The organism is Alkalicoccobacillus gibsonii, assembly GCF_016798245.1.
GTDB classification, from domain to species: Bacteria; Bacillota; Bacilli; order Bacillales; family Bacillaceae_D; genus Alkalicoccobacillus; species Alkalicoccobacillus gibsonii.
In genome coordinates this window covers 115344-173014 of the sequence record NZ_JAEUZA010000002.1, presented here as the reverse complement: position 1 = coordinate 173014, position 57671 = coordinate 115344, and the positions used below count along the sequence as shown (strand labels likewise).

Sequence of the window (57671 nt, the reverse complement as noted above, 5' to 3'; positions counted from 1 at the left end):
ACAAGCGTACCAAGCTTATAGTTTCTCAAACGAGCTCAGCCCCTCTCTTCAGTTACTTCCTGAATATCCCTTCCCTGATTCATTTCTTACAAAACCCATTAACCCGTAGTTCGTAAATCGATGAATGAGGAGAGCCATTTCCTTTGGAGATTCTTGTTGACCATGTACTAACCAGTTTTCAATGGCATCTATGCTGCCGCTTAAGACTAGCAGTGGCAGATACGAAGAAATCTCTTCTTGTACGTTCATTATCTTCATATAGTCCTTCATTATGATTCGTTGTGTTAATTCCATCACTTGTCTTTTAAATGTCGTATCAGCACTACCACTTAAGAGCACCTGGCACAAATCACTTTTCTCAGCTGCATATTCAAGGATCTTTTCTGTCATTTGAAGGGCTTCCTCTTCTTCATTGAAGTTGTATTGATTGAGTGTTTTGTACATGTCGTCTACAACCTCTTCACTGATTTTCTCAAGAAGGTCGTAGGGATCCGTATAATGACCATAGAAGGTCGAACGGTTAATATCAGCCATCTCACAAAGCTCTTTTACCGTGATCGATGAAATTGATTTTTCTTTTAGAAGACCCACTAAAGCTTCCTTTAGAGCATGACGAGTGTATCTCTTGCGGCGATCTATTTTTTCGTTCAATGAACGTTCACATCCTTTATACATCTTATACAACATATTCTTACATACTGTTGATTATTTAACACTTCTTAAACAACTGTTTGTTGTTTACCCAACACCGTGTCTATATACTTTTAATGGAATCATACAGAATGTCAATATAGGTGGGGACAAAAATTGCTTATACATAAAATTATTCAATACAAAAAGTCCGTTGTGCTCTCTTTTGCAGCACTGACGATCATTGCAATCATTGCTCAATTTTTTGTATCCGTTAACTACAACATGGTTGATTATCTTCCAGAGGATGCCCCTTCAAGCGTTGGTCTTGAAGAAATGCAAAGGGAATTTACATCCTCTATCCCTAATACGAATGTTCTTATACGCGATGTAACCGTACAAGAAGCGATTGATTATAAAGAACAGCTTAGTGAGATCACCGGTGTAACCGATGTTACCTGGCTTGATGATATCATGGACACTCGAATTCCACTTGAGATGGCAGATGAGGCTATGATCGAGTCCTATTATAAAGACGGTCAAGCGCTTATTTCATTAACAATTGAAACAGGTGCTGAGGTCGAAGCCACTGATGCCATCTATGAACTGATTGGTGAAGACAACGCCGTTGCAGGTGAGGCAGTGAATACCGCCACTTCACAAAACATGACGAGCTCAGAGACAATTTACGCGGCTGCATTGCTAGTCCCGATCATCATTATTATTCTTGTTCTCTCAACCAATTCATGGGTAGAACCGATTTTCTTCTTAACAGCAATCGGTGTTTCCATCTTAATCAACTTAGGCACGAATATTTTCTTAGGGGAGATCTCCTTTGTTACCCAATCAGTCGCACCAATCCTGCAGCTCGCCGTTTCACTGGACTATGCGGTCTTTTTGCTACACAGATTCTCTGATGAGTTGAAGCTTGGACATTCACCGGAAAAAGCAATGGCTATTGCGATGAAAGCTTCATTCCCTGTTATCTTTGTCAGTGCACTTACCACTTTCTTTGGATTCATGTCCCTGATGCTGATGGACTTTGGAGTCGGTGCAGACCTTGGTTTAAATCTAGTAAAAGGAATTGTGTTTAGCTTTTTATCCGTTGTTATTTTCTTACCTGCATTGACACTATACGGATATAAATGGATTGAAAAAACACAGCATAAAAGTCTTGTACCGAGCTTTAAGGGTGTTGGAGCAGCCTTACTCAAATGGCGGATTCCTGCACTCATCCTCGTCTTTATCTTACTGGTTCCGAGCTTCCTGGCACAAAGCAGTACATCCTTCACATATGGGTTAGGAGACTTGCCAGAGGATACACGAACAGGACAGGATATTAAAGCCATTGATGAAGCATTTGGTCAATCTACGCCGATTGTACTGCTCGTTCCAAATGATGACATCGCAAAAGAAGATCAGCTGGCACTGGAACTCAAGCAGCTGCCCTATGTGGACTCTGTCATGTCCTATACCACTGCTGTGGACTCGGCCATTCCAATCGACTTCTTAGATGAATCAATTACAAATGAATTCCGATCCGACAACTATAGTCGGATCATAGCGATGACTAGCGCAGGTGTTGAAGGGGACATCCCGTTTCAGCTGGTTGAACAGACACGTGAACTTGCAGCCTCCTATTACGGGGATGATGCGTATACATTGGGAGAAAGTGTCACGCTTTATGATATGAAGGTAACAGTCAGTAAGGATAACCAGTTCGTTAATATCATGACTATTATTACGATTGCAATTGTACTTTTGCTGACATTCCGGTCGGTTTCAATCCCAATTATATTGTTACTTACGATTCAAGCTGCCGTTTGGATTAATTTATCCGTCCCTTATTTCACCAACGATTCCCTTGTCTTTGTAGGGTACTTAATTGTGAGTACGGTGCAACTGGCTGCAACGATTGATTACGCCATTCTCTTAATGGAAACGTACAAACATCACCGCGAAAAGATGAATTCCTTTGAAGCGATGAAAAAAGCTTTAGATGAAAAATTATTTTCGATCACGATATCAGCAGTTATCTTATCAAGCGTTGGGTTTATCCTATGGTTCACTTCTACGAACCCTACCGTGTCAGCCATTGGCCTCTTACTCGGACGAGGCGCTGCACTTGCCTTTGTACTAGTTATCGTGTTCTTACCAGCCTTACTAATCGTCTGTGATCGCTTCGTGAAAAAGACGACATACCGTTCAAATTTTTATGAGGAGGAAGACAAATGAAACGAGTCATTCCAGCTACGTTAGCAGCTACATTACTTATACAATCTGTTTGGTTTACGACACTCGCATATGCCGAGGAATCCTCATCAACTGGAACCATCTATTCAAAGGATGAGGTCATTTACGCTAATCTAGACGAAGTAGGAACGGTTAATGAGCTGTATGTTGTAAACGCCTTGGAAGTTGGAAGAGAGGGATCGATCATTGATTATGGTACCTACGACAAGCTTACAAATCTAACGACTCTATCGGAAATGACACAGCTGGATCAGGAGCAAGTCGAGATTAATGATGCGCCTGAAGGTATGTTTTATTACCAAGGGAACCTCTCAACGAATACAAATCTACCGTGGAATTTTGAGATTTCATACGTCTTAGATGGGGATGAAGTCTCTGCCGAAGAACTCGTGGGGAATGATGGAAGCTTTGAGCTGCACATCAATGTCACGAAAAACGGGGATGTAGATCCTGCTTTCTTTGAAAATTATTTGCTTCAACTCTCAATTCCTTTGGACAGTAGCATTTTCACACAAATTGACGCACCAGAAGCAACTGTCGCAAATGCCGGACAAAATAAGCAGTTGGCCTATACAGTCATGCCTGAAGAAGAAGCATCCTACACCTTACGTGCAAATGTCTCAAACTTTGAAATGAGTGGAATTGAAATCTCTGCCCTTCCTTCTTCGTTTGCGATCGATACACCAGACACAGAAGAATTAACTGGGGAATTCGACTCGTTAACAGGAGCCATCAGTGATCTAAACAACGGTTTAGGAGACGTAAAATCAGGAATTGATGCCTTGTCTACTGGGCTCGTTCAACTGGAGACTGGTTCAGCTAGCTATCGTGACGGAGTGAATGAAGCTGCAAATGGCGGATCAGAGTTAGTGGAAGCATCAGGTGCCATTCAATCTGGATTAAACCAATTAAATGAAGGATTATCTGCAAGCGATACAGAGATTGACATTGGACTCGATGAAGACCTATTTGGAGCACTTGATCAATTTGCAACTGGATTATCTGAGCTCAGCGCAGGAATGGATGAACTCAACTCTCGCTATCAGGAAGCCTATGGCGTTTTAAAAGAAGCAATAAATGAGATTCCATCAACTGAAATAAGTGAAGAGGAGATCCAGCAACTATACATCGATAATCCTGAATCAGAGGTTGTTCATCAACTTGTAGAAACGTACGCAGCAGCCCAAAAAGCAAGAGCAACCTTCTATGCTGTAGATGAAGCCTTTCAAGCGGTTCAGCCGGCATTAGAAGAAATGAGCCAAGCTTCATCACAACTAGAGGAAGGAATGAATACATTTTCATCCTCCGTTCAAGAAGGCTTACAGGACCTTGATTTAGGAGAGGGTCTTGAAGAGCTTGCGAGTGGAATCAACGAGCTTGCCTCGCAATATGGCAGCTTCCATAATGGATTAATAGAATACACGGGCGGAGTCAGCCAGCTGTCGAGTGGGTATCAAGAGCTTCATAATGGGATATCCGAATCAGCAAATGGTTCTTCTGAGCTATCAGCTGGTCTTTCTGACATTCGTGGAGGAATGACTGAGCTTGAAACGGCTACTTCAGACATTCCAGAACAAATGCAGGAAGAAATTGATGAAATGATCTCCCAGTACGACAAGTCAGACTTTGAAGCAATATCCTTTGTTTCCGCAGAGAATAACGAGCTCGTCAAAAACGTTCAATTTGTGATTCAAACCGAGGGCATTGTTCTCCCTGACGATACGGAGGAAGCATCTGAAGATAATGATGAACCTAGCATCTGGCAACGATTCTTATCGTTGTTTGGATGGGAATAAAGAATTGAAAAAAGGCTGAGACAAAACTATAAATCAACTAGAAAATGGCGAATGATTCTACGATCGAATCATTCGCCATTCGTGTTTTTCGTATTTTAGTAAGACGAGCGGAGGGAGAACCTGAGACTCCTACGGAACAGAACGCGGTGAAGACACTGTAGCGGCGCATTTCCCGCGAAAGGGGCTGAGGCCGTTCTTGTGGGTGCGAGGGCTTCTCCTGTAGCGGATATAATGCTATATTTGTGTTTTGCTATCCACGTTAATGTTATATCCCAGGCTCGTTTTTTTCATCTACTTATATCACTGAATCCATTGCTTTAGCCTTTTGTCGGTCTTTCTCTGAAAGAGGCTTTTTCAAGAATCCAATCATCAAGCACGTAACCACGGATCCAAGTAGAATACATCCGATATACAACAATGGATGATTACTAGCAATTGGGATAACGAATATTCCACCGTGTGGCGCTTTTAACGAGATATCTAATGCCATACACGCAGCTCCACCAATGGCTGCACCCACGATATTCGCTGGGATTATGCGTAATGGATCGGCTGCCGCGAATGGAATAGCACCTTCTGTGATAAAGCTTGCTCCAAGAACGTAGCTTGCTTTCCCTGCTTCTGCTTCTTGAAGAGTGAAACGATTCTTAAAGAGTGTAGTAGCAAGGGCAATTCCAATAGGAGGAACCATACCACCAACCATAAGAGCTGCAGATGGTTCAAAGATATTTGCTGCAAACATCGCTAAACCAAAGGCAGAAGCGGTTTTATTAATCGGTCCACCCATATCTGAAGCCATCATTCCTGCAAGTAATGCCCCAAGAATCGCAGCATTAATTCCAGTTAAACCCGTTAACCAGTTTTCAAGAAATACATTTAATAAGGACATTGGTGTATTCAAAATAAAGAACATGAAGGCACCGACAATGAATGTACTTAGTAATGGTACCAGTAGCACCGAGATTAGCCCTTGAAATGCTTTAGGTACTCCTTTAAATGCACGTCCGATATACTTCGCTGCAAATCCACCTACGAAACCGGCAATCATACCTCCAAGGAAGCCAGATCCTCCAATACTTGCTACCATCCCACCAATCATGGCTGGGGCTAGACCTTGCTTATCCGCTATACTATAACCGATAAAACCAGCTAGGATTGGAACCATTAAAGCAAAGGCCGCTTCTCCACCTACTTGGCTAAAAAACTCTGCAAACACATTGTATTGATCACTTGTTGGATCAGCCGCATAGATTCCAAACATAAAGGAGATCGCGATGAAGATTCCGCCTACAACTACAAATGGAATCATGTAAGAAACGCCGCTCATAATATGCTTATAGAAGTTTAGTCCAGACTTCTTCTCTGGCTCTGGTGCTGATTCTGATACAACCTCTGCTTGTGGATCACGAATATCATAGTCTAATGCTTGGTCAATAAGCTGATCTGCATGACTGATCGCTTTTTTTACAGGGACGTCAACAAATCGTTTCCCATTAAATACGGTCGTATCAACCCGAACATCATGTGCAACAATGATTGCATCTGCATGTTGGATATCTTGAGATGTTAATGAATTCTCAGGACCATTGGCACCGTTCGTCTGTATCTTTACTTTCATCCCGCGTTTAGCCGCTGCTTCCTTTAATGATTCAGCTGCCATATACGTGTGGGCAATACCAGTCATACAAGCTGTAATACCAATCAGATACTTTCCGGCATCTGTTTGATCAGCCTCTGGCTCTTCTTCCTTATCTTGCTCACGAATAGCCGTTAACACCTCGTCAACCGATGTAGCAACAAGTAGTTTGGCTCTAAACGTATCACTCATTAAAAACGTTGATAGCTTAGATAATAGAGACAAATGCTCATCGGAAGCGTTTTCAGGAGCGGCAATCATGAAGACCAGGTTTGTATGCTGGCCTCCATAATCAATCCCTTGAAGTGTTCTCCCCATAATAATTGTTGGCTTAGAAACGGACTTTGATTTCGCATGAGGAATGGCTACTCCATAACCCACCGCTGTAGAAATTTCACTTTCCCGCTTATAGATGGCTTCTTTAAAAGACGTTGGATCATTTGTTAGTTGATTAGCCGCTAGAGTGTTAACCAACTCATCAATGACATCATCTTGATTTGTTCCTTTTAAGTTTAAGATAATATGATCTTTTGTGAGAATATCAATTAGTTCCACAAAAATTCCTCCCCATTCATCTGACTTTCTTATTTAAAGTAATGATGAGCTTGATTTGTTGAATTAAATAAATCCATTTTCTTTTTCACAACTTCCTGAGCAGCCTTACGAGCACTCGGCATAATCACATCTGGCTCATACGCTGTGTCATTCTCCACTAAGAAACGACGCATCTCTTTAAAGAAAGCATTCTTCATATCTGTTGATAGATTGATTTTGGCTACACCATTTAAATAGGTTTGCGAAATCTCTTCATCCTTGTTGTCACTTCCGCCGTGAAGGACGAGTGGGATATCTACCTTACTATTAATTTCAGCTAATAAATCTAGTTTTAATTCAGGTTGTCTGTCATGCTTGTATTGACCATGTGATGTACCAATCGCAATTGCAAGTGTGTCTATGCCCGTCTCTTCAACAAACGTCTTCGCATCGTCTGCATCCGTATAAAGGATTTCATCTGCCCCACCTTCTGAGCTACCTTCATTTGACCCAATTGTTCCGAGTTCTGCTTCAACAGATACATTTACACTTTGAGCTAGCTTCACGACTTCCTTTGAAATAGCAATGTTATCTTCAAATGAAGCATGAGACGCATCAATCATGACAGAAGTAAAACCGTTACGGATCGCTCTCATCACATCTTCAACTGAGCCACCATGATCTAAATGAATAACCATAGGAACACTAGCATTACGGCATGCCTCACGCACGTAAGTAATGAAATCATCACCTAATAGTTCTACCTCATTTGGATGGATCTGAATGATTGCAGGGGCATTCTTTTCTTCGGCCGCCTCAATGATGACTCGCACAAATTCACTATTTGCCACATTAAATGACCCAACCGCAAACTGATTCTTGTACGCTACTGCTAGTAAGTCCTTCATATTCATTAACATAAATAATCTCTCCTCATTGTCTCTAAATTTGGTTCCAAAGCTTTAAGAAATCATCTTCCTTAGATGTCTGAATAAGTGACCTCACATCTTCAATGCTCTTTGTCTTTTGAAAAAACTCTGTGAACACATATTCATTTCGTTCAACGTCAGAAGATGGGATATAAATAATGATGAGTTGAACTGTTTCCGTACCCCATTGAATGGCTTGTTTATTAATACCAATTAACACGCGTTCTTTATATTCTTTCATCTCAAAATATGGATGAGGAATAGCTACTAAGTTTCCTATGGACGTATAGGACATGGTTTCTCGTTTCATGATCGGATCAAAAAAGGATTCTAGTTCACTTTGAGCGAGTAGATGTTTAATGGCATCAATCGGACTCGATTCATTCATCCAATAAATATCTGCTTGTTCAATAATCATGTTTTGAGCTTCAAGAAAATATCTAACCTTTTTAATGTCGCTACTTTTAAATGAGCTTTGTATAGCCACAAAATTAGTTTTGTTCTCAGGTATTTGAGCTAAATCCACACCGATATAAAGGTGGTTATCTTTGAACGTGTAGTCAGATGAATACTTTTCAATATCGACAATATCTAACTCATCAAAGTAGGTTGCAATTTTGGATGAAAGCAACTCCGTCCGTTCATAGCCTCTGCTATACAAAAGGATGGTCCTTCGTTTCTTTTTATCCTTAGACTGAATAATCACTTGAATATGGTAAGCGAGATAAGCAATCTCACTATCCTTGATCTCTACGTTAAACTCTTTTTCAATGCGTAATGCTAGATTAGAAGCAACGCTGAATGAAAAGAAATACTCTGCTTTTGTTTCTTTCACAAAAGGGTTGTAGATGAGCAAATTATGAGAAGCCGGATAGATAATTCGATAAATATGATTTAGAAGATTATGCTTAAATCGTTTCTCAGTAAAGGTGGGAACATGATAGGTGTTTTCGATACTCTGCAGGATCGTTTCAATTCTATGAATGATCTCCGGGTTCTGAACAACCTCATTTTCCTTTTCCAAATCAAGCTGCAGCGACATCAGATAATTAACTAGGTACGCAATCTCGTCTTCAGTAAAGGGTGCCCATTCCTTTAAGCCAACGCAGAAGGCTTTTGCTACATCGAACTCTTTAAAAGCCTTTAGATTAAAGAATTCTTTATTATTAATCATGACAAATCGTTTTTCATTAATCTGGTGAATGATAATCAGCAGTTGAACAGCTAGCTTCTTATAAACAGTGAAATCGATATTCAACTGGAATTGAGTATTTAGTTCATCCATCACTTTAAAAACGTTTTCAATAGTCTGTTCGCTTATCCACGACCGAAAGTGAGCAAAAACAAAATCTCTGAATAGCTCCTTCTTTACTGGAATGGCGGTGAAAAAGCTCTCAAGTAAAATGCGTTTCTGCATTTCTGTTCCTGTTAACTTAATCCCTTTAAAGACTCTCGTATCGATAGAAGCGCTGATGCCAAACGAATGAATGTTCATCGTCAGTTTTTGAATCCGACTTCGAATCGTCTGAGGTGAATAAAAGAAGGCTTCTGCTAGTTCTTCATAGGTTGTGTACTCTTGCTTGTTCATTAGAAACTGAATCAATTCAAATTCTAATGTCGCCTTTTCCGGCTCCTTGTTAGTCAGATCTACCTCCTCTTGATTTTCCTGTATATGGTCTCCAACTATCGCATAGCCTTGCGGAGAGGACGCTATAACAATGTCATTATCATTTTGATTAATATCTTTGATATAGTTACGAATGGTTCGATCCGTTACATTTAGCATCTTAGCAAGTGTAGAAGCTGGTACGAAACCATGATTTTGTTTTAATAGAAAGTCAATCAATTGTTTACGCTTTGCCTGCAAACTAACCACCACCTTTCTATGGCTTTACTTTAATCCAAGCAGTTTGAAAGCGCTATATCACTAGTTTTTCCTACCCCTAGGAAAAAATTCACCTCTAAATTGATTGGTTGTTTGTAACATGTGCATGAGATAAGAAAAAACGCTCCTATAAAGGAACGTTTTTAGATCATTCATATTAAGGAATCATATTACCTGCTGCAGCATACAACTCATTCCACTCTTCGCGAGTCAATGGAATGTCTGATCCCTCAGCTGATTCCTTTAATCGACCGGCATTCGTTGTACCAAGCACAACCTGGATATTAGCTGGGTGGCGTGTAATCCATGCTACGGCAATCGTTGTTGGTGTCACATCATACTTACTAGCAAGACGATCTAGGACATCGTTTAATTTCGGGAATCGCTCACGATCTCCTACAAATACCCCGTCAAAGAAACCAGTCTGGAATGGAGACCAAGCTTGCAACGTAATGTCGTTTAAACGACAATACTCCAGCGTGCTACTGTCTCTGTTCACAGCATTCTCCGTATTCATATTTAGCGATACTCCTGAATCAATGAGAGGCGTATGAGCTAAACTGAATTGTACTTGATTCACAACAAGCTTCTGATCTAAGCTCTTCTGGAGGAGTTCAATCTGCATTGGGTTGTGATTTGAAACACCAAAGTGACGAACCTTTCCAGAAGCGTGCAACTGATCAAAGGCTTCTGCCACTTCCTCTGGCTCCATCAATGGATCCGGACGATGAAGCAGTAGAATATCTAAATACTCAGTCTGTAATCTCTGAAGGATTTTATCAACGGACGTTAGAATATGATCCTTGGAAAAATCGTAATATCCCGTAGCTCCGTGTCTAATCCCACATTTACTTTGAATAATCATGTTTTCGCGTATAGTCTTATCCATTGAGATCGCCTGTGCAAATTGTTCCTCACAGCTTCCACCACCGTAAATATCAGCGTGATCAAAGAAGTTGATTCCAGCTTCTTGGGCCGTATGGATTAATGCCTCTGTCTCCTTTAAAGACAAGCTGTTAATCCGCATATTTCCCATAATTATGTTGGACACATTTAAATCGGTTCCTTTAATGTTAAATTGTTTCAACCTAAATTCCCTCCTAATCATGTCGTTCTCAACAATAGCTTACTAAATTGATCAGCTGCTGTATACTTTTTCTATTTCGTCTTCACCTGCTTGAGGAAAGTCGTTAGAAGCTCATCTAGTTTCTTGTAATCTTCTAAGTCTAAAGAGAGGTTTCCTACCAATTGTGAAGGAATACATTCAGCCTTTTCCTTCAGTGCCTCTCCTTTTTCCGTAAGCTCAATAATGACGCTCCGCTCATCTTCTACAGATCGTTTACGGGTAAGAAGACCGTGTGTCTCCATGCGCTTTAACATGGGAGTTAGCGTACCAGAATCTAAAGAGAGCTTCTCGCCTAACTCTTTAACAGTACTCGCCTGTTTCTCCCACAGAACTAATAAAACGAGATATTGTGAATAGGTGACATCCAGTTCACCTAATAGTGTACGATACATCTTCATGATTTCTTTTTCTGCTGTATACATCTTAAAACAGATTTGATTTTCTAGCTTTAGTGCCTCGCTATCCATGTCGACACTCCTTTCTAACTCCTTCTATCATACACAATCGTAAGTTTAAACACCAAAATTATATTTTACACAACTTAATTGTTGACTATTTAAATTTAATGCCTTACGATGGTGCCAAGCAATTAAGTTTTGCACAATACAAATTAGGAGGCTTTTATCATGAAATCATTGTATACAGCAAAAGCAACGGCAGAAGGCGGACGTCAAGGGAAAGTAACAAGCAGCGATGGAACACTCGATTTAACACTAACGATGCCTAAGTCACTGGGTGGTCAAGAAAAAGAAGGCGCAACAAATCCAGAACAACTATTTGCAGCAGGCTACTCCGCGTGTTTCGATAGCGCATTAGCAGCAGTTGCTAGACAATCCAAGAAACGCATCGAGTCAAAAGTGACATCTGAAGTATCCATCGGTCAAGATCCAGAAGGCGGCTTCAAACTGGCTGTTGTACTAAAAGTTGCAGTAAGCGGCGTGTCTCTTGAAGAAGCCGAAGAACTTGTTGAGCAAGCGCACAGCTTCTGCCCTTACTCTAAAGCAACAAAAGGCAACATCGATGTTGAGCTAAGCACATCTGTGTACTAAGCTGATCGTCGTTTATATAGAAAGAAAAGGATTAGAAGGCGAGGCTTCTAATCCTTTCTCTACATCGATTCCCTAAGAAACTGTTTAGGAGACATCCCCACATATTTCTTAAATACCTGACTAAAGTATTTATAGTCTTTAAAGCCAGTCGTTTCAGCCACCTCATAAACAAGCATGTGTTCATGTTGAAGCTTATCCAATGCCTTTGTAATACGGTATCTAGTTAAAAATTCATTAAAGCTATAGCCCGTTAATTCTTTAAGCTTTGTGTTAATGCTAACGGTTGAGAGACCTATTTCCTCACTCAACATGGATAACGTAATTTTTTGATCATAAGATCCTTTAATGAAACGAACAGCCTCTGCAGCGTAAGAAGATGTGCCTTCTACGTCCATATTAAAAGACATTAATTCCTCTATGATCATGGATTGTTTTTTCACTTTTTTCTCTTGGATATCTTTTGTTAAATGCTTTAAGGATTCCGCTAGTTCATCTAGATCAATTGGCTTTAAAAGATAATCACGCACACCCAAATTAATTGCCTGCTGTGCGTAAGCAAACTCTCCATAGCCAGATAGAATGATTGCCTCATATTGGTACATTGGTTTTGTTTCCCTAAGCATTTGTAGTCCATCTTTAAAAGGCATACGAATATCTGTAATGACGATGTCCGGTGTGAGTTCTTTAATTAGTTGAGAGCCTTCCTCTCCATCTTCAGCTGTACCTGCAACAACACAGCCACTGTTTACCCAGTCCATCCGATAAAGCAGTCCTTTAAGAATCATCGGTTCATCCTCAATTAAAACGACCTTTAACATGACGCCTCACCCCTTAAATGGAATTCTTAAAGTAATGACGGTGCCTTCATTGCATTTTGTGGCAATTTCTAACCCATATTCTTTTCCGTATAGGAGTTGAATAAGCTGATGGGTATTCTTTAATCCAGTATGCTCCGTTACTTTCACTTCTTCTGAAAGGATCTTGTATATACTTGAAAGATCGTCTACTTCAATACCGCAACCATTGTCTCTCACTTGAATAAGTAAGTGAGCGTCATCTAAGACAGTAATGATGAGTTCAACATGCAAATGCTTTGTCTGATTAATATTATGTTTAATGGCATTTTCAATAAGGGGTTGAATCATAAGCTTTGGTATTTGAGCGTTATAGACAGAAGGGTCAACCTTTGTCACATACGTTAGCCTACCCCCGTAACGCATTTTTTGTAGAGAAAAATAATCTTCAAGATAGTTTAAATCCTTTTCTAAAGGTACGGTCGTTTCGCCAAAGTTAATATTGTATCTCATGAGCTTTGCGGTTTTTACGATCATCGTAGCCGCACTTTCTGGATCGGTTAGTATCTCGTACTTAATCATTTCGAGTACGTTAAATAAAAAGTGTGGATTAAACTTTGCTTCGAGGTGTTTCATTTCACTTAATCTTGTTTTCTCCATAATCTTTTGATTCTGATCCACTAGTGAATTAATCTCATGCACTCTGCTTGTATATTCTTCATAGATCGTTTGAACCTCGTCGTACATATGCTCTAGTTGAAAATGTTGGTTCTGATTTTTGTTCGAGATCATTGTGACCAACGCATCAAAAGGCTGTAGTGATTTCTTTAGAATTTTAGGTGTGACGATCAAAATCACTAGAATCATCAGCAGGCTTGAAACAATCATTGTTAGCAAACCGTATAAAAGCAGGAGCCGATACGCGTTTATAGGTGTCAGAGTGATAACCTGAATTTGGTCATCAGAAATGGTCGAACGTGTTTGATAAAAATAATCTGTAGCTGATTGAATATAGCGCCCCTGCTCCAGCTCTAATTTCCCAAGAGCTGTGAATGGGAAGGAGCGACTATGAAAAATCACATTATCATACGGATCGGTGATAAATAAAAGATGGTTGTTTGTAGATGGAAGCTGATTGCCGAGAAAAAAGAATACATATCCAATCGGTTGATGAGACTCATCCGTTAGAGCCCCACCAAATATATACGCCGCATCACTATCAATATCTTTCATTTGTTTTGTTAAGCGTTCTTCGATGAGTTCGTCCTGCTGTGCTTTTTCCATAAACTCCTTTAGAAAGGCACTCTGATCCAATTCATCATGAATCTCCTGGTAATAGCTTGTTGCAACAATATTTTCATCTACATCTAGTAAAACAAAGTTAGCAAACATTTGTTGGTTGTTCCTAAAGTCATAGAGCATTTGATTAACGGTGCTACTCCCTGTTTTCTTTGTCAGAAAGCTTCTAATGACATCGTCCTGAACAAATTGCGCGACACCCTCTCGATACTCATTAAACCCAAATTCAATTTCCGTAGCTATTTGCTGATTTATTTCTTGATTTGGCTTTACAATTGAAGCTCTAAAGATGAGGTACAGCGATAATAGATAAATAACAAGAATAACAGCAACAATGATGATTGCGTATTTAATAAAAGAACCGATGATCTCATCCTTCATTGTTTTTCGTTTCATTGAAGCCAACTCCACTTAAACGGCTTTGTAAAAACAGGGCCACCTTGCTAAAAAGGTAGCCCTTTGACTTATAGATTCATTTCTTTTTTACCTGAAAGCTTAAAGAATAAGAGTAACGACAGGATAGAGGTAATGGTAAGAATCGCTGAGTAAGCCGATGCGTTGCCAAAATTCCCTCTAATAACCTCTGAATAGATTGAAACAGCTAGTGTTTGTGTATTACTTGAGTACAAAATAATAGATGCACTTAATTCACCGAGTATCGTAATCCAACTCATAATTGCACCTGCCAACACTCCAGGCATCATCATTGGCACAATGACTTTAAAGAAGGTTCTTTTTTCAGACGCCCCTAAGCTTACAGCCGCTTCCTCCATACTAGGGCTAATCTGACTGATAATTGCCGTACTTGAGCGAATGGTATAAGGCATACGTCGAATGACAAATGCTATGATCATGATAAGCGCCGTACCCGTTAAAAAGAAAGGACCATCATTAAAGGCAAAGACGAGTGCGATCCCAAGCACTGAACCAGGTATAACAAATGGTAGCATAGAGATCGTGTCTAGCATGGATGTAATGAGGTTTCGCTTTCGTACGGTTAAATAAGCGATCAAAATACCTACAATGACAATAATTACGATCGCAAAGAATCCTAATGTATACGTGTTCAAAATCATTGAAAGATCTCGATTAAATAAAATCGTTTCATAGTTTTGAAGGGAGAACTTACCCGTATATACTTGACCACCTGTTGTCTCCAAAAACGATGTGTAGACAACAACAAGCTGTGGAAGGATGGAGAGAAGCGCAATGACATAGACAACACCGTGACTAAGTACATTCTTCAGCCCATAGCTACGTTTAATTTCCATCGGTTTAAGAGCTGACATAGAATAGGAGTATTGTCTAGCAATGATACGTTGAATCATGAACAATGCGATCGTCACGATAATAAAGATCGCTGCTATAGCTGCTGCAAACCCTGCGTCTCCACCAACCTCACTCATAAATTGAGTATATATTAAAACAGGGATGGTTCGATACCCTTCTCCGATTAACATAGGTGTACCAAAATCTGCTATCACTCTCATGAAGACCAGTAATGAACTAGCTAAAATGGTAGGTGTAATAAGTGGCACAACAATTCTCATCACACGTTGAATCCCAGAGTAACCAAGGCTTTCTGCCGCTTCAATCAGAGAGTTGTCTAAATTTTTAAGTGCTCCCGAGATATAAATGAAAATTAACGGGAATGATTGCAAGGTTAAAACAAGTACAATTCCAGCAAACCCATAAATTCCGTCATAGTTCATATCAAACGTGTTATTTAGAAACTTCGTGATGACCCCACCTCTACCAAGCAATTGAATCCAGGCATAGGCACCGATAAATGGTGGGGAGATATATGAAACAACAACAAGAATTTGGATGGTTTTACTTCCAAATATTTTTACTCGTCTTAAAATATAGGCCAGTGGTAAGCCTATTATGACAGCAAGTATCGTACTAACAATCGTTACCTTAATACTGTTCCACAGAGTGACCCAATAGAATTTCCGTTCAAAGAAGTGAGCGAAGTGCTGCAGAGAAAATGTCCCTGAACCCGAATCATATACACTTTTATTCAAAACTAGAATAACAGGGAATAAAATAAATAGGGCAAAAAACAGCATGATAAAAAGCGTAATAAGGTTCCACCCATTCAGACTTTTTCGAAGCATGTTACTCACCTGCCTTAATCAACGTCATCTCGCTTACTTCATCAAATAGATTGATTAGCTTCGGTTTTATCTTTACATTAACAGCTGTTCCCTCAGGAATAAGAGCATGATCCTCTATATTTTGAACAACTTCAACCGTTTCTCCTGTTTTTAAGGTAACAAAATAGTGTGTATTAATTCCCAAGAATATCGTTTTATCTACTACCCCAGCAAGTGCGTTTGTGTCGGAGGTCACAATAAACTCCTGCGGACGAACAGATGCTAGTACCCGGTGCCCATCATCCACCGTTTCGCTCAGGTTCTCCATTTTTTCACGGTAGCCATCGTTAAATACAACAAAGCAACCTTCCTGATTCTTTTCAATCACACCTTTGATTACATTGGACGTTCCAATAAATTGCGAGACAAAGAGATTATTTGGTCTAAGATAGATTTCCTCTGGTTTGCCTATTTGTTGGATCACACCTTTATTCATGACCGCAATTCGGTCTGAAATCGCTAACGCCTCTTCTTGATCATGTGTTACGTAGACCGTTGTAATTCCAACCTTTTGTTGAATTTCCTTAATCGCATTACGCATCTCTACTCGTAGCTTCGCATCTAAATTTGATAACGGTTCATCCATTAATAGAACCTTTGGATTAATGACCAGTGCTCTAGCTAGCGCGACTCGTTGCTGCTGTCCTCCAGAAAGCTTTTCCGGTTTCTTTGCATGATGATCTTCAATTCGCACAACCTTCATCATTTCATTAATACGACTTTGCATGTCTTTTTTATTTGCATTTTGTGCTTTTAATCCAAATGCAATATTCTCGGATACCGTCATATGAGGAAAGATTGCATAGTTCTGAAAAACCATCCCCATCTTTCTTTTATTCACTGGTATGGAGTTAATAACCTGCTCATCGATCTTTATGGTCCCACCCTCAATGGAGTTAAAGCCAATGATCATCCTGAGCAACGTCGTTTTTCCACATCCAGATGGACCAAGTAAGGTAAATAGCTCTCCTGGTTTTATCGTTAAGGATAGACCATTAATTACCGTGTGATCCTCGTACTTTTTTACGACTTTATCAACATGTATTGCTACGCTCATCTATCTTCTCTCCCTTCGAACTCTGTTTAAGACATGCAGAGCTCGTAGACTCTACATGTCTCTATAATCAATTCATTGACTGTTCTAAAACATCAACATAACGTGCTGTAATTTCATCAGTATGTTCAATAATGTAATCCTCATCGTAGTCTTCAAAAAGTGAGATTTCGTCCTGTGGAGTCATATAGTCTGCCACTTCAATATTGTCGCGCAGAGGACGAACCGTAAGCTCCATCCCTGTCCGGCTTTGTACTTCCTCTGATAGAACGTAATCAATGAATTTCTTGGCTCCCTCTAGATTGTCAGTCCCTTTAATAATTTGAACGGACTGTCCAGGATAAACCACACCTTCTGTTGGAAAGACTACATCCACTGCAGCTCCACTTTGCATGTAATGAATAACTGGATCCTCCCAAGTCAGACCTACAACATACTCTCCATCTGCTACGCCTTTATGCACCTGCCCAGAGCTTCCCTGCACCTTTCCATCAAGGTTAGCCATGAACTCTTCTACGAAATTCCATGCTTCATCTGCCATAGGGTCACCGTCTCCAGCCGCATAGAGCATGGCAACAAGTGATTGAAATGCAGAGCTTGAGTTTACGGGATCACCAAAGGCAATACGACCTTTTAATTCAGGGTTTAATAAGTCTTGAAAGCTATCAATCTGAATGTCTCCAACTAAATCTGTATTAACGATAAATACAGTCGGATCAGAGAAGGCTGGAGAAAAGAAGCCCGTCGTATTCTTAAAGCCTTCCATCATAAATTCATCTTCAGGTGACACATACTCTTCGAATAAATCAGTTTTATCATGCAGCATGGTCACATCGGCCGCCCAAAGAATATCTCCTTGAGGATTATTACGTTCTGACTCAACCCGTGTAACCACTTCTCCTGTTCCAGCAGAGATCGTTTGAACCTTTATCCCTGTTTCTTTCTCAAAATTCGGGATTACGGCTTCATTCAAATTTTCACTTCGTGTAGTATAAATGACAAGTTCACCTTCACCAGAACCTGAACTAGACTCGCCACAGCCAGCCATAATGGCCACCGCTCCTGCAGTTAATACTGATAATTTAAGCGCTTTCATAAAATACCCTCCTCTTAGTAGCTAGCTCTATCGTATAGTAGGAACTAGATTGTCGAAATCCTAAAATTGATAAAATATATCCAATATCTTAAATGCCAAATAAAAAAGCTGATTGATTCATACTCAATCAGCTCGTGCCTTATATGATTATGCTTGCTTTAACAGATGAGAGCGTTTTGTCTTTGTCGGATCATTTAACTCCAATACTTCAGCTGTCGTTGCATGCACGCGATCCAGCAGCTCTTGGTTGTTCATCAACAATTGCCCGTAGGAAGGAACCATCTCTTTAATCTTGCCCTCCCATTCTTTCATATGAGTAGGGAAGCATCGCTTAATCACATCAAGCATCACGTGTACAGCGGTTGATGCACCTGGAGATGCGCCAAGTAATGCAGCGATGGAACCATCCTCAGCACTAATGACCTCTGTTCCGAATTGAAGTGTCCCTTTGCCTCCTGCTTCCGTATCCTTAATCACTTGAACACGTTGGCCAGCAATGACAAGATCCCAATCCTCTGTCTTAGCATTCGGAATAAATTCACGCAGGTCCTTCATTCGTTGCTCTTTGGATAGCATAACCTGCTGAATCAAATATTTTGTTAATGACATATTTTTTGCACCAGCTGCAAGCATTGTTACCAAGTTATCCGCTTTCACAGATGTGAAGAGATCTAATACGGATCCATGCTTGAGAAACTTCGGTGAGAATCCAGCAAATGGTCCAAATAAAAGCATTTTTTGATTATTAATAAAACGTGTGTCAAGATGCGGTACAGACATAGGTGGAGCGCCAACCTTAGCCTTTCCATACACCTTTGCATGATGCTGATTCACTACTTCTGGATTGTTACAGGCCATGAAGATTCCACTAACCGGGAATCCACCGATATGTTTACCTTCTGGGATACCTGATTTCTGAAGAAGGTGTAGACTTCCACCTCCTCCGCCAATGAACACAAACTTCGCTTTGTGCACTGCCGTTGTACCGCTTTCAAGATTACGTACCTTAACTTCCCATGATCCATCGTTCGTGCGCTTAAGATCCGTTACGATATGTTGATAATGCATATCCACACCTAATGATTCTAGGTGATCGAACATTTTGTGCGTTAACGAGCCAAAGTTCACGTCTGTACCTGTATCAATCTTCGTTGCAGCGATGTGATCCTCCTGAAGACGACCGTTCATCATAAGTGGGATCCATTCCATCAATTTCTCCGGATCCTCTGTAAATTCCATCCCTTTAAAGAGAGGGTTGTCTGAAAGCGCTTTAAAACGTTTTTTAAGAAAGTCAATATTAGCTTGCCCTTGAACCATACTCATGTGTGATAGTGGTTTAATGAATTCTTGTGGATTCTGAATTCGATTTTGACTAACCAAATACGACCAAAATTGCATTGATACCTGAAATTGCTCATTAATGTTAATGGCCTTGCTAATATCCATCGTACCATCGGGTTTTTCTGATGTGTAATTTAATTCACATAAGGCCGCATGACCTGTCCCCGCGTTATTCCATTCATTCGAACTTTCTTCACCTGCATTTGATAGCTTTTCAAAAACTGTCATCTTCCAGTTCGGTGCTAATTCTTTTAACAGTGCGCCCAACGTTGAGCTCATAATGCCAGCACCAATCAATATAACGTCCGTACTTTGTGTGTTCGTCATATATTTTCAGTCCTTATACGTTAAGATTCGAAGAAAAATGTTGAAATTGTACTTCTCTTATTGTACCACTTCCAGGACCAATTTAAAATATCACCCGCTTTTTTACATAAATGAACGTAAGGAAATGATGTATATTAAGGTGACTGCGCATAGTCAATTAGGCTCTTTACTCACTATATGTATTTCAGTACGATCTTGTTATTCTTGTAAATTTAAATGGGATTACTGTGGTATTAACCATTCATCTAAGCCCTTGAGCAAGTAATTGAAGTGCTTCATCATTGTGAATTCGATATGCCCTACCTTCTTTATCCAAATATCCCTTCTCACAGAATGTTTGTAGGACATGTAATAAATGTCTGTAAGATACTCCGAGATAATCGCATACGGTTACATGCTTCTCGCGATAAACCCCATTATCTTCCAGTTCTAAAATAAAGTGAGCGAGACGGTTTTCAAGTGGAAAGGCTTGGCTTTGAGAGGATTTAGTCGACATAAAGGTTGCCTTTTTGCTTAAAAAGATTGCAAGCTCCCGAAGAAAAACGACATCCTCTAAGAGTTTCGCTCTACAGGTCTTGAGTGGGATGCTATAACATACCGTTCGTGTTGAGGCTTGGATACCCTTGGAATAATAATCCTCATGAAGAAGCTCCATTTCACCAATATAATCGCCAGGCTTTACAAAGTTAATGAGAGAAACCTTCCCGTTTTGATGGGTCGTATAGATTTTTGCCTTTCCCTCTATCATATAAATGAGTGCATCCGGTTTTATACCCTCGCGCACAATCCATTCGTTTCGTTCAAATTCATACACAGTCATATGTTCATGAATTGGAAAAGAAAAACGATCCGCAATGGGATAGTGCTTTACGTATTGATTCATTCTTTCTACGGTCAACTTGTTCATATTCCACCTCAAATATGAGAAATCTCCTATTTTTAAATAGCTAATACATGATACCATGCTTAAGAACGGAGGTTGCTTCATGAATACACATCGTTGGATGAGCACGAACTTTTTTAGTTTCTTTTTCACATGGGGAATTTTCCTGCCTTTTTGGACAGGTTGGCTGGTTTATTCAAAAAACCTTTCAATAACAGATGCAAGCTTAATTATGAGTATGGGGTTGGTGGCACGTGGACTTTCTACGCTTTTTGCCTTTCCTTACTTATCGGGACGCTTCAGTAATAAGGTTGTACTAAAGGGAGCCGCAGTTGGTACCTTGGTTTCAGTCCTTTGCTATATCCCGTCTCAGACCTTTACTAGTTTGCTTCTCGTAACGATTTTCTTTCACTTTTTTTATCCACCACTCATGCCAATCTTGGATACAGCGGCAAGTCGTTTGGTGCAGAACAAACAATTAGAACACTATGGCAAAGCGCGCCAGTGGGGCTCAATTGCCTTTGTAGCCGCAGGGATCATTCTTTCTCTCTTTATTACAGCTTATAGTGAGGACGTCATTTATTATCTTTTCTTAGTAGGAATTGCTGTTCTTGTGTTCCTAGCTTTTCAAAAAGCACCGCCTATTTTGTCAGAAAAACCTGTCAAAAACCCAGCAATGACAAGTGGTTTGATGAAAATGTTTCATATGAAACATTTTTGGCTCGTTCTTCTGATTGTTGTTTTATTACAAGCTTCACATGCCTCTTACTATAATTATGGATACATTTACTTGCAAGATATTGGAGCACCAGCTTACCTCATTGGTGTGATCATTAATATAGCAGTGATGGCTGAAATTATCTTTTTCTCAACAGCAGATCGTGGCTTTAAACGGTTCTCAATAGGATCTCTACTTGCACTCGCTGCATTCGGGTCCTCGCTTCGTTGGATTTTGGTCTTTGCCTTTCCAAGTGTCGTTGTCTTTTCCATTGCCCAAATCCTTCACGCGTGCTCATTTGCCATGGCACATTACGCGTTTATGCAGTACTTAATTCGCTACATCCCGCAGCACCAAATTCCAAAAGTACAAGGCTTGTACTCAGCACTTGCTCTGAGCTGGAGCACCGCTGTCTTTACCTTATTTGGTGGATATCTATACGAAATCAAACCAGGATATGCCTTCTTAGGAATGGTTGTTTCCTCGATTCCAGCATTGCTGCTGGCTTTAAGATATCGGATGGTTGAAGATAAGTAATGATAAAGGAGAAGGGGGTAGCCCTTCTCCTATAAGTCTTTCTCATCCAAGACAGTTCCAGAATTGGCGAGAATAACTTTTTTACAGTCTAACTTACCACAGAATACAAAATGTTCTTCTTCCTCATCGTAGACATAGTAAGGTTCAAGAGTCATGTGCTTCCATAATGCATGGACGGCTTCTTCTTTGTGAATCTTTAGATCACCAAGCTTCTTGAATGATTCATACATCATGGCAAAGTCACTTGTATCCAAGATATTCAATACTTCAAAGTCTCGAGGATCAATCATAAAAACAAGTTTGGCTCGAAATCCCTTCTCCCTATTCTCAAATGGACGAACAACTGCTTGAAGAAGTCCCCATTCCCTATACATGAGTGAAAACATCCACTTCCCACTATCATTCGGGTAGAAGGAAGAAACATACTCTGCAACGACTTCCATTACTCTCAATTGAATATCCTTTGTAATTGGTTGAGCGTCTATGCTTTCTTCATTTTCAATTGCCGTTTTAATTGATACTTCACGGCTCATTGAGAATTCTGTTCTTACCATCTTACGTTCTCCTGCTTTCATCCATATCAATGGCTTGTTCATTTGAACATAAGGACGTTCAAGGAGAGAATAAGGGTATGTTTTCTTTAAGTCGTGCCGAACAAACAATTCCTCTATCATATAAACTTCATTTATAACTTGTTGTTCGAAGTTTGGAATTGCATACCGATCCACCTGATGTTCAAATAGATCATAAACATCCTCTACTTGTAAAAGATCCATCTCCTCCTTAGTTATTGCTCGACCGACAAAAACACCTTGCTTCGAAAATAAGGTCAACTGATTCTGCTCATTCCACTCTACCTGAATCAATCCTCCTGGATAGGTTGGAATCTCATCAATACAGCTTTTAAATGTATAACTTTGCTCTTTTTTTCGTTCGCGCATAAATGACTTTCGATAAATCAGTCCCGTCAACGCTTCAACCCATTTAATAACCTCAGTTTGATGTGAAAAGGAGTAAGATTGATCTGAAAAGGAAATACCTCCTGTGAAGTTCACTCGAGCAAATGTCTGTTCATGAATATCCAGCTCAATCGTCGCTGCCCCTTCAGGATAAACATCGTCTTCTGTTACACCATCAACACCTTTTGGCAGCCATTCCGTACATAACACATACTTTGTCTCATTTACCGCATTCACTTCCTGCAAAACGGTATGTTTGTGCAAGGTGTAGTTCGTTAAACCCCATCTACGCTCTATAAAGTCAATAAGATACTCAAGTCTTGAATTCATTCTTCCACCTTCGCATTCTCTTTTCTCTACTATAATTAAAAACCCGCCTATTTAGATAGACGGATTGAATAAAAAGATATCAAGCTAAATAAAACACTTCCTTCAATTCTTTAGCTACTGGACTATGATCATCATTCGTCTCCATTAGTGGCTCCATATAAGCCCACCACTTCTTGCAAATTTCAGTTTCTGATACCCGAGCGTAGAGTGCCTCATCCTCCACATGAAGGTAGGCAAATAATTGTCCAGTTTCCTCTAATAGAAAGATAGAATACTCACTAATGCCGTGATCCTTCAGCATCTTTTCCATCTCTGGCCATAATTCATCATGGCGTTTCTTATACTCTTCATATTGGTCTTTACTCACTTTCATAACGCTCGCTTTGCGTATCAATCTGACCACTCCTTTTTCCTTTTTAACATTGTAATCGTTTTCAAAAGTGAATACTATAGAACTCACATTGATGACTCTTTATTTGTATTCATGCCTTGCATTTACCAGTAAGTGGGGAAGCGAAGCAAAAATGTATTGACCTCATCGTTGTCCCTCGTCTACATGCACCCCTTACCCCACTTAATAACTTATGATAGAATGATAATTACCAAATCCCTATCTAATATAGGAACTACTTACTTAAGAAAGGGTTTTACGATGGCATAGCAGAAACATTAGAAAGGTTAATGGAGCATCTAGATTACGAGCAGCTTGAAGTGGATGGGGACATCTATGAAGAATATATACTTCACTCGATTGCAGATAAGAATGAAGAGGATTATATAACAAAAATTAGTGTGAGGGTAAAACCGAAAGAATCAAACAACTAAATCTCAAGAAATGAAACTCACGTATGAGCTAATAACAACACTCCAAGGACCAATCTTCATATATATACTCAAATTGCAGGAGGAAGTTAATGCTCAATTAGGTTTGAGCACCTTACCTTTAATAAGTCAAAACCTCTAAAAAATATGATGACACAAAGTAAATCTTACACAATAGGATTGTGTAAGATTCGCCTGGCATGTTTAATTTAATTACTCTACATGATTTCCTTCGCCATCCAAACTACCTGTTTGTCTTAACCCTTGTTTTTTGTTATAGATGTACTCATATTCTCTACCAGGTTCATCAGTGAATTCTACATAAGCATTATAGGCATTCTCTCTAGAATCTTTCCAACTATAAACCGTTCGTATATTCCTAATATCAGAAGCATCATACCCTTGATCTTCTATTAAATGAATATAAGTTGCGTCTCCCGTTTCATCAAGCATTGTTTGATCACCATTAAAGAACTTGTAAGTGAAGATTCCACCTATAATTAAGACCACTACAAAACTTGAGACGATCATAAAAGTGAGTTTCTTTATTTGAGTTCATCCTTTCAATCTTAAATTAGTATCGTTAGTCACCCATTAATATATCGTTCAATTGTTTTGAAAGATCTGCATCTAAAAGCAAAAAGCTCTCTGTATCGTTATTAAATCCTCTAGAAATGATAAATGTATTATCAATACTCCAAATAGACACATACATGATCAATGTTGATTCCGACGGGTTATCAATTTTAACAATATGAGCAGGTTCCTCACTAGGAATATTATCTGGTCGATTACCTGTATTTTCTGCTTCGGTTACAATCGACTTAAACTGTGTAATATCACCCTCATTAGTAATTACATCTTCAGAAAATATTACATTGTTTTCAGCATCGTACTCTCCAACAGATAGCTGTTCATCAGTTAAGTTGCAAGCTGCAAGAACGGAAGCACAAACTAAAACACCTGCTAGTTTTTTAAACATCTTGAACACACTCCAAAATTACGTTCATTATTTAATAGATCCTTATATCTACTTTGATTACTTCCTTTTAATCTAATAGTAGAATCCTAAGTCAATTTTCAGCACGATTATTTTGTTTAAATGAATCGATAAAGTAACTTATACCAGCGAAAAGCAAAAGAAATGTTAAAGTAATATCCCACCAGGATAAATACACACCTTTAATTAATTGAATGATTCCTGTTAATCCATTCATGATTAAAATGAGCGACAGAATAAAGAGAAACCACCTACTTTTAAACACACAAAATTCCTCCAACCATATAAGTCTAAAATAGCGACTTCATATTTCTCTAATAATTAAACTTAGGTATGTCCTAGTCTCATCTCATTTTGTTTTTGGTTTACACGTATATGGGATTAAATCTCTCTCACATGCGCCAAATGCTAAAAAGTTTCTTTTAGCCTCCTTAATTGTCACACGGTTAGCACCTAGTTCGTTTTGAAATGCATATTGGTAGTCGTCATCTTCCCAGTAACATACTTCACAGATGTCATATGTGCCAGGAGGTTCTTTTTCTAGTGTTTTGTAGCCGCAGCATAGACAAGCGAATTTTACTTGTATCATATGAATAGTGCATCTCCTTCGTCTACGAAGTAATGTTCACCTGTTACAGCATCAATGGCACGAACGTACCCTACTGTTCCAGAGAATGATGGTATGTAGCTAAGTGAGTAAATGTAAGTTTAAATGGGAAAAGGTTTGGATCTTCTTTACTATATTCTTCAATGTGTTCTCCTTTTATCTTTTTTCCAATCATACCACCACTTTAATTTGGATATTCTAAACTTTTTATATAGTTCTACTCATAAACCATATTGCATCATCTCAGAACTTGAGATAAAGTAACTAATCACCTTTATGGCACGTGAAATATTTGTAAGGTTACATTCAACTGCTTTTCCTTAAAATTCAATTGGATTTGACCATAATAAAAACACGCCAAACGTTAGATTTTCCTCTTACATGTTTGGCGTCCCGTTTATTAAGTAACTATTTTTTTAACTAATCGTTAAGCGGTTTAGATAATTTGGTATAGATTAAATCTTTACCTGCTAAACGTAATACATACAATAAAAAGGCATAAGCACAAGTAACAAAACCAACAATGATACCACCATAAACAAGAGATTCAAAAAGTATATATGTCAGTTCGAAATAACTCCATATTTGCCAAACTCCAACAGCAAACAATAGAGTGCCTAAATAACCCGCTAAATACTTTATTTCAAGATTTTTATTACGCAAATACTTAGTGTTTACAACTGATATCAAAATAGTGTTAAACAGGAAAATATACACCAGTCCAGTAGCGACATGAAATAAATATTGAATCAAAATGAAACACACTCCACAACTTTAGATTGATATCTGGCTCCTTCTTCTCCTGTATCCTTAATAAGGACTTCATTAAAGAAAGTATCGTTTGGTACTAGCTAACTCCTACAAGCCAGTTTACTACATCCTCAACACTATCTTAACTATATACTGGATACTCTCCTTTACGAAAAAGAAACGACTGCATAAGAGCCGTTTCTCAAAATCTTATTCCACTTCAAACCCCGGTTGCACAATAACAAACCCACTACCAGTAAATTTCATTTGGATCGACTCACCACTGCCTTTTCCGAGAAATGTCCGGTAACTAATATCTGTGTGAAATTCTGGCTTAAGGTCTCCTGACCAGGCAACTGTTGCGGTTGGATCAGTGTGCACTGGCTGATCTGGTGTCACTTCTAACGTCAACGGTTCAAAGTAAGTGGTGATAGCCACCTTCCCTCGACCGTTTAATGTGACGTTAAACAATCCTCCAGACATTAATCCAGCCATCTTCCGCATCATTTCAATATCCCATTCAACGGTTGGTTCAAATGCAAGCAAATCATTTCCGTTTACCGTAATCTGTTGGTTCCCAAGCTCAAGTATGGTAATTCGTTTACCCTGATCGGCAAGGAAGAGCCTGCCATTACCTGTTGCTTTCATGAGTTCCTGTCCTTCTGACGTAAATGATTTTTTAAAGGCACGACCTAACCCGTGTTCTAGAATGCGTTCACGCTCAAACCGGATTGTACCTTGGTAACTAATCATTGAGCCCATTTTAGACCATATCTCACCATCTAAATTAACCTCTAAAATTCGTTCAGACTGTAAAGCAAATGAATCCGTGGAGGTTATCTGCTGTTTGGTTCTACTTAAAAACTCGTCTACAGAATATGTTGTCATCTAACTGAGACCACCTTTAGTTATCCATATTTGAACTTAGCGTGTCTTCAAGCTCTCCATCGACGACTTCCACATCATCTGGTGCTTGAAAAAGAGATTCATCAAAATCAGGATTCACTTCATATTCAATAACTGCGCCCGAGCTGCTCGTATCTCCTGCCGAATGCTCCGCGTCCTCTACTGCAGTCTCACTTTCCATTTTGATTTCATAGAAGGTTTCTTGATCAAACCAATATTCCGTTACCTGTCCATCACGCTCTGCTTCAATATGATAGGTGGAGTAACCATTGATTTCTTCTTCACCAACGTAAGTCAACTCCGCATCTTCTAAAAGGGTTTCATACAAATTAGCCCAGTCTGACAAATCTTCTTGCGTCGGATCTATGCCTTGTTCGTAGCGAATGGCTTCCTCGTCTCCTTCATCGTATGTAATCGTAAGTGCTGGATCGTCAAGGTCGCTAAATTGATAAGTAGTCGGCATTTCATCAGAGAAGGCTTCACCATCTTCTTCACCCTCCGTTGAAAATTCCAGATCCATTCTAGTATATAATTCACCTTCGCGAATGAAATTCCAATGCGTTTCAGTAATAGAAGTTGAGATATCACCTTCAGGCACATCTTCCTGTTCGCCATCAAAAGCTACATTAACCTCTCCCTCTGACACCATATAAAGACTGGTTAATCCATCATAGAAAGCAATCGCTTCTTCTACGATCTCTTCTGCCGAAGGTGCATCCTCCGTATCTTCAGACACCGCTTCTTCTGTACCCGTTTCCTCTGTTTCATTTGCTGTTGCGGTTTGACTTTCGTCCTCGCTACCGCACGCCGCCAGAAAGACGGCACCTGTTACTGAAAGTACAATCGCCTTTTTCATTTAGCATTCCTCCCCTTTTAATCTCTCTATCCCCCTATTCACCAAGTTACTAGAAACTAAACTTTAAATTGTATGAATAACCTTTTTTTCCCTCAAACAATAAATGGCTTACTTTTTCGAGAAAAGGTTATAGAGAACTAGAACAAACTCTTATGAATAAAGGAGTGAGCTGAATGAGTATCATTGAGAAGTTTAAATTAACAGGACAGAAAGCGTACGTAACTGGAGGAGCAAGGGGGATCGGAAAAAGTATTGCCACAGCCCTTGCTGAGGTTGGGGCAGATGTTGCCATTGTGGACTTAGATGTGGAGGAAGCAAAGAAAACAGTAGCTTCCATTAAACAAGCAACCGGTACACATCCAATCGCGATTAAAGCCGACGTAACGAGTCCTGAAGATGTGGAACGAATGATTGGCGAGATTATGGGTGAGTTCGGTCGAATTGATATTGCTTTTAACAACGCTGGCATTTGTATTAATGCTCCCGCAGAGGAAATGACCTTCACGCAATGGAAAAAGGTTATAGATATTAACCTCACCGGTGTCTTCCTGACCTCCCAGGCAGTAGGTAAGGTTATGCTTGAACAAGGAAAAGGGACCATTATCAATACGGCATCTATGTCTGCTCATATTGTGAATGTACCTCAGCCTCAGGTTTCCTATAATGCCTCTAAAGCAGGGGTTATCCAATTAAGTAAGTCGCTTGCCGTGGAATGGGCGAAGAAAGGGGTTCGCGTAAACACAATAAGCCCAGGCTATATTGGAACAGAGCTTACACTCAACTCTCCCGACTTAAAACCACTCGTCAAGGAATGGGAGAGCGTGTCACCACTTGGTCGGATTGGAAAGCCAGAGGAACTGCAAGCCATTGCCGTCTATCTAGCAAGCGACGCAAGTTCGTTTACGACTGGTTCCGATTTTGTCATTGATGGCGCATTTACGAGCATCTGAAGCAAAAAGGGCCCCGTTATTTTAAATAGGGCCCTTTAAGTAACTTTTACATTTCCATGACCTCTTCTAGTGTCGGAATGGCCGTGATGGCACCTACTTTTGTACATACCAACGCACCAACCTTATTACTAAATAGCGTCATCTCCTCTAACCCTTTAAAATCCTTTATTAAACGAGTGTATTCATTTCTTTGTGCAATCTGATATAACATAGCTCCTACAAACGCATCTCCTGCCCCTGTTGAGTCTACAGAATGGATAGGTGTACTCGTAACAACCTTTGCATGAGTACCATTGGAAAGATATGTACCTTTTTCACCTAGAGTAACAGCAATAATCTTGGCTCCAAGGCTATGAAGATTGTTTACAGCGTCTTCATGAGCAGCTGTATCTGTGAGAATGAATAGTTCTTCTTCACTAACTTTTAGAAAATCAACATAAGGTAGACACTCTCTTACGCGTTTAATAAAAGAATTCATATCTTCTTTCCAAAGATCTTTACGAAAATTCGGATCAAAGGAGATAAATTGATGCTGCTCCTTTCCTTTTCTTATACTATTCATATAAGTGGAGAGAAATGGTTCACTTAGTAACGCTGTCGCAGAACCAAAATGGAGAATTGAAGCATTTGCTACTAGATTCTCATCTATCTCATTCTCCTCTAGATAGGCATCCGCTCCTCTGTTAAAAACAAAGTCCCTTTCTCCATCGCTCGTTAGAGACACGAAGGCCATGGTCGTAGGATGTACATGATCGTAAATAAGCATTGATGTATCAACCTTTAATTGAAGAAGAGTATTTTTTAGAAAATACCCAAACGGATCATTTCCCACTTTACCGATGAAGGATGCGTGTCCTCCTAATTTAGAGATGGTTGCACAAACATTTGCAGGTGCACCTCCAGCTTGCTTTTCAAAGTTCTTACCATCAACCAGATCTGAGTCCGTTTCTTTACAAAAAAAATCAATTAACAATTCTCCCATACATACAACCTGAGAACTAGTTTGTTCCACATTAACCGACCCCCTACTAATCAACCAAACTTAAGAGGCTCCACATAAATAGAGCCTCTTTACTATCACCAAATCGAAGCTAACTCTGTTATTGTAAAGTGCTTAACAACGATTTTCCCTTCTTTAGAGGCTAGAGAGATTTCTTGAGCTAACTCCTCCGGGAAGATCAAGCTGGTCATCGTTACTTCTCCACTGTTTGCAAATAGCTCGACGGAAGCACGGTCTAACAGAATCTTTAACTCAAGATTCCCTTCTTCGGTTTGAAGCTCCGCACTCTGGATGGTTGAGAACGAATCAGAGAATTGACTGTCGCCCGATTCCTCTCGGTTAAGTGAAAGTAATTCACGATTAGAATCATATGATATTGTTGTATTTTCTTCACGACTATGATGAAACGTCAGTTCAAAATGAGCTTTTTCCTCTAAGTCCATTTTTAAATGAAGCTCACATAACGGAGGAATTGATTGCTTGATCACATCATTCTCCATTATTACTTTTTGTTTGTGTTCAGTCACACTTTCTTTAATCGTTTCTAACTCACGTACGGGCTGTTGCATCAGTCTCACTTTGTTATGCACTGTTTTTAAAGATAATTCACGAGGAATGGTCATGGAACTTCTCCACACACTTGTAGGCACCTGATTAGCATATCTCCAATTACTCATCCAACCGATATACATTCTTCGACCATCTTGAATAGGGATATCTGACCAGCTCACTCCCGCATAGTTGTCTCTCCCGTGATCAAGCCACAAAATCGTATCATCACTATGGTTGTTTATAAATGTCTGCCCATCAAATTCACCAATAAAATATTGCGTTCTTGATCCTTCCTTATACTGCGGATTATCACCGATACTAACGATCATCACCCATTTTTGGTTCGTTTCATCCCCATCTAATGGGAGTGGGAACAGATCTGGACATTCCCATACTCCGTCATGAGAGCCAGCAGTCGCACCAAATTCACTAGCTCTCTCCCATTCAAGTAGATTGTCTGATGTGTATAAGGTAATGGATTGCTCTGTAGCGAGCACCATCACCCATTTCTTTGTTTCCTGATGCCAAAAAACTTTCGGGTCACGAAAATCGGTGATGCTTTCATCAACCAGAACTGGATTTCCTTGATACTTAATCCATGACCGTCCTTGATCTTTACTGTATGCTAGACTTTGCCTTTGTCTAGATCGTTCCGAATCTGGATATTGATCAGTATTTGTATAAACGGCAACCAGTCCTGGTTCATCTTCAAAGAATCCAGTCGTATTATTCCAATCAACGACGGCACACCCCGAGAAGATGACTCCATGTTCATCTGGATACAATGCGATCGGCATCTCTTCCCAATGGATCAAATCCTCGCTAATTGCATGGCCCCAGTGCATGGGCCCCCACTCTGTACCATGTGGATGATACTGAAAAAACAAATGATATTCCCCTTTAAAAAAGACCATACCGTTTGGATCATTCATCCAATTTTTTTTCGGTGAAAAATGAAATTGCGGGCGATACATTTCCTTATAAAGTTCGTGCATAATGAAAACTCCTTACTTTATTAATTTTCTTGTCTGTCATAACCAGCTTGCTTAATTTCCAACCACTCAGCCAACCCTAGGCGTTCTAATTCTGCTACGTAGTCATCCCATTCATCTTCTACTTTTCCATTTGTTATCCATTCGGACCGTTTTCGATTCACATAAGGAGTGAGATCCGCTTCAATTCTAGATAACCGATCCAATTCCTCTTCGTCAAAGAACACTCTCGGATAAATGTTGTCCGCTTGCATATGTGGAACCATGACTTCCTTCATTAAATCAAGTCTCCATGCCGCATCATCAGGCATGGTCGTAACGTCTCCAAAGTAGCTGTTTAAGATTGCGAGAGGTCCCCCTACATGCGTTTTTTCCCGTAGTTCAACTGGTGCCGTTCCATTTAGCGGACTATGCTTAAGCATCTCGTTATCTGCATCCCATTCGAAGATGTTTTGCTGCTCATCATCTCCATATGTGCCCCAGTTATTTTGAACGGATAGAACAGGCTCATAAAACTCATCAATCCATTTAGCAGTAAGCTCTAAGTTTTCATTTACACTTGTAATAACCATTCGAGCTCGATCAAAGCCCATTCCATTCGAACGAGTCACGTTTTTCTCACCATCTGGTCCTGTGAGCGGTTCCATTAAATCATACTCATCGTTCATACCCGTAATATTTGCTTTATCCCAAGTAAAGTAAAGTCCATATCTTCCTTCTTGGCCTTTGGCTACATACGCCGGCCATTCATGTTCAAACGCTTCAACATCTATTAGTTTTTCACTATAAAGCTCATGCATAAAGGAAATGGCATCGCTATAGCTCTCCTCAGCTGCAGTGAAAATGACTTCTCCATCATTCGTTACAACCGTATGATCATTATTATCTCCTAACCCAAACGAGTTAAATAAAAATCCAGGATCCTGCCCGCCATCGTTGATAATGAACGACATTGGTATGGTTTGACCATCTCCAGCTGGGTCATTATCTCGAAAAGCAATCAGTACTTCCTTTAATTCTTCTGTAGTGGTTGGTCTTTCTAACCCAAGTTCATCTAACCACTCAACATTGATCCAAGGAAAGTTATCTACAGAATGAATGCTTTCTTTGCCCTGACCTAGCTCCTCGATCCAAGGAAAAGCGTAGATATTTCCGTCAGGAGCTGTCATCATCGCTTTATATTCTGGTGCTTCTTCCAGAACAGCCTGTAAGTTAGGCATATACTGATCAATTAAGTCGTTTAAAGGGATAATCGCCCCATCATTCGCATACTTAAGAAGCTCATAATCACTAAATGCCGCATTTTTAATCGCGTCCGGCATCTCACCTGTAGCCAACGCCAAGTTTCTTCGTTCACCAAAAATCTCTCCTGTGAAGTTTCTCCATTCAATATGAACACCTGTTTTTTCTTCTAGTCGCTGGTAAATTAACTTCTCATTAGGATCATCAGCAGCTAGAGGAGAACTAGATGTAAGTACTTTTAACGTCACCCCTTCTTCTAATGGAAATTCAATATTTTCTAATTCATAGTCATCTGACCACGTTTGTTCTGAACCACTTGAACATGCCGATAACACTAGAATTGACGTTGGAATTCCTATAAACAGACTTTTCTTTAACGAGCTCATCTCTATTCCCCCTAAATTATTTTAATGAACCTACCATGACACCCTTCTCGAAGTACTTCTGGAAAAAAGGATACATGACTAATAAAGGCAAGCTAGCTACAACGATTGAAGAATATTTAATCATCTCTGCAATTCGTTGCATTTCTGCTCTTGCTAATTGATCTGAAATCATCCCTGGTTGCACTTCATTTTGAATCAGTATCTCTCGCAGAACTAGCTGCAACGGATACAACGAACGATCATCTAAATAAATCATTGCTTGAAAGTATGAGTTCCACTGTCCAATAAAGGCAAAGAGAGCTAAAACAAAGATGATCGGCTTAGCTAAAGGTAGAATGACCTTCCAAAAAATCATAATATCCGATGCTCCATCTATTCTTGCAGCCTCTTTTAATTCGTTTGGAATTCCTTTAAAGAACGTCCTGGCTAAAATTAAATTCCATACACCAACGGCCCCTGGTAAAATAATGGCCCAAGGAGTGTTAAGCAGTCCCATTGCTCTAACGACTAAATAAGTTGGAATCATTCCCCCATTAAAAAACATGGCAATTAAGAAAAAAACGACAAAAAACTTTTTCCCTACTAAATCATCAACTGAGAGTGCATAACCAGCTAGAACCGTGAAGGTAATCGCAACGAGTGTAAATCCAGAAGCATATAAGATAGAATTAATGAATCCCCTTACAATCGTACCGTCTTCAAAGATCCTAATATAACCGTCTATTGTCCAATGTGCAGGATCAAATGAAATTCCTTTTGTAAGAAGGACACTCGGTTGTAAGAAAGAACCGAGTAGAACATACAGCAACGGAATCGTTACAACTAAAACAACTAAGGATAGTAGAACCTTATTTAAAAGAAGAATCAGTCGATCCGTTTTTGAGCTATTGATTAATTGCTTATGCGAACTCATTTTGTTCCCCCATTCTAGTAAAGCGTCTCACCTCTAAGTTTCTTAACAACCGTGTTTGCGGTTACAAGTAGAAGTAATCCAATGACTGTATTAAATAACCCCACAGCAGCCCCAAAAGACCAATCTCCTGCTAGAAGCCCTCTTTTATAAACATACGTATCAATAATTTCAGATGCAGGCAGGTTTTGATCCGTTTGCAATAAGTAGGCTTTCTCGAAACCGACGCCCATGATTCCACCTATGGCAAGAATGAATAAAACAGCCATAATCGGTTTAAGTACTTGAAAATCAATATACCAGATTCGTTGCAATAAAGATGCTCCATCTATGGTTGCCGCATCGTGTAACTGTGGGTCAGAATTTGACAGAGCGGCTACATATACAATGGATGCAAATCCTGCACCTTGCCAAATTCCTGATGAAATAAAGATCGTCCGGAAATAATTAGGCTCTGACATAAACGATATGGGCTGATTAAGTAAGGGACTTAATATTGAATTAATAGGTCCAGCTGGAGATAACAAGATAAATAGCATCCCACCGATGACAACGGTCGAAATAAAGTAAGGTGCATAAATGATCAATTGAACATTCTTCTTAATTCTCGCTCGTCGAATCTGATTTAACATAATCGCCAATATAACAGGGATAGGAAAACCAATAATTAGTTCAAACGAGCTAAGCTTTATCGTGTTAATGAAGATCTGCATAAAGTTTGGAGAGGTCAGGAAGCTCTGAAAATGATAGAGACCAACCCACTCACTTCCTGAAATTCCTTTAATCACATTAAAGTCTTGAAAAGCAATTAAGACTCCATACATAGGAATGTAATTAAAGATAAAGACTGAAATGACAGCAGGAACCAGGAATAAATACAACACCCAGTTCTTCTTTACATAATCTAATTTGCTTCTCTTTCTCTTAGGAAACGTTGGAACCGTTTTGCGCTGTTCAGTCCCACTTTTCGCTTTGATAGCGGCTCCCATTTCTTTACTCACCCTCATCACCCTTTTTATATTCCAACATAAGATAACGCTTTCTTTGTTCAATATAGCAAGACTGGACCTCAAGACATTTCAATATTTTTGGTTTCAATGGTTTAAACTTTTTGGGGCTTACATGATTCTTTATATAAAAAAATAAGCCAAATGATCCGGAGAAAAGAATCATTTAGCTTATTGTGAATAAAGGCCATCACTATGGTTTGTTTCCTTTTGAGCAAAGGAATAACATGTAATTTTCAGGACTGGATAGACGATTGCGCCAAGTCCAAAGACAAAGAGTAGTGGTGGAAAGATCACATATAATCCACTTATAAGTGTCACGATTAAAAGTAGCAATATCGTTTGCATCGGCTTTCCAATTGCCAATACAATTGCTTGGATAAAGTATTCCTTAAAGGAAAATTGGTAATGAAGGTAGATCGGAAACAGATACAAGCATGCAACCAAATAGACAAGAGTAATCAATACGGATAGACCTAGCATGCATTGTTGTAACAAACTATCTTCCATCTGCCAAACCCACATCAAATCAACCGTTAACACAACCCCTAATGAAGTCATAACATACCCAAAAACGTTTGCCATTAAGAAGTTCGATCTAAAGTGCCTCAAAAAGAGTTTAATGATTGGAGGGTTATCATCTTCTAATACCATATGCTTAACCACTGCAACAACCGCCATAGTTGCTGGAAAAAGGCCTAGAACGATAAAACCAGTTAAAGTGCCTGCCAGCCAAAGTATGTTTAACAGGATAAGATTAAATCCAACATGACCAACCCGCATATACCATTGTGTCATTCATCGTACCCTCTCTATGCTTGTTTGCTTCAACATATCAAAAATTTCCGGCAGCGTATTTCATTAATTTCGGTAGTATACATTCAAATTTTCAAGTCATTTAGTCTTTCTCTAAAGCTTGATTTATTTTGATGACCGCCTCATCAGCAGCTTCTTCAACGTCTTCTCCCTTAATTCCTACGTCTTCAAACAACTCTTTAATAGCCAAACTAACTAATGAGTACACTGGAGTTATCGGGCGAATTCTCGAGTACTGCTGGACTTGCTCAACAAAAATATTTTTTGGGTATTCGTTTAATTCTGGAATGGCTTCAGCCACCGAGTATCTAGCAGGTATATCACCTGTCATCTCCACAAACGTTTTTGAACCTTCATAGCTAGTGAGGAATTTCACGAATTGCCAAGCTTCATCAGGATACTTTGTCTTCGATGAGATCCCTACTGCCCATCCCCCACTTGGGACAACTCTAACGGATCCAACAGGTAATGGCGCAACGCCAAAATCCTTACCGAGTGTTAGACCTTCAACGGATTGTAAAGCTTCTAAATCCCATGAGCCAAGTATGGTCATAGCTAACTTATTTGTCTCTAATGCTCTTGGTGGAAGCTGGAGAGTGGCCACCTCGTGTTCTACGTATAAGTCTTGATAAAATTGAAGAGCTTTTAGTGACTCTTCGGAGTTAAGATATCCTTCGGCTGTTTGATTATCTGGACTTAGAACGTCCCCTCCAAACTGCCATAGCATGGGTGTCTTAAAATAAGCAGGACCCTCTCCCGTGTTAAACCCTTGCGCAGGATCAATTCCGTAAATATCTTCATTTGGATTATTTATTTTCTTAGCAATGTCTAACACTTCATTCCATGACATTGGTTCAACCGGGGAGGGTAAAGCAATACCTGCCTCCTCAAATAGATGAATGTTGTAGTACAATCCAATACTTGATTCAATAATCGGTGCTAAATATATTTCTTCATCATACGCCAGCCCTTCTAGCGTTGAATCTAAGATATCGTCAATATCTCCTTCCTCCCTCATGCGCGCATCGAGGGAAAGAAGTGAACCAGCTTTGGCATAGAGTCCAAGATTTGGGCTATCGATTGTCATGATATCAGGCGGGTTGTCTGCTACTATTTCTGTTCTTAGCCTTAATTCATAGTCACTCCCCCAATAATTTGCTTCCATATTAATTTTTATATGAGGGTGAGTCGCTTCGAACTCATCAACAAGAGTGATGTAAGCTTGATTAAAGTTTTCATTTCCAGAATTACGCCAAAAAGTAAGCTCCACCACATCTTCATCGTGCTCGACCGTTTTTGGATCCCCCTCAGCTCGCTCTTTCTCCAATATATATAAAATAACGCCAGAACAAAGTATACAAACGACAATAAGTGAAGACAGCATCTTATATTTCATACAATCTCCTTCATTACACTTGATAGGCTTTACGGTAATCTGCAGGTGTCATTCCTGTATTCTTTTTAAAGACGGTTCCAAAGTAACCAGCGTTTGAAAAACCGACTAAGTGAGCAACGTCAATGATTTTGAGGTGTGGATCTTTTAGCAGCTTTTTTGAGTGCTCCATTCTTACATCATTTAGATATTCACTGAAGTTCTTCCCTATATTTAGTTTAAAAATCTCTGACAAGTACGTACTGTTAATATGAAATTGTGATGCAAGCGTGGATAGGGTGATTTCATCTGAATAATGATTGGTTATAAATACTCTGACCTTTTCAACCAATTGGGCTCCAGTTGAAGATGAGTGAATCTCTTTTAGCTCCTTCATCAGATAGACAACTAGTTCAATTAGTTGCTCATACACTTTCCTTTGTGCATTCAACTCCCAAATCGCTTGTTGGCATGTCCAGATTTGTTTCTGTAACGTGTCTGATTGTAGACTGTATTTCTTCATTAATGATCCGATGAGAAAGAGAATTCGATTTGCTTTAAATGAAAAAGACATGATGGATTGATTATCAAGTAACGTGTCTGATAGTATCGTTTTAAAAAACTGTAGATTCTGACTCTCAATCGTATTGATCATTTTTCTTTCTAACTCAGAAGAGAAATCAAAGCTCTTACTTGTCAGGTCTACCGTTTTGCTATCGCTTCCCACCTGGCTTTGACTCCAGTCTAATAAGGAAGAGATATAGCTGTTTTTAAACCTCATATCTCCTTTAGCTAGCTCACCATAACCTATGGTAAGCTCTGCTCTAAGATACTCTTTCACTTTACGAATCAGTTCTTTTATCATTGAGGCTGAAGCTGTAATCACCTTGTTTGGATTAGAGATACATACATGAACTAAATGCGTATAACTCGAATCATGAAAGACAAACATCTGATCAAACGCTTCGAAATACTCATGGCAGATCATTTTAAAAGGGAAGTACATGCTGGTTACATCCCGTTCATCTGCCTGTGGTAGGTTAATACTTAATGTAAGATATTGGACACTCGAAGATTGATAAACCAATTCATATAACGATAATTGTTTTAATCGTTCCTTTGTGACAATGAATTGATCCATGTTGTCTTTCACTAGATAATTAAGAAATTGTTCTCTCATGAAGGTAAGTCGGTCCTGTAAGAGTCTTTCAACTTTGAGTGACTCATAATCATTCATTCTTTGATTTTCAATGTCAGAACGAACTTTCTTCAATGTCATAATCAGCTCACTTGGTAATACAGGTTTTAGTAAATAATCAACCACCCCGGCTTTAATAGAACGTTTTGCATAGTCAAAATCTGAGTAACCTGATATCACAATGACTTTTATTGAAGGGTTCATCCTATAGCATGTTTCTGCGAGGTCAATCCCACTCATTATCGGCATTTTGACGTCTGTAATCACAATGTCCACAGGATATTCATTCAGTTTATCTAAAGCTTCTTTTCCATTCTCAGCCTCTGTGACAATCGCAAATCCCTCGTCAGCCCAATTAATTTTAGCTTTCAGCCCTTCTCTAATCTGGGGCTCATCATCACATAGCATGACATTAAGCATCATGGATATCCCCCTTAACCTTTATGCATAATGTAATCTTTGTACCTTGATTTTTATTGGTCTCTATTGAATACGTAAAGTCATCTCCGTAATGCAATTTTAATCGGCCTATTACATTTTTCAGACCTATACTTGTTCCCTTACTTGTAAGAATGCTGTTTGCATGTTCATGTTCAAGATGTAAAAGATCCTTTAACACGTCATCCTCTATTCCTATCCCATCGTCTTCTATGGTGATGAACAGTTGATTACGTTCTTTCTTCGTTCGGATCGCAATCGTTGCTTGATTTTTATCAATGAAACTAAATTTTGCTGCATTTTCAACAAGAGGCTGGATTACAAATCGATTAATCAGAATTGCTTTTGCTTGAGGGTCCTCCTCTATCTCAATTGTAATCGCATTTCTATACCTCATTTTAAGGATCTCGGTGAAGTTCTTTATATACTCTAACTCTTGCCCTAAAGTTACGAGTGGATCTTGAGTATTAAGAGAGTACGACATCATTCTTCCAAGATAAACACTTACATTTACAACCTCTTCATTTTTGCCTAGAGCGGCTAACCCACTAATAATTTCGAGTGTATTGTTTAAAAAATGAGGGTTTATTTGTAACAGCAAGGCTTTGTATTCGGCGTCTTTTCGTCGGATATTTGATTCATAATCCTTTTTAATAAGAGTATCCAATCGATCAATCGTTTCTTTAAAGGAAGACATTAAGTAGCCTACTTCATCTCTTCGATTCTTAGAATCTGGCATCGATTTCTTCGCCGATTCAAAATCTCCTTTTTCTAAAAACTTCATTGAGTGAGACATGTTTACTAGCGGCCTAACAATATTTGATGAAAGAATGAAGGTCGTAATAATAGTAAGAATAAAGATAACAGCTGCTGTATATAAAAGTCTTCGTTGAATCTCATTTACACCTGCAAATAGCTCGGAGCTTGTGATTTCTCCAATTAAAGTCCAATCTCCTATTGGTACATTCTGAAAGAATACAATATGATCATTGCCTTCTGAAGAGATTTCAATGAATCCAGTCTCCTCATCTTTTTGTTGAATTTCAGATAAACTTTTATCGATTACCTCTTTTGTAATTGTTGTTTGCCCAGCCAAAACATTTTCACCGTTCCCATTTAAAAGATGTACCCTTCCACCATTCCCAATTTTAATCTTATCAAGTGCAGATTCCAGAATCGTTGTAGGAATATTCACCTTAATGATTCCAAATGGTTTTAACGTACTAACCTCATATAGCGGAAAAATAAAGCTATTATTAAATTCCTTCGAATTAGGTGGTAGATTCTCATTAATATGTGCTCCAGTCCATCTCTCGTTATGATCTAGATATGCTGGATACCAATCACTAAATGACGCTCCCCTGCTCTCAATCTCTTCATCGAGATACACGGATATATTTAAATGGTTTGTGCTGTTTAAAGTCGTCGTTGTTAATAGCTCGTTCATCTCATTTCTAGCAAAATGAAGAGTTGATAGATCATCGCTTACGTCCTCAGTGGCCAGCCAATCTTGTGTAATTCGATTAACAAGCACTTGCTTTCCAACATCTTCTACTTGGGATGCCACATTTTCTAGATATATTGAATACTGCTCCATCATCTCCAACGTATTATTCTCCGTCTGCTGCTTAATGAGTGAGCTGAACCAATTGGGTATTAAAAAGGCTATGACTAAAAATGGAACCGTTATCAAAAGGGTAAAAATAAGAAATATTTTATTTCTAAACCTAATTCGCATGGCTCCTCCTGGTTGTTTATCTATTATATAAACCTCATAATAGCAGTAAAAACGTTTACTGAATAGAATGATTAGTAGTATCAGCTTTTCTGTGATACAAGAAACGCTATATTAAAATTAATTAATAAACTTTCGACTAATTTCAACAATTTCACACTATATTTACTAGGATTAAGGTAATATGAAATAAAGACTATAAAATAACTACATACTGATCGAAACTCAGTTTGGAATCTATGATAAATGGAGGCCTTTGAATGAACGAAGAACAGACGAGATATTCTCGACTTGCTAATATTACCAAGTTAATTAATACAAAGCTTGAATTGCGAGACATGCTTGAGCAGGTTACACAGGCTATATCGGAAGAAATTGTTCGTTGTGATTCTGTTGGCATTTACTTGCCTCAAAAAGACGGAACATTCAGGGGCTACGTCGGAAAACCCGAAACACTGAATGGTTGGACTCTGGACATGCATGTCATTGATACAGAGTACGATCTACTAGCCAAAGAAGTGATTGAAACAAGAAAAACCATCTATATACCAGATACATCAAAGGATCATCGCCCTGATCCCAGGGCTGTAAAAGGATTTTCTATAAAATCCTTACTCGTTCTTCCTATCTCATTTGAAGATGAACTGTTTGGCCTCGTCTTTTTATTTGATTACGGCATCCCTATGAATTTAACGAAAAAAGAGATTCAAACCGTTGAGGCCTACGTTAGTATGGCAGGCGTGGCCATCCTAAATGCCAATACTTTAGCCCACAAGGAGCAGCTTATTAAGGATAAACAGACTCTCCTTGACGTAACACGTGAATTATCTATGTGTTCCACGTTGCAGGAAAGCTTAGACTTGTGCTTCTCCTATTTAGCAAAGGTGTTGGCGAATTCTAATATAGGAGTTCACTTGCTGGATCCGATTGCTGAAAAGAAAGTGAAACCAGCGAAGTTAAGTAAGGATAGTGATTGGACAGAGGAAAATTGGATGGAGACACATGAGAATACTGATTTTGATCAAAGTGATGATCTGGTCATGAAGGAAGTGTTTGCAACCAAGAAGCCAATTATTATTTCAGATGTTTATGTAGATGGTAGACCAAACCTCGAATTGTGCCGCAACTTTGGAATTAAAGGGTTAGCAATGTTCCCGTTAATTTCAATGGGACGTATATTAGGACAGATTTCTATCGTTAATTTAAAGTGTGAACATGTTTATTATACAGACTCAGAGATTGAGTTGGCTCAATCAATTGTGGATGCGACAGCCTCAACGCTGGCTAACTTAATCTATATGGAAAAGCAGGAAATGATCATTGAAGAACGGACGTCCGAGGTACGGTTTCATGCGTATTTTGATAGCTTAACGAACTTACCAAATCGTGCATTACTCTCAGATCGACTATCCCAAGGATTAAAATACGCAAAGATAAACAATGAAAAAGCGGCCATTCTCTCACTTGACTTAGACCGATTTAAACTTGTTAATGATACATTTGGCCATAGCTATGGTGATCAATTATTAAGAGATGTCGCCATACGTTTAACAGAATGTGTACCAAAAGGAGCAACTGTTTCAAGACAAGGTGGGGATGAGTTTACGATCTTCCTTCCGACTATTAAAAATGAAAAAGAGATTCTTAAGGAAATCAACTGCATTCAGGAAGCTTTTAGTACATCTTTTCAAATTGAAGGAACAGAGATTTTTGTAAAGACAAGTATTGGTGTTAGCATGTATCCCGATAATGGGGAAAGAGGCGAAGATCTTATAAAGCATGCAGATACGGCACTGTATAAATCAAAGTCGACTCCAGGGAATAGTTATCATTTCTTTAGCGAACGAATGGATAAACGGACGGTTGATCGCATTAAACTTGAGAATGACTTATATAAAGCGTTAGAACAGGATGAATTATCTGTTTACTACCAACCACAAATCGATTATCGCTCCAACACGATTAAAGGTGTAGAAGCTCTGTTAAGATGGAATCATCCCATCAAAGGAATGATCCCACCTGATACGTTTATTCCTATTGCAGAGGAAACCGGCTTGATTGTTCCGATAGGTGAGTGGGTGCTAAGACAAGCGTGTAAACAGCTAAAAGAATGGCATGATTCTGGTTCTCCTCTCATTACCATGGCAGTAAACCTGTCTGTTCAACAATTCGAACATGATGAGTTAGTAGATACGGTTCAATCTGTCCTTGAGGAAACAGGTATCTTACCAGATTACCTTCATCTTGAGTTGACGGAAAATGTAATAGTGAAAAATACTGAATCTATTGTTCACACAATGAAACAGTTAAATAACTTAGGTATAAAACTTGAAATTGATGATTTTGGGACAGGTTATTCCTCTTTGGGTTACCTAAAGAATCTGCCTATCTCTACGTTGAAAATTGATCGATCCTTTGTTCAAGATATGCTTACAGATAATGCGGCAATCACGAAAACGATTATTACTCTTGCTCATAACCTTCATTTAGATGTCATTGCAGAAGGCGTCGAAACAAAGGAGCAAGCAGATTTTTTACTTTCACTACATTGCGAACGGATGCAGGGATATTTTTTCAGCAAACCAGTACAATCGACCGACATTATGATAAAATATTTCCAGTAGTACCTGGTTGTATAATCCAAAAGAGACAAGGAGATTGTCATAATGAAAGCAGCACGTTTGGTCTTAGAGTATTTAAAAGAAAACGGTATTACACACATCTTTGGTATTCCAGCTGGTTCGGTGAACGCCATTTTTAACGAACTATATGACATGAAGGAATTAACTCCTGTTGTCACCAAGCACGAGGGTGCCGCTACCTATATGGCAGCAGCCTACGCCAAATATTCAGGTCATTTGAGTGTAGCAATTGGGTGTAGTGGTCCAGGGGGAACGAATCTAGTAACTGGAGCCGCCAACGCCATGCGGGAACACTTACCTGTGCTATTTATCACCGGTGCTGTACCAGTTAATACCGTTGGCTTAAACGCATCTCAGGAATTAGATGCAGAGCCAATCTTCCGTCCCGTAACGAAGTATAGTGTCACGGTTAACGAAGCGGAAAATGTTCTAAGTGAAATTGCTAAAGCTTGTGAAATTGCAGTCTCTGGAGTTCCCGGCCCTGTGCATGTGGCACTTCCTATTGATGTTCAACATGGAAACGTAGACAATTTAACTGTTCCTGCTCTTCCTTCAAGAGAACAGCTTGTTCCTGACTTACAGACAATTAAACAAGTAGCGGACGAGCTTGTAACACGTGAAAAAGGAATCGTCATTGTCGGCCAAGGTGTCCGGGGCGCTGTTGAACAATTAGTAGAACTAGCTGAGTTACTAGATTGGCCGATCATTACAACACCACAAGCAAAAGGGTACATACCTGATACCCATCCACTTCTAGTTGGGGTATACGGCTTTGCTGGACATGAGTCAGCTTCAAACCTGATTGCCGAGGGTGATGCGAATGTGTTACTCGTCGTTGGATCAAGCCTTGGTGAAACAGCAACCAATAACTATAACGTGAAGCTAACTGAAAATCGCTTTATGATTCAACTAGACTTTGACGAAACTGTTTTTAACCGCAAGTACACAACAGATCTGCCAGTACATGGGGATATTAATCTAAGTCTCCTATTTTTAATAGAAGAATTGCGTAACAGAGGGCTTACACAAACAAGCTATACTCATAGCCTTGTAGAAGACAAGACAAACCTTGATGAATATAATACGAAAAACGTCATGCTGAGCCTTCAACAGCTTCTTCCTTCATCAACACGGTACACCATTGATATCGGTGAATTTATGGCCTATGTCATTAACCACATGAGTGTAAAAGAATCAGATACCTTTGGAATTAACGTTCACTTTGGAGCGATGGGAACCGGGATTGGTTCGGCAATCGGCTCAAAGCTAGCAGAACCAGAACGTCCGGTTGTCTGTGTAACAGGTGATGGCTGCTTCTTTATGCATGGGATGGAAATTTTAACAGCGAAAGAATACAATCTCCCTATCCTCTTTGTTGTCATGAACAACGCCCGATTAGGGATGGTTTATCATGGACATGCATTGCAGTTCAAGCGCACACATCCATCCTTCGAACAACAGCAAATTGACATTAGCGCAATGGCAGCTGGAATGGGTGTTCCAAGCTTCCGTGTAAACTCAATGGATGATCTGAACCAAGCAACCATTGATCATCTGATGAATGGAAACGGACCTGCTGTACTAGAGGTTGCACTAATTGATCAGAATACACCTCCAATGGGAGATCGAGTGAAGTTTTTGTCTTCGTTTGGGAAGTAAATATGAGAAATGTGAGACTGCCGAGTGTTTGGTGGTCTTTTATATGAGTTTAGGTGCGATTTTTGAGAGGTGCGGGGAATCTGGAAGTCCCTGCATTTCTAACAACGTTCTTGCTTATGGGCGCTAACCTCTTGGTATGTATTAGCTTCCTTTTACTAACAAGGGTGCCGAGCTTGGTAACGAAGCTCTCTTCTTGGTAAGACGAACGTGCTCCTTACTATCGAGGGTCGTTTCTTGGTGGAGTTCCCTGTGGGCTTAATAAAAATTGTATTCCTCTTGGTAAGAGGAAGGTAGTCTTGGTGAAATTCAGACCTTCCTTACTAAGGATCTTAATCTTCTTGCTAACGTCTCATATTTTTCTAAAATACTAGATAAACGACGACTATTAACTAAAATAGAGATCAGCATTCTCATGCGATCTCTACTTTTATCTCTATGAATTAACTTTTGATTGATTTTTTTCTATTAAAACTAAACAGTACCATTACTAAAAGTACTAATGCTAGACCAATCATAATTGCAATTTGTCCACCTAAATTATTTAATCCACTTAAGAATAACCCAACCACACCAAAATCAGAATCAGAAAAAGTAGCGTTGGCGGTACCAAGATTCCCAAGCACAGGGATTAATATAATCGGCATAAAACTAATGACAACTCCATTTGCGAAAGCTCCCCATATGGCTCCACGTGTTCCTCCAGTAGCATTTCCGAATACCCCTGCTGCGGCTCCTGTGAAGAAGTGTGGGACAACTCCGGGAAGAATAATAACTCCTCCTGCAAATATCATTACGATCATGCTGACAATTCCACCCGCAAAACTTGAGAAAAACCCTACTAATACAGCATTAGGTGAGTACGTAAAGACAATTGGAACATCTAAAGCAGGTTTTGAATTTGGAACTAGTTTTGAAGAAATTCCTTTAAAAGCTGGTACGATCTCCGCTAATACAAGTCTTACTCCAGCAAGGATTACAAATACACCGGCGGAAAAAAGTCCAGCTTGTAATATAGAGAACAAGATAAAGTTCTGACCAGCACTTAATTCTGACTCCACAAAACTGGCTCCGGCAAACAATGCAACGACTACATAAAGAATGGCCATTGTTAGTGTGATACTTACTGTACTATCACGAAGAAATCCGAGTCCTTTTGGAAAGTTAATGTTCTCGGTTGATTTGATTTCACCCTTCCCTTTTACCAAGTGGCCAACTACTCCACCCAAAGCAAAACCGACAGCTCCAGAGTGACCTAAAGCAACGTTATTGTTTCCTGTTAACCTTTTAACAAAAGGCTGAACCACTGCCGGAGATAATGACATAAAGATCCCTACAGTTACAGCGCCTAAAAGAATTTGCATAAAAGATGTAAATCCTGCAACAGCTAAAATAACAGCAATCATACATGACATATATAAAGTAATATGTCCTGTTAAAAAGATATACTTAAAGCTCGTAAAACGAGCGATAACAATGTTTACAATCATTCCGAAGAACATAATAAGTGCAGTGGCTGATCCGTATTCCGCTAATGCTAATGCTACAATTGCTTCATTGTTCGGTACAATCCCGTTTACATTAAATGCAGCTTCAAACATTGCCCCAAATGGTGCCAGTGATCCAGAGAGAACACCGGCACCTGCTGTTATGACTAAGAAACCAACAAATGTTTTAACCGTGCCTTTTAAGGTATCAGACATATTTTTCTGTTGTGCAATTAAACCAACCAATGCAATGATCGCTACTAAAACAGCTGGTTCACTCAATACATCGATGATGATACTAAAAATAGTATTCATGCTTATCACCCTACTTAGATTATATTTTTAGATTGAAGAACCTCTGTTAATTTAGCTCTTAACTCATCCATATCGATAATACTTTCTAGTACAACAACCTCACCCAAACTCTGTCCACCTTCTGCAATATCTTTTGCTAGGAAAAAGACGTCTGCTGAGTCCGGAGTAGCTGAACCTAGATCTGAATGATCTACCTCTACGCCTGTCACATTCATTTCTTCTAGAAGCTGTTTGATATTCATCTCTACCATAAAACTAGTCCCTAAACCTGATCCACATACCGTTAAAATTTTCATTTCTCATCTTCCCCTTTTTTCTTCATCATTTTAATAATGTCTTCTGCAGTGTTCGCCTGCTTGAACTGTTTTAATGTCTCATCATCCACTAAAAATGAGGTCAACTCAGATAATGCTTTTAAATGCAAGGTATTGTCGATCGCAGCTAAGCAGATAAATAAGTCGATAGAATGTTTCTCATCGTCTAATAGCAATACTGGTTTTCTCACTTTCAGAAAAGACATTCCTAGTTTCTGCACTCCATCCTCAGGTCTTGCATGGGGAATGGCAATGCCTTTTCCGATATGAATAAAAGCTCCCAATTCCGTCACACGTTTGATCATGGCTTCTGTATATTCCGGTGTAATATACCCTTGTTCAACAAGTGGCTTAGCAGAAAGAGAAATCGCTTCCTGCCAGCTTAATTCCTTTTCTGTAAAATGGATTTTATCTGGCGTTAACAATTCAGACAACAATGGCGACTCTCTCCTCTCTTCGTTTTGTCTTCCAAGTAACTCATGTGTAATATCCTCAAATAGCTTCTTCTCGTTTTTAATTGTTGCGTGCTTCTTAACGATTGCCATTAAGTTATCGACTTTCAACCGATTCTTGTCTGGAAAGCTGAAGTCTGAGGCTACTGCACTTAATAGATAGTTCTTTTCTAATTGAGTTAAGAGTGGTTTGGTTAAATAAACAGGCTTGTTCACGTTTAGATATACAGTTGAAAAGACCATGTCATATCGATCGGCAGGGACTCGCTTCATGTCTTGTAATGAAAGAGGCTTGGTGAATTCTATCTGTGGAAATAGTTCACGTAGTTGGGTTCTAAGCATTAGTGAAGAGCTTATGCCATTCGGACATACAATCACTGCCTTTAACTCAGATACCTTCTTACTATATTTTCTAACGTGACCTCCAAAAAGAATGGTAAAGTACCCAACCTCTTCTTCTGATATAGGTTCTTGTGCAAATTGCTCTAACTGTCTTAGAACATATTTCACGATCTCAAACAGATCCCCATGTTCTTCAATGATTGTTTTAATAAGTGGGTTTGCTAGTGGAACACCACATACGATTCTGAAATAAGCTGGAACGAGATGTTTGTACAAAGTCTCTTCAAGCGTCTCTTTATCTAAAAACGGAACAAGAATAAGTCTTTCAACATCTAAGATTATTGACTGGGTGAATTCTCTTAATTCTTTTTCCGGCAGTATGTGCGTGGTACCTTGTGCTACCGACAATAATTGAACGGTTAAAAAGACTTTTTCCGTTTCAGATGGATGATCAAAAAGAAGTAATGAAAGTTCTGTTCCCATTTCATATAATGGCTGCTTTATGATAAGCTCCATCTGCTTTTCCGGTAAATATAAAGTCTTTCTTCCATATCGATACTGTAGAAAGAGTAACTCGTAAACAAGTTGATCTAATCGTGACCCTACAAATTCTACTCGGTAGATAGTAGATAATCGCTCAATTTCTTTACGTATGTCGGTTCGTTTATCTTTAAAATTCCAACTCTCTAATACTCTCTTTAATCCGATCCAGCCCATGGGAAAAGCAAGTAAGGACCCAATGCATATAGAAGCAAATCTACGTTTATGCCATTCACTACCTTCAAGATGAAACCCTTTACTTCGGTTATAAGCAAGATCAATGCCATTTTTTCGACACTGTTCTCTTAGCTTTTTCACATCAGCTAGAGCAGTATTTCTGCTCATCTGCAATGCTGATTGAAAATGAATGGTTCCGATTGCTTGATTTCTTAAATAGGTGAATAAATAAATTAAAGGGATACGCTCATTCTCTTGAAAGACGAATTGCTGTTTACTCGGTGCAAGTTCTTCTGTTTTCCAGTAATCAACGACCTCTTCCGAAACTTCAAAACGAATTTGATCTGTTTTAATCAAAGGGAGGTTCATCTGCTTTAAGCCTTCATTTAATTTGTCTAAGTTATATGCAAATTGTCTTGATGATAGATTCATCTGTAGCTTCAACTCCGGAATTGAAAGCTTGGGGTAGTCCACCATCATCATTAATAGCTGCATTGATTTGTGATCAAACATAAAGGGCTCCTCCTTGCTTTTCATTATAGGCTCCGATTGGTAGCGATTTCACTATGGATTGGAACCAATTTTTGTAGAGAGTGAGTGATATAATTTGTACTCATATAAAATAAAAGTCATATAAAGGGGCTTAACAGCCTCTTTATATGACCTTTTTAAATCTCCTCATCTAAACCCCTCACCACCTGCATAATGGCTCCCATCGTCTGGCCTTTAAAGGAATCTGGTACAGCTTGTCCGGCTGGATCCTTGTAATAGTAGCCGCCACTCTGTTCATCGGGCTGATATCCAAGCGATTGTAATGAGGCTTTTAACTCGCTAGGTAGTGATGAGGTATTTGTTTTGTTTTTGTACAGATCAGTTGGATAGACCTTTACGTCAACATCACCAATTCCTGTCCAGACTACAAATAGATCTTGATCATCTTGAACGATCCATTGATTTTTGGAGTAAAGGGAGATGCGCGAACCTTCTAAAGCGGAGATGGCATCGAGGTTGATTCCGTATGTCTGATTAATAAATTGACGAATCTGCTGACCTGATTGGTTTTCTTTTAAAAATTGGGCGAAATTATGGTCCTGCACGATCTTGCTATTTAAATCGATTTGGTACGCTGCTTGTACGACCTTTTGAATATCAGCCGTTTGAAGAGGTGGCTTCATTTGCTCTAAGTGCTTATCCATCTTTTCTACCTTTTTCATCTAGTGGCCCCCAATTAAATGAATGTATCTATGTATCTTCCTTATTTTACTATAAAAAAGAAGCGCAGAGTGATTTCTACGCTTCTCTTTCTTTATTTAAGATCTTCGCCAAGCACAATGACTTCAGTATCCAATTCAACCTGAAAATTGGTTTTTACCGTTTTTTGAACGAGCTTAATTAAATCTAAATAATCTTTTGATGTGGCTCCATCGATGTTCACAATAAAGCCTGCATGCTTTTTGGAAACCTCTGCTCCACCAATTCTTGTTCCTTGTAGGTTACTGTCTTGAATAAGCTTTCCTGCGAAATGACCAGGTGGGCGCTTAAAGACACTTCCACATGAAGGATACTCAAGTGGCTGTTTGGATTCCCTTGCTTCAGTCAATGCATCCATTTTGGCCTTGATGACAATTGGATCTCCGATGGTCAGCTTGAATTCGCCCTCAAGAATAATATAGTCGTTGCTTTGGAACGTACTTTTCCGATATCCAAGGTTTAAGTCTTCTTTTTCAATCGTCAAAATATCGCCTTCCTGAGTCATAACCGTTGCTCGTTCTAACACTTCGGAGATTTCTCCGCCGTAGGCACCAGCATTCATATACAATGCCCCACCGACACTACCTGGTATGCCGCAAGCAAATTCAAGTCCGGAAAGATTATGATCAAGTGCTTTTCTTGATGCACCTATAATCGTTCCTCCAGCTTGAGCAATCATTTTATCTCCTTCAATAAAGAGATTCGTTAATTTACCCATACCAATTGTCATACCACGAATGCCACCATCTTTAATAATGACGTTTGAGCCACTTCCAAGGATCGTTAATGGCATGTGATGTGATTTCCGAATATCTAATGCTGCTCTCAACTCATTTATACTTTCAGGTGTGACAAATAAGTCTGCATTCCCACCCATTTTTGTGTACACATGATCTCTGAGAGGTTCAGCAAGGCATACATTTTCTGTTTTTATTGATGTTATTAACTCTTGATATATTTGTTCAAGGTTCATTATACTTGCACCCCATCGTTTAAGATAAACTAATACCTAGTATACAATATGAGAGCAGATTGGCTATCGTTCATTTGAATGAATTTTATCCTCTACATTGTAAGTAACATAGGTATGCCAATTGCTGTGATAACTACACCCGCGAGCAGGAGCCATGCAACTGGTCTTGCAAAATTAACTGTCCAGCCAACCCCAAAGCGTTTTTCTAGAAATAAAGAGGGATCGTTTGGGTTTACGTAAATTTGACCCAATTTCCAGTATCGATCATTGTCTCGGTCAATATGATCAGTCTGTGCAGAGTGATCTGTATGAACTCTACTTCCTCCTTGGCCAGTCTTGAAGGCAAGCCATAGCGCACCAATTAATATAACAGCAGTGACAGAAAGTGTGACCACTAGAACGATGGTGTAATCAACTGGATAGAAATAGGTCCATTGAATAAATGAAAACATGATTGTTAATAAAATCGTACTTAAAAGGAGAAACAGTGACCATGTTTTGCGAAATGCCCGAATTTGCTGAAAGGACTTTTCTGGGTCATCTGCTTGTAGCTGTTGTTTCGCTTTAGCAATGACTACATTTATGAAAAGGAAAAGTATGATCAAATATGATTGCATAATCGGCATAAAGAAAGCTGCACGATAGCTTTTCTCCACTGCGTGTGTTACCTCACCAGCAAAGTTAACCTGCAATGGCAGCAAGGCTGGTAAGCGATCATAAAAAATAGCTGTCAGCACAGTTGTCAGAAGCACCATTAAAACGGGAACAATGTACCACATATTCGAATACGTTATTCGCTCACTACGAAAGTCCGTTCTCACAACGATCTTTTGTGCTCGCTCCCTCGCCCAATTTGCATTCTTTTTTAGTTCCTTCATATCACGATGAAATTTTAAGTAAACGAAAAAGGCTCCGATTACAAATAAGATAATGGCTACGGCAAAGAAGATACCAATAGTCTCCTCATGTAATGAAAGCATCAAGACACCACCAGTAAATCCACCCATTAAAATGACACTTAAGATCACCATACACTGAGCGTAGCGCCTTCTCATGTTCTGTAGTTGATTCTCACCATATACACTTTCTGGAATAGATACACCAAAGCTCTCTGTCTTACGAGTTAAATAAGGTGTACTCGCCAAAATCAAGGCTATTGGTAAGAATATTAATGATAACATGGCAATCAGTGTACTTGAAGTCATTCTCACTCATCTCCTTTTTTAAATTCGTGTAACACTTCTTTATATAAACTTATCAACTCTTCTTCCTTTAATTCTCTGCATACCGCTTCAGCCATGATCGGCTTAAGCGTTTGTTTAAGGCTCTCTATATATGCAGAATCGGCCTTTATTACACCATCAGGGTGAATCACAACACCTTTTTGTCGGTGGATTAAAATGTATCCATCCTGTTTTAACTGCTGATACGCTTTATTCACTGTATGCAAGTTAATTCCAATGTCTGAAGCCAAGGAACGTACGGATGGCAAAGGATCATTAGGTTGAAGCTCACCCTTCGCTATTCCAATAATGACTTGTTGAATAATTTGAGTATAGATTGCATCCTTCGATTCAAAATCGAGCGTAATAATCACTTTCTAACCCCTTTCGTTCTATCTGTTATATTTATAGTATAACAGATAGAACGAAATGACAAATTATTTTCGAGGAAATAATACAAATTTTTAAATTGACAATAGTCTCCAATATTGTACGCTTAACAAAAGACTACAAGAATGTTTGTACAAAGGGGCAACGTCATGACTACTTTCAGCATTGATCAAGACATGATTTCATCTGAATCTATTCCAGCATTTTCTCTAACTACAAGTGATAAAGAAGTGACTACAGTCTATAGCAATACGGATTTGCAAACAGAGATTATTAAGAAGTTACAAACTCAAATAACCACTCCCATCTTTGATCAAAAGGATGGTTTGTATACTCGTCTCACAGTACAAGAGAATGTTTCTTTTTATCATAAATGGTTTGGATGTAAATTAACGCTGCACGACATTCTTGTTCAATTCGATTTAGCATCCATTGCAAAAAAGCCGTTACATAAATGTTCTGTTTCTGAGGTTCGCAGAGTTCATTATATTAAGTATTTACTTAGCGCACCTGGCTCCATGGTCTTTGTTGAATCCATTCATGGTGTAGACGTCCTAACAACACAAACATTTGTCGCTATGCTAGAACGGATTAAACAAGACGCAATCCCGACTTTAATCTTTGTTTCGAATATGGAGCATGCACTCCTTTTAGGGGACATTCCATATAAGCTGCAACAAAGTGGCTTAAAAAAAATAGAGATTGATGAGGAGCCAAACGAGGAGGAAACAGAGGACACACCGAAAACCTCATTTGATCATTTATTTAAAATCCCAGCGAAGGTTGACGATAAGATCATCCTATTTGACCCATTAGAGATTGATTACATAGAGAGTCAGGATGGAAAGGGAAAGATTGTGATTAATGATCAATCTTACCTGATGGATCTAACCCTTTCAGAGATTGAAAAGAAGTTAAATGTATATGGATTTTATCGATGCCACAGGTCTTATATTGTGAACCTGCAAAAAGTACGTGAAATCATCACTTGGTCAAAAAATGCGTATTCGCTTCGGATTGATAATAGTGTTCAATCGACCATTCCGTTGTCACGAACAAAGATCCAGGAGATTCAAGAAAGATTTAGCTTACGATAGGTACCGTTCATCAAATTAAGTGAATCACATAAGAAGAAATGGACACCATTCAAGTGAAATCTAGGTACCATTCGTCTTCTTTTAGGTACATTTCATAATGATTCGAATGCAGCAACCCCTTGTGCGGTCTATGATAGAGACAGATAAACAAGGGAGGGCAACAAAATGGAAAACGTAATCGAAGTAAACGGATTAAAGAAGACATTTGGCTCACACACAGCCATTAAAAATGTAACGCTACATGTTAAAAAAGGAGAAATCTTTGGCTTACTTGGACCAAGTGGATCTGGTAAAACAACAACAAATAAAATCCTCACAGGTGAATTATCACCAACGTCTGGAGAGGTTAAGGTTCTAGGGATGGAAACATCAAAATTTGGATCTGCTTCATTTAAATCAAAGATTGGGATCTTATCTGATAACAGCTCTCTATACGAGCGACTAACCGTTTATGACAATTTAAAACTTTTTTGTAAATTATACGGAGTGCCTGTTTTGCAAATTGATGTTCTTTTAAAAGAAGTAAATTTACAGGATGATGGGTCTCGCATCGTTTCAAAATTATCAAAAGGAATGAAGCAACGTGTTCTTCTTGCTAAAGCATTGATTCACAAACCAGAGCTTGTTTTTCTAGATGAGCCTACATCTGCACTGGATCCTGCAAACATGACGCACATTCATCGTGGGTTGCAACGATTAAACGAAGCCGGAACAACCATTTTCTTAACAACCCATAATATGGAAGAAGCAACAGAGTTATGTGATCGCGTTGCGTTCCTTCATGAAGGTGAATTGCAAGAAGTCGATAGTCCTGCTGCGCTTAGGTATAAATATTCTACGAGAGCATTCCACGTAGAAACCTACGATGGTGATCAGATGGTCATCAAAAACAAACCAGAAAATGCAAACCAAATTCAAGAACTAATCGCAACCAATCAAATCAAGTCCATGCATTCAGACCACCCAACGCTTGGCCAAATCTTCTTAAAAGTTACAGGAAAGGAGCTTGTCTAATGAATACTCAACGCATAGCTGCCATTTTTGAAAAGGATTATAAGGATTTTTTGAAGAATACAATTTTACTTGTAACGGCGGTTCTTCCTATATTAATGGCATTAATGTACAGCCAAATGACTGAAGGCGGAGATGAAGCATTAATATTTAGCCTTTACACCATTATCGGCATCACGTTCTCCGCTGTTACCACTAACACGATGTTAACAATGATGGCTGAAGAAAATGAAAAGAATACATTACGTGGCCTCATTCAATCGCCTGCAACGTTTGCTGACATTATTGTGGGTAAGAGTTTATTGACGACACTCCTCACTGTTGTCACTCTTACTATTTCATGATTTATTCTAGGGTTTGAACCATTATTAGAACTACGTGTCATCGTAGCTATCTTCTTATTGTTTATATTCTTTCTATCGATAGGTATTGGCGTTGGACTCTTTGCAAAAAGTATCGCATCAACCTATGTCTACTCCATGCCAATCATGTTCCTCTTTGGATTTACACCTTTGCTATTAGTGCTCGATTTCTTTGAAAATAATAAGATCGCATCAACCATCATTGAGTATTTTCCGATTGTTCAAGCAATTGAGCTTCATAATACAACATCATGGCTTCCCGTAGGTGTTATTTCATTATGGGTTCTTGCCTCTATAATCTTTGTTCTCGTATTCTTTAAGCGCAGTATGACAGATGATATGTAAGTAAAAGGAAAAACACACTCCGGGCATCCAGAGTGTGTTTTCTGTTATTCCTTCTATAACTCAAACCGCAACGCCAAGTCCTGCAGCTCCTCCGCCACTTGCGAAAGGCTGGTAACCGAAGCAGCGATTTCCTGCATGGATGCAAGCTGCTCCTCTGTTGAAGCTGTCACGTTTTCAGAGTTGGCTGCAGTCATCTCTGCAATCGTAGAGTTTTCTCTGAAGGCTTCTATAAATTGCTTCGTTCCGGCATCTAGGTGCTTCGTTTCTTCGTTCACGTTTTGAACATCGTCTGAGACACCTTCCATGAATTGTTTTACTACGTTAAAGGTAGTGCCCGCTTGGTTCACTACTTCAATTCCTTTTTGGACTTGTTCTGTACTTTCATTCATCTTTACAGTCGTTTGATTTGTTTCTTTTTGCACGGCTTCAAGTGTCGATTTGATCACCTTTGCAGAGTCAGCTGATTGTTCAGCAAGCTTGCGGACCTGCTCAGCAACAACGGCAAAGCCTTTTCCTTGCTCCCCTGCACGTGCCGCTTCAATGGCTGCGTTTAAGGCTAGGAGATTGGTTTGTTCAGCAATTCCTGTAATCTCATCAATCACTTTCGTAACCTCTTTTGCCTTGTTGCCAAGACCCGTGACGCTGTACGAAAGTTCTTCCACCGTTTGCTTTACCTGCTGCATCTGTTGAATGCTGTTAGAAATGGCTGCACTGCCGTCTTCCACAGCCTCTGTAGCTTTAACTGTATTTTGAAGAACCGAATTGGCACGGCCTGTTACGGATGAAACGCTCTCTGTCATCTTCTGCGTTGCCACATTTCCTTGTTGAATCAGATCTTTTTGACGATCCACCTTATGTGCCATTTCCTGTACATCCGCTGAAATTTGCTCCGTTGCTTTTGTATTTTCCTCTGCGCTTGCAGACAGTTCTTCCGCGGAAGCAGCTACATATTGAGACTTGTCCTGAACCTGAGAAATCATATTTGATAGGGAGCCCCTCATCAGATCAAATGCCCGGCTTAAACGATTGATTTCATCTTTTTCATTTGAAGTCACATTAAATGATACCCTCAGGTCCCCTTCACTCATCTGTTCAGCAGAGTCTGTTAGCTTACGTAGGGGTCCAGTAATCGATCGAACCAATAATAAGACAAGCACCATACCTACAACAATCGAAGCCAATGTGACAATTCCAGATGTCACTAAAATGGGCTGTGCAGCCTGAGCTACTTCTTTGTCGAAGGAGACTGCAACGATTTTCCACCCTGTTTCCGGATTCGTTTGAAAGCTTAGCGTCGCTGCTTCCCCATTTACATTTGTATCCACTTGTCCGGAATCAGATTCTTGAAAAGCCTGGTACGAATCGCTTGCCGGCTCTCCTACCGCTTCCGTTGGATGTGCCAAATATCGATTCTCATTATCTAAAAGGAAGACATAGCCCTCCTTCCCAATTGAAGTGTTCGTAAACAAGTCCGTCAGTGCATCTAATGTGATATCAAGACCTGCCACACCTAATTCATCATCCGTTGTTTTCGCAATGGTTGTAACAAGCGAGTCTGTCGAAGCAGAGACATAAGGAGGGGTTATAACTACTTCTCCTGGCTGATTAAACGCCTGCTCATACCATGGGCGTACGCGTGGATCATAATCTGAATCAACTGGGGAATCGTTGGGTGCTTGGATAAAGTGTCCTTGCTCTGTTCCCACAAAGGTCAGCTCCACATTTCTACGCGAAGCTTGAAAATCATCTAGAAGCATTCGTTGTTCTGGTGTATCTTCCTCTAAAAAGGAAGCCACATCACTTGTGCTTGATAAGTAATCAATGTTTTCTATTTGACTTAAAATAAAGCTACTAATTGTCTGATTTATAATGAATAGACTCTCTTTGGCTGAACCATCGAGTTGTTTATCAACGTTCTGACTTGCACTGAGAAAGGAAATAATCGCAATTAAAAAACTCGGTATGATTAGTACTAAAAGAAAAGATAGAAGTAATTTTGTTTTTAATGAAGTGTGTACTCTTGATGATAATGCTCTTCTTTTCTTGTTGGACATGTGGTCTTCCCCATTTCTAAAGTTTCATCGACACATGTCCTCGTGAGACAAACATGTATTACTTCATCTATCGGATGAATTTTACTCACTTTACATAGATGCTACGGCTGCCGAATCAATCTTTTTTATGTAACCGCCACCTTCTGTAAAAAGGTGGTTGGAATGG

At 39.3% G+C, this 57671-nt stretch carries 52 protein-coding genes (1 of these 52 only partly in view); 12 read left to right on the top strand and 40 right to left on the bottom strand.

Annotated features, from left to right (window positions below; genetic code table 11):
• Together JNO66_RS07715 and JNO66_RS07710 are read right to left on the bottom strand one after the other, a co-directional pair.
• Window positions 1–29, bottom strand: partial view of a hypothetical protein gene (locus tag JNO66_RS07715; RefSeq protein ID WP_203087690.1) — the 5' end (the start) only. 433 nt of this gene lie to the left of the window's left edge; only the first 29 of its 462 coding nucleotides appear in the window; it begins with the start codon at window positions 27–29; its stop codon lies beyond the left edge, outside the window.
• Window positions 30–48: 19 nt separating this feature from the next.
• Window positions 49–651: a TetR/AcrR family transcriptional regulator gene (locus tag JNO66_RS07710; RefSeq protein WP_203087689.1), complete on the bottom strand. Its 603-nt coding sequence runs from the start codon at window positions 649–651 to the stop codon at window positions 49–51.
• Between the two features lie 264 nt (window positions 652–915).
• On the opposite strand from JNO66_RS07710, the gene JNO66_RS07705 reads away from it, so the two are divergent.
• Together JNO66_RS07705 and JNO66_RS07700 are read left to right on the top strand one after the other, a co-directional pair.
• Window positions 916–2865, top strand: coding sequence for an efflux RND transporter permease subunit (locus JNO66_RS07705; protein WP_373367170.1), 1950 nt, complete (start codon window positions 916–918; stop codon window positions 2863–2865).
• Window positions 2862–4679: a YhgE/Pip domain-containing protein gene (locus tag JNO66_RS07700; protein ID WP_203087687.1), complete on the top strand. Its 1818-nt coding sequence runs from the start codon at window positions 2862–2864 to the stop codon at window positions 4677–4679. The genes JNO66_RS07705 and JNO66_RS07700 overlap by 4 nt, the downstream gene beginning before the upstream one ends.
• Before the next feature lie 295 nt (window positions 4680–4974).
• Here JNO66_RS07700 and JNO66_RS07695 read toward each other — a convergent pair whose 3' ends face one another.
• From JNO66_RS07695 to JNO66_RS07675, 5 genes are all read right to left on the bottom strand, one after another.
• On the bottom strand, window positions 4975–6870 hold the full coding sequence (locus JNO66_RS07695; protein ID WP_203087686.1) for a PTS fructose transporter subunit IIABC: 1896 nt from the start codon (window positions 6868–6870) through the stop codon (window positions 4975–4977).
• A gap of 29 nt (window positions 6871–6899) precedes the next feature.
• Window positions 6900–7769 (bottom strand): ketose-bisphosphate aldolase, encoded by an 870-nt coding sequence (locus JNO66_RS07690; RefSeq protein WP_203087685.1) that lies wholly within the window; start codon window positions 7767–7769, stop codon window positions 6900–6902.
• 22 nt (window positions 7770–7791) lie between these two features.
• Window positions 7792–9654 carry a BglG family transcription antiterminator gene (locus JNO66_RS07685; RefSeq protein ID WP_273753220.1) on the bottom strand — a complete coding sequence of 621 codons (1863 nt, stop codon included), beginning with the start codon at window positions 9652–9654 and terminating at the stop codon, window positions 7792–7794.
• A 166-nt stretch (window positions 9655–9820) separates the two neighbouring features.
• The gene (locus JNO66_RS07680; RefSeq protein WP_373367159.1) at window positions 9821–10750 is read right to left on the bottom strand and encodes an aldo/keto reductase; all 930 of its coding nucleotides are present in this window, start codon (window positions 10748–10750) and stop codon (window positions 9821–9823) included.
• A 71-nt stretch (window positions 10751–10821) separates the two neighbouring features.
• The gene (locus JNO66_RS07675; RefSeq protein ID WP_203087682.1) at window positions 10822–11256 is read right to left on the bottom strand and encodes a MarR family winged helix-turn-helix transcriptional regulator; all 435 of its coding nucleotides are present in this window, start codon (window positions 11254–11256) and stop codon (window positions 10822–10824) included.
• 159 nt (window positions 11257–11415) lie between these two features.
• On the opposite strand from JNO66_RS07675, the gene JNO66_RS07670 reads away from it, so the two are divergent.
• Complete coding sequence (locus JNO66_RS07670) at window positions 11416–11838, top strand: organic hydroperoxide resistance protein (RefSeq protein WP_203087681.1); 423 nt, start codon at window positions 11416–11418, stop codon at window positions 11836–11838.
• A gap of 59 nt (window positions 11839–11897) precedes the next feature.
• Here the strand turns inward: JNO66_RS07670 and JNO66_RS07665 are convergent, their stop codons facing one another.
• From JNO66_RS07665 to yeiL, 7 genes are all read right to left on the bottom strand, one after another.
• The gene (locus JNO66_RS07665) at window positions 11898–12656 is read right to left on the bottom strand and encodes a response regulator transcription factor (RefSeq protein ID WP_203087680.1); all 759 of its coding nucleotides are present in this window, start codon (window positions 12654–12656) and stop codon (window positions 11898–11900) included.
• A 6-nt stretch (window positions 12657–12662) separates the two neighbouring features.
• The gene (locus JNO66_RS07660; RefSeq protein WP_203087679.1) at window positions 12663–14327 is read right to left on the bottom strand and encodes a sensor histidine kinase; all 1665 of its coding nucleotides are present in this window, start codon (window positions 14325–14327) and stop codon (window positions 12663–12665) included.
• Window positions 14328–14395: 68 nt separating this feature from the next.
• Window positions 14396–16051, bottom strand: coding sequence for an ABC transporter permease (locus JNO66_RS07655; RefSeq protein ID WP_203087678.1), 1656 nt, complete (start codon window positions 16049–16051; stop codon window positions 14396–14398).
• Window position 16052: 1 nt separating this feature from the next.
• Window positions 16053–17147 carry an ABC transporter ATP-binding protein gene (locus JNO66_RS07650; RefSeq protein ID WP_203087677.1) on the bottom strand — a complete coding sequence of 365 codons (1095 nt, stop codon included), beginning with the start codon at window positions 17145–17147 and terminating at the stop codon, window positions 16053–16055.
• A 67-nt stretch (window positions 17148–17214) separates the two neighbouring features.
• Window positions 17215–18240, bottom strand: a complete 1026-nt coding sequence (locus JNO66_RS07645) for an extracellular solute-binding protein (protein WP_203087676.1) — start codon at window positions 18238–18240, stop codon at window positions 17215–17217.
• Window positions 18241–18387: 147 nt separating this feature from the next.
• A complete protein-coding gene (locus tag JNO66_RS07640) occupies window positions 18388–19908 on the bottom strand; it encodes a malate:quinone oxidoreductase (protein WP_203087675.1) in 1521 nt (506 codons plus the stop codon).
• 241 nt (window positions 19909–20149) lie between these two features.
• Entirely contained in the window at window positions 20150–20815 is a 666-nt protein-coding gene (yeiL, locus tag JNO66_RS07635) for a transcriptional regulator YeiL (RefSeq protein ID WP_203087674.1), read from the bottom strand.
• 79 nt (window positions 20816–20894) lie between these two features.
• Between yeiL and JNO66_RS07630 the strand changes: the two genes are divergently transcribed.
• The gene (locus JNO66_RS07630; protein WP_203087673.1) at window positions 20895–22046 is read left to right on the top strand and encodes an MFS transporter; all 1152 of its coding nucleotides are present in this window, start codon (window positions 20895–20897) and stop codon (window positions 22044–22046) included.
• Between the two features lie 29 nt (window positions 22047–22075).
• Here JNO66_RS07630 and JNO66_RS07625 read toward each other — a convergent pair whose 3' ends face one another.
• Together JNO66_RS07625 and rhaM are read right to left on the bottom strand one after the other, a co-directional pair.
• Entirely contained in the window at window positions 22076–23335 is a 1260-nt protein-coding gene (locus JNO66_RS07625; protein WP_203087672.1) for a hypothetical protein, read from the bottom strand.
• 79 nt (window positions 23336–23414) lie between these two features.
• Window positions 23415–23729 (bottom strand): L-rhamnose mutarotase, encoded by a 315-nt coding sequence (gene rhaM / locus JNO66_RS07620; protein WP_203087671.1) that lies wholly within the window; start codon window positions 23727–23729, stop codon window positions 23415–23417.
• Window positions 23730–24016: 287 nt separating this feature from the next.
• On the opposite strand from rhaM, the gene JNO66_RS07615 reads away from it, so the two are divergent.
• On the top strand, window positions 24017–24160 hold the full coding sequence (locus JNO66_RS07615; protein WP_203087670.1) for a hypothetical protein: 144 nt from the start codon (window positions 24017–24019) through the stop codon (window positions 24158–24160).
• A 210-nt stretch (window positions 24161–24370) separates the two neighbouring features.
• Here the strand turns inward: JNO66_RS07615 and JNO66_RS07610 are convergent, their stop codons facing one another.
• The 7 genes from JNO66_RS07610 to JNO66_RS07580 all read right to left on the bottom strand — a co-directional run bounded on the left by JNO66_RS07610 (window position 24371) and on the right by JNO66_RS07580 (window position 28276).
• Entirely contained in the window at window positions 24371–24688 is a 318-nt protein-coding gene (locus tag JNO66_RS07610) for a DUF3139 domain-containing protein (RefSeq protein WP_203087669.1), read from the bottom strand.
• Window positions 24689–24740: 52 nt separating this feature from the next.
• Window positions 24741–25148 (bottom strand): hypothetical protein, encoded by a 408-nt coding sequence (locus JNO66_RS07605; protein WP_203087668.1) that lies wholly within the window; start codon window positions 25146–25148, stop codon window positions 24741–24743.
• Window positions 25149–25230: 82 nt separating this feature from the next.
• Window positions 25231–25422 carry a hypothetical protein gene (locus JNO66_RS07600; RefSeq protein ID WP_203087667.1) on the bottom strand — a complete coding sequence of 64 codons (192 nt, stop codon included), beginning with the start codon at window positions 25420–25422 and terminating at the stop codon, window positions 25231–25233.
• An 84-nt stretch (window positions 25423–25506) separates the two neighbouring features.
• A complete protein-coding gene (locus tag JNO66_RS07595) occupies window positions 25507–25746 on the bottom strand; it encodes a CPCC family cysteine-rich protein (protein ID WP_203087666.1) in 240 nt (79 codons plus the stop codon).
• A gap of 438 nt (window positions 25747–26184) precedes the next feature.
• Window positions 26185–26517 (bottom strand): hypothetical protein, encoded by a 333-nt coding sequence (locus JNO66_RS07590; protein WP_203087665.1) that lies wholly within the window; start codon window positions 26515–26517, stop codon window positions 26185–26187.
• A 207-nt stretch (window positions 26518–26724) separates the two neighbouring features.
• The gene (locus JNO66_RS07585) at window positions 26725–27402 is read right to left on the bottom strand and encodes an AIM24 family protein (protein WP_203087664.1); all 678 of its coding nucleotides are present in this window, start codon (window positions 27400–27402) and stop codon (window positions 26725–26727) included.
• 16 nt (window positions 27403–27418) lie between these two features.
• Window positions 27419–28276: a LolA-like protein gene (locus JNO66_RS07580; RefSeq protein WP_203087663.1), complete on the bottom strand. Its 858-nt coding sequence runs from the start codon at window positions 28274–28276 to the stop codon at window positions 27419–27421.
• Between the two features lie 173 nt (window positions 28277–28449).
• Between JNO66_RS07580 and JNO66_RS07575 the strand changes: the two genes are divergently transcribed.
• Entirely contained in the window at window positions 28450–29226 is a 777-nt protein-coding gene (locus JNO66_RS07575) for an SDR family oxidoreductase (RefSeq protein WP_203087662.1), read from the top strand.
• A gap of 46 nt (window positions 29227–29272) precedes the next feature.
• Here JNO66_RS07575 and JNO66_RS07570 read toward each other — a convergent pair whose 3' ends face one another.
• From JNO66_RS07570 to JNO66_RS07530, 9 genes are all read right to left on the bottom strand, one after another.
• The gene (locus JNO66_RS07570; RefSeq protein WP_203088384.1) at window positions 29273–30208 is read right to left on the bottom strand and encodes a carbohydrate kinase family protein; all 936 of its coding nucleotides are present in this window, start codon (window positions 30206–30208) and stop codon (window positions 29273–29275) included.
• A 95-nt stretch (window positions 30209–30303) separates the two neighbouring features.
• On the bottom strand, window positions 30304–31773 hold the full coding sequence (locus tag JNO66_RS07565; RefSeq protein ID WP_203087661.1) for a glycoside hydrolase family 32 protein: 1470 nt from the start codon (window positions 31771–31773) through the stop codon (window positions 30304–30306).
• 20 nt (window positions 31774–31793) lie between these two features.
• On the bottom strand, window positions 31794–33398 hold the full coding sequence (locus JNO66_RS07560; protein ID WP_203087660.1) for an ABC transporter substrate-binding protein: 1605 nt from the start codon (window positions 33396–33398) through the stop codon (window positions 31794–31796).
• 16 nt (window positions 33399–33414) lie between these two features.
• Window positions 33415–34311 carry a carbohydrate ABC transporter permease gene (locus JNO66_RS07555; RefSeq protein ID WP_203087659.1) on the bottom strand — a complete coding sequence of 299 codons (897 nt, stop codon included), beginning with the start codon at window positions 34309–34311 and terminating at the stop codon, window positions 33415–33417.
• Between the two features lie 14 nt (window positions 34312–34325).
• The gene (locus tag JNO66_RS07550; RefSeq protein WP_273753218.1) at window positions 34326–35309 is read right to left on the bottom strand and encodes an ABC transporter permease; all 984 of its coding nucleotides are present in this window, start codon (window positions 35307–35309) and stop codon (window positions 34326–34328) included.
• Window positions 35310–35486: 177 nt separating this feature from the next.
• On the bottom strand, window positions 35487–36113 hold the full coding sequence (locus JNO66_RS07545; protein ID WP_203087658.1) for a YesL family protein: 627 nt from the start codon (window positions 36111–36113) through the stop codon (window positions 35487–35489).
• A gap of 100 nt (window positions 36114–36213) precedes the next feature.
• Complete coding sequence (locus JNO66_RS07540) at window positions 36214–37527, bottom strand: ABC transporter substrate-binding protein (RefSeq protein ID WP_203087657.1); 1314 nt, start codon at window positions 37525–37527, stop codon at window positions 36214–36216.
• Between the two features lie 13 nt (window positions 37528–37540).
• Window positions 37541–39121, bottom strand: coding sequence for a response regulator transcription factor (locus tag JNO66_RS07535; RefSeq protein ID WP_210340814.1), 1581 nt, complete (start codon window positions 39119–39121; stop codon window positions 37541–37543).
• Window positions 39114–40706 carry a cache domain-containing sensor histidine kinase gene (locus JNO66_RS07530; protein ID WP_273753217.1) on the bottom strand — a complete coding sequence of 531 codons (1593 nt, stop codon included), beginning with the start codon at window positions 40704–40706 and terminating at the stop codon, window positions 39114–39116. The genes JNO66_RS07535 and JNO66_RS07530 overlap by 8 nt, the downstream gene beginning before the upstream one ends.
• 428 nt (window positions 40707–41134) lie before the next feature.
• On the opposite strand from JNO66_RS07530, the gene JNO66_RS07525 reads away from it, so the two are divergent.
• A complete protein-coding gene (locus JNO66_RS07525; RefSeq protein WP_203087654.1) occupies window positions 41135–43498 on the top strand; it encodes a sensor domain-containing phosphodiesterase in 2364 nt (787 codons plus the stop codon).
• A gap of 42 nt (window positions 43499–43540) precedes the next feature.
• A complete protein-coding gene (locus JNO66_RS07520; RefSeq protein ID WP_203087653.1) occupies window positions 43541–45175 on the top strand; it encodes a thiamine pyrophosphate-binding protein in 1635 nt (544 codons plus the stop codon).
• Window positions 45176–45615: 440 nt separating this feature from the next.
• Here JNO66_RS07520 and JNO66_RS07515 read toward each other — a convergent pair whose 3' ends face one another.
• The 7 genes from JNO66_RS07515 to JNO66_RS07485 all read right to left on the bottom strand — a co-directional run bounded on the left by JNO66_RS07515 (window position 45616) and on the right by JNO66_RS07485 (window position 52620).
• Window positions 45616–46974, bottom strand: a complete 1359-nt coding sequence (locus JNO66_RS07515; RefSeq protein WP_203087652.1) for a PTS ascorbate transporter subunit IIC — start codon at window positions 46972–46974, stop codon at window positions 45616–45618.
• A 14-nt stretch (window positions 46975–46988) separates the two neighbouring features.
• The gene (locus JNO66_RS07510) at window positions 46989–47270 is read right to left on the bottom strand and encodes a PTS sugar transporter subunit IIB (protein ID WP_203087651.1); all 282 of its coding nucleotides are present in this window, start codon (window positions 47268–47270) and stop codon (window positions 46989–46991) included.
• A complete protein-coding gene (locus tag JNO66_RS07505) occupies window positions 47267–49312 on the bottom strand; it encodes a BglG family transcription antiterminator (protein WP_203087650.1) in 2046 nt (681 codons plus the stop codon). Before JNO66_RS07505 ends, JNO66_RS07510 begins: the two co-directional genes overlap by 4 nt.
• A 155-nt stretch (window positions 49313–49467) precedes the next feature.
• A complete protein-coding gene (locus JNO66_RS07500; protein ID WP_203087649.1) occupies window positions 49468–50013 on the bottom strand; it encodes a hypothetical protein in 546 nt (181 codons plus the stop codon).
• Window positions 50014–50105: 92 nt separating this feature from the next.
• Window positions 50106–51023, bottom strand: coding sequence for a UDP-N-acetylmuramate dehydrogenase (gene murB, locus JNO66_RS07495; RefSeq protein WP_203087648.1), 918 nt, complete (start codon window positions 51021–51023; stop codon window positions 50106–50108).
• 92 nt (window positions 51024–51115) lie between these two features.
• Complete coding sequence (locus JNO66_RS07490) at window positions 51116–52228, bottom strand: DUF1648 domain-containing protein (protein WP_203087647.1); 1113 nt, start codon at window positions 52226–52228, stop codon at window positions 51116–51118.
• Window positions 52229–52230: 2 nt separating this feature from the next.
• Window positions 52231–52620 (bottom strand): GntR family transcriptional regulator, encoded by a 390-nt coding sequence (locus tag JNO66_RS07485; protein WP_203087646.1) that lies wholly within the window; start codon window positions 52618–52620, stop codon window positions 52231–52233.
• A 165-nt stretch (window positions 52621–52785) separates the two neighbouring features.
• Here JNO66_RS07485 and JNO66_RS07480 point away from each other — a divergent pair, with 165 nt between their 5' ends.
• From JNO66_RS07480 to JNO66_RS20535, 4 genes are all read left to right on the top strand, one after another.
• The gene (locus tag JNO66_RS07480) at window positions 52786–53733 is read left to right on the top strand and encodes a LytTR family transcriptional regulator DNA-binding domain-containing protein (RefSeq protein ID WP_203087645.1); all 948 of its coding nucleotides are present in this window, start codon (window positions 52786–52788) and stop codon (window positions 53731–53733) included.
• Window positions 53734–53898: 165 nt separating this feature from the next.
• Window positions 53899–54747 carry an ABC transporter ATP-binding protein gene (locus tag JNO66_RS07475; RefSeq protein ID WP_203087644.1) on the top strand — a complete coding sequence of 283 codons (849 nt, stop codon included), beginning with the start codon at window positions 53899–53901 and terminating at the stop codon, window positions 54745–54747.
• A complete protein-coding gene (locus tag JNO66_RS20540) occupies window positions 54747–55088 on the top strand; it encodes a hypothetical protein (RefSeq protein ID WP_246483207.1) in 342 nt (113 codons plus the stop codon). The genes JNO66_RS07475 and JNO66_RS20540 overlap by 1 nt, the downstream gene beginning before the upstream one ends.
• Window positions 55089–55145: 57 nt before the next feature.
• Entirely contained in the window at window positions 55146–55451 is a 306-nt protein-coding gene (locus tag JNO66_RS20535) for a hypothetical protein (RefSeq protein WP_246483206.1), read from the top strand.
• 53 nt (window positions 55452–55504) lie between these two features.
• On the opposite strand, the gene JNO66_RS07465 is transcribed toward JNO66_RS20535, so the two are convergent.
• Window positions 55505–57505: a methyl-accepting chemotaxis protein gene (locus tag JNO66_RS07465; protein ID WP_203087643.1), complete on the bottom strand. Its 2001-nt coding sequence runs from the start codon at window positions 57503–57505 to the stop codon at window positions 55505–55507.
• Between the last annotated feature and the right edge of the window lie 166 nt (window positions 57506–57671).

Excerpts from the sequence above, each read along its gene's own strand:
- JNO66_RS07705 (WP_373367170.1), top strand. The coding sequence starts at position 916 with ATGGTTGATTATCTTCCAGAGGATGCCCCTTCAAGCGTTGGTCTTGAA.
- JNO66_RS07700 (WP_203087687.1), top strand. The coding sequence starts at position 2,862 with ATGAAACGAGTCATTCCAGCTACGTTAGCAGCTACATTACTTATACAA.
- JNO66_RS07690 (WP_203087685.1), bottom strand. The coding sequence starts at position 7,769 with ATGTTAATGAATATGAAGGACTTACTAGCAGTAGCGTACAAGAATCAG.
- JNO66_RS07675 (WP_203087682.1), bottom strand. The coding sequence starts at position 11,256 with ATGGATAGCGAGGCACTAAAGCTAGAAAATCAAATCTGTTTTAAGATG.
- JNO66_RS07670 (WP_203087681.1), top strand. The coding sequence starts at position 11,416 with ATGAAATCATTGTATACAGCAAAAGCAACGGCAGAAGGCGGACGTCAA.
- JNO66_RS07665 (WP_203087680.1), bottom strand. The coding sequence starts at position 12,656 with ATGTTAAAGGTCGTTTTAATTGAGGATGAACCGATGATTCTTAAAGGA.
- JNO66_RS07660 (WP_203087679.1), bottom strand. The coding sequence starts at position 14,327 with ATGAAACGAAAAACAATGAAGGATGAGATCATCGGTTCTTTTATTAAA.
- JNO66_RS07655 (WP_203087678.1), bottom strand. The coding sequence starts at position 16,051 with ATGCTTCGAAAAAGTCTGAATGGGTGGAACCTTATTACGCTTTTTATC.
- JNO66_RS07650 (WP_203087677.1), bottom strand. The coding sequence starts at position 17,147 with ATGAGCGTAGCAATACATGTTGATAAAGTCGTAAAAAAGTACGAGGAT.
- JNO66_RS07645 (WP_203087676.1), bottom strand. The coding sequence starts at position 18,240 with ATGAAAGCGCTTAAATTATCAGTATTAACTGCAGGAGCGGTGGCCATT.
- JNO66_RS07640 (WP_203087675.1), bottom strand. The coding sequence starts at position 19,908 with ATGACGAACACACAAAGTACGGACGTTATATTGATTGGTGCTGGCATT.
- yeiL (WP_203087674.1), bottom strand. The coding sequence starts at position 20,815 with ATGAACAAGTTGACCGTAGAAAGAATGAATCAATACGTAAAGCACTAT.
- JNO66_RS07630 (WP_203087673.1), top strand. The coding sequence starts at position 20,895 with ATGAATACACATCGTTGGATGAGCACGAACTTTTTTAGTTTCTTTTTC.
- JNO66_RS07625 (WP_203087672.1), bottom strand. The coding sequence starts at position 23,335 with ATGAATTCAAGACTTGAGTATCTTATTGACTTTATAGAGCGTAGATGG.
- JNO66_RS07615 (WP_203087670.1), top strand. The coding sequence starts at position 24,017 with ATGGAGCATCTAGATTACGAGCAGCTTGAAGTGGATGGGGACATCTAT.
- JNO66_RS07610 (WP_203087669.1), bottom strand. The coding sequence starts at position 24,688 with ATGATCGTCTCAAGTTTTGTAGTGGTCTTAATTATAGGTGGAATCTTC.
- JNO66_RS07595 (WP_203087666.1), bottom strand. The coding sequence starts at position 25,746 with ATGATACAAGTAAAATTCGCTTGTCTATGCTGCGGCTACAAAACACTA.
- JNO66_RS07585 (WP_203087664.1), bottom strand. The coding sequence starts at position 27,402 with ATGACAACATATTCTGTAGACGAGTTTTTAAGTAGAACCAAACAGCAG.
- JNO66_RS07580 (WP_203087663.1), bottom strand. The coding sequence starts at position 28,276 with ATGAAAAAGGCGATTGTACTTTCAGTAACAGGTGCCGTCTTTCTGGCG.
- JNO66_RS07575 (WP_203087662.1), top strand. The coding sequence starts at position 28,450 with ATGAGTATCATTGAGAAGTTTAAATTAACAGGACAGAAAGCGTACGTA.
- JNO66_RS07570 (WP_203088384.1), bottom strand. The coding sequence starts at position 30,208 with ATGGGAGAATTGTTAATTGATTTTTTTTGTAAAGAAACGGACTCAGAT.
- JNO66_RS07565 (WP_203087661.1), bottom strand. The coding sequence starts at position 31,773 with ATGCACGAACTTTATAAGGAAATGTATCGCCCGCAATTTCATTTTTCA.
- JNO66_RS07560 (WP_203087660.1), bottom strand. The coding sequence starts at position 33,398 with ATGAGCTCGTTAAAGAAAAGTCTGTTTATAGGAATTCCAACGTCAATT.
- JNO66_RS07555 (WP_203087659.1), bottom strand. The coding sequence starts at position 34,311 with ATGAGTTCGCATAAGCAATTAATCAATAGCTCAAAAACGGATCGACTG.
- JNO66_RS07545 (WP_203087658.1), bottom strand. The coding sequence starts at position 36,113 with ATGACACAATGGTATATGCGGGTTGGTCATGTTGGATTTAATCTTATC.
- JNO66_RS07540 (WP_203087657.1), bottom strand. The coding sequence starts at position 37,527 with ATGAAATATAAGATGCTGTCTTCACTTATTGTCGTTTGTATACTTTGT.
- JNO66_RS07535 (WP_210340814.1), bottom strand. The coding sequence starts at position 39,121 with ATGCTTAATGTCATGCTATGTGATGATGAGCCCCAGATTAGAGAAGGG.
- JNO66_RS07525 (WP_203087654.1), top strand. The coding sequence starts at position 41,135 with ATGAACGAAGAACAGACGAGATATTCTCGACTTGCTAATATTACCAAG.
- JNO66_RS07520 (WP_203087653.1), top strand. The coding sequence starts at position 43,541 with ATGAAAGCAGCACGTTTGGTCTTAGAGTATTTAAAAGAAAACGGTATT.
- JNO66_RS07515 (WP_203087652.1), bottom strand. The coding sequence starts at position 46,974 with ATGAATACTATTTTTAGTATCATCATCGATGTATTGAGTGAACCAGCT.
- JNO66_RS07510 (WP_203087651.1), bottom strand. The coding sequence starts at position 47,270 with ATGAAAATTTTAACGGTATGTGGATCAGGTTTAGGGACTAGTTTTATG.
- JNO66_RS07505 (WP_203087650.1), bottom strand. The coding sequence starts at position 49,312 with ATGTTTGATCACAAATCAATGCAGCTATTAATGATGATGGTGGACTAC.
- JNO66_RS07500 (WP_203087649.1), bottom strand. The coding sequence starts at position 50,013 with ATGAAAAAGGTAGAAAAGATGGATAAGCACTTAGAGCAAATGAAGCCA.
- murB (WP_203087648.1), bottom strand. The coding sequence starts at position 51,023 with ATGAACCTTGAACAAATATATCAAGAGTTAATAACATCAATAAAAACA.
- JNO66_RS07490 (WP_203087647.1), bottom strand. The coding sequence starts at position 52,228 with ATGACTTCAAGTACACTGATTGCCATGTTATCATTAATATTCTTACCA.
- JNO66_RS07480 (WP_203087645.1), top strand. The coding sequence starts at position 52,786 with ATGACTACTTTCAGCATTGATCAAGACATGATTTCATCTGAATCTATT.
- JNO66_RS07475 (WP_203087644.1), top strand. The coding sequence starts at position 53,899 with ATGGAAAACGTAATCGAAGTAAACGGATTAAAGAAGACATTTGGCTCA.
- JNO66_RS20540 (WP_246483207.1), top strand. The coding sequence starts at position 54,747 with ATGAATACTCAACGCATAGCTGCCATTTTTGAAAAGGATTATAAGGAT.
- JNO66_RS07465 (WP_203087643.1), bottom strand. The coding sequence starts at position 57,505 with ATGTCCAACAAGAAAAGAAGAGCATTATCATCAAGAGTACACACTTCA.